This is a genomic window from Prevotella sp. DNF00663 (assembly GCF_001553265.1).
Taxonomy (GTDB): domain Bacteria; phylum Bacteroidota; class Bacteroidia; order Bacteroidales; family Bacteroidaceae; genus Prevotella.
The window spans coordinates 1-57671 of the sequence record NZ_KQ960593.1 but is presented as its reverse complement, the minus strand read 5'-3'; the positions used below and the strand labels follow the sequence as shown (position 1 = coordinate 57671).

At 43.6% G+C, this 57671-nt stretch carries 49 protein-coding genes (1 of these 49 running past the window's edge); 21 read left to right on the top strand and 28 right to left on the bottom strand.

Annotated elements, in window-relative coordinates; genetic code table 11:
- From HMPREF3034_RS01545 to HMPREF3034_RS01515, 7 genes are all read right to left on the bottom strand, one after another.
- Positions 1–400: the 5' portion of a hypothetical protein gene (locus HMPREF3034_RS01545; RefSeq protein ID WP_036895991.1), read on the bottom strand. The gene continues 44 nt to the left of window position 1, outside the view; the window shows 400 of its 444 coding nt (coding positions 1–400); its start codon is at positions 398–400; its stop codon lies off the left edge, out of view.
- Between the two features lie 2 nt (positions 401–402).
- Positions 403–774, bottom strand: coding sequence for a hypothetical protein (locus HMPREF3034_RS01540; protein ID WP_062432613.1), 372 nt, complete (start codon positions 772–774; stop codon positions 403–405).
- A 222-nt stretch (positions 775–996) separates the two neighbouring features.
- On the bottom strand, positions 997–1542 hold the full coding sequence (locus HMPREF3034_RS01535) for an RNA polymerase sigma factor (protein WP_231725581.1): 546 nt from the start codon (positions 1540–1542) through the stop codon (positions 997–999).
- On the bottom strand, positions 1539–2936 hold the full coding sequence (locus tag HMPREF3034_RS01530; RefSeq protein WP_231725580.1) for a L,D-transpeptidase family protein: 1398 nt from the start codon (positions 2934–2936) through the stop codon (positions 1539–1541). The genes HMPREF3034_RS01535 and HMPREF3034_RS01530 overlap by 4 nt, the downstream gene beginning before the upstream one ends.
- Before the next feature lie 170 nt (positions 2937–3106).
- A complete protein-coding gene (locus tag HMPREF3034_RS01525; protein ID WP_036895908.1) occupies positions 3107–3418 on the bottom strand; it encodes a T9SS type A sorting domain-containing protein in 312 nt (103 codons plus the stop codon).
- Between the two features lie 376 nt (positions 3419–3794).
- Complete coding sequence (gene rlmH / locus HMPREF3034_RS01520) at positions 3795–4265, bottom strand: 23S rRNA (pseudouridine(1915)-N(3))-methyltransferase RlmH (protein ID WP_036895910.1); 471 nt, start codon at positions 4263–4265, stop codon at positions 3795–3797.
- A gap of 14 nt (positions 4266–4279) precedes the next feature.
- Positions 4280–4597, bottom strand: coding sequence for a DUF4491 family protein (locus HMPREF3034_RS01515; RefSeq protein ID WP_036895911.1), 318 nt, complete (start codon positions 4595–4597; stop codon positions 4280–4282).
- 176 nt (positions 4598–4773) lie between these two features.
- Here HMPREF3034_RS01515 and HMPREF3034_RS01510 point away from each other — a divergent pair, with 176 nt between their 5' ends.
- Positions 4774–6522, top strand: a complete 1749-nt coding sequence (locus HMPREF3034_RS01510; RefSeq protein ID WP_036895913.1) for a phospho-sugar mutase — start codon at positions 4774–4776, stop codon at positions 6520–6522.
- A 60-nt stretch (positions 6523–6582) separates the two neighbouring features.
- Here HMPREF3034_RS01510 and HMPREF3034_RS01505 read toward each other — a convergent pair whose 3' ends face one another.
- Together HMPREF3034_RS01505 and HMPREF3034_RS01500 are read right to left on the bottom strand one after the other, a co-directional pair.
- Positions 6583–7827, bottom strand: a complete 1245-nt coding sequence (locus HMPREF3034_RS01505) for a clostripain-related cysteine peptidase (RefSeq protein WP_082721658.1) — start codon at positions 7825–7827, stop codon at positions 6583–6585.
- A gap of 69 nt (positions 7828–7896) precedes the next feature.
- Positions 7897–10542, bottom strand: a complete 2646-nt coding sequence (locus HMPREF3034_RS01500) for a valine--tRNA ligase (RefSeq protein ID WP_062432608.1) — start codon at positions 10540–10542, stop codon at positions 7897–7899.
- 102 nt (positions 10543–10644) lie between these two features.
- Here HMPREF3034_RS01500 and mazG point away from each other — a divergent pair, with 102 nt between their 5' ends.
- From mazG to HMPREF3034_RS01475, 5 genes are all read left to right on the top strand, one after another.
- The gene (gene mazG / locus HMPREF3034_RS01495; RefSeq protein ID WP_036895919.1) at positions 10645–11520 is read left to right on the top strand and encodes a nucleoside triphosphate pyrophosphohydrolase; all 876 of its coding nucleotides are present in this window, start codon (positions 10645–10647) and stop codon (positions 11518–11520) included.
- 5 nt (positions 11521–11525) lie between these two features.
- Positions 11526–12089, top strand: a complete 564-nt coding sequence (locus HMPREF3034_RS01490) for a lipocalin-like domain-containing protein (RefSeq protein ID WP_062432606.1) — start codon at positions 11526–11528, stop codon at positions 12087–12089.
- Between the two features lie 3 nt (positions 12090–12092).
- A complete protein-coding gene (locus HMPREF3034_RS01485) occupies positions 12093–13007 on the top strand; it encodes a ribonuclease Z (protein ID WP_036895923.1) in 915 nt (304 codons plus the stop codon).
- Positions 13008–13042: 35 nt separating this feature from the next.
- Positions 13043–13762 (top strand): GYF domain-containing protein, encoded by a 720-nt coding sequence (locus HMPREF3034_RS01480; protein ID WP_197421712.1) that lies wholly within the window; start codon positions 13043–13045, stop codon positions 13760–13762.
- 99 nt (positions 13763–13861) lie between these two features.
- Positions 13862–14305 (top strand): hypothetical protein, encoded by a 444-nt coding sequence (locus tag HMPREF3034_RS01475; RefSeq protein ID WP_062432601.1) that lies wholly within the window; start codon positions 13862–13864, stop codon positions 14303–14305.
- A 575-nt stretch (positions 14306–14880) separates the two neighbouring features.
- Here HMPREF3034_RS01475 and HMPREF3034_RS01470 read toward each other — a convergent pair.
- Complete coding sequence (locus HMPREF3034_RS01470) at positions 14881–16089, bottom strand: transglycosylase SLT domain-containing protein (RefSeq protein WP_062432599.1); 1209 nt, start codon at positions 16087–16089, stop codon at positions 14881–14883.
- A gap of 89 nt (positions 16090–16178) precedes the next feature.
- On the opposite strand from HMPREF3034_RS01470, the gene hisG reads away from it, so the two are divergent.
- The 6 genes from hisG to HMPREF3034_RS01445 all read left to right on the top strand — a co-directional run bounded on the left by hisG (position 16179) and on the right by HMPREF3034_RS01445 (position 21684).
- Positions 16179–17030, top strand: coding sequence for an ATP phosphoribosyltransferase (gene hisG / locus HMPREF3034_RS01465; RefSeq protein ID WP_036895928.1), 852 nt, complete (start codon positions 16179–16181; stop codon positions 17028–17030).
- Positions 17031–17037: 7 nt separating this feature from the next.
- Positions 17038–18327 (top strand): histidinol dehydrogenase, encoded by a 1290-nt coding sequence (gene hisD, locus HMPREF3034_RS01460; protein ID WP_062432597.1) that lies wholly within the window; start codon positions 17038–17040, stop codon positions 18325–18327.
- Between the two features lie 35 nt (positions 18328–18362).
- The gene (hisC, locus tag HMPREF3034_RS01455; RefSeq protein WP_062432595.1) at positions 18363–19403 is read left to right on the top strand and encodes a histidinol-phosphate transaminase; all 1041 of its coding nucleotides are present in this window, start codon (positions 18363–18365) and stop codon (positions 19401–19403) included.
- Positions 19404–19516: 113 nt separating this feature from the next.
- Positions 19517–21082, top strand: coding sequence for an acyl-CoA carboxylase subunit beta (locus HMPREF3034_RS01450; protein ID WP_036895935.1), 1566 nt, complete (start codon positions 19517–19519; stop codon positions 21080–21082).
- Positions 21083–21104: 22 nt separating this feature from the next.
- Positions 21105–21254, top strand: coding sequence for a hypothetical protein (locus tag HMPREF3034_RS12780; protein ID WP_197421711.1), 150 nt, complete (start codon positions 21105–21107; stop codon positions 21252–21254).
- A 4-nt stretch (positions 21255–21258) separates the two neighbouring features.
- On the top strand, positions 21259–21684 hold the full coding sequence (locus HMPREF3034_RS01445) for a biotin/lipoyl-containing protein (protein WP_036895936.1): 426 nt from the start codon (positions 21259–21261) through the stop codon (positions 21682–21684).
- Between the two features lie 77 nt (positions 21685–21761).
- Here HMPREF3034_RS01445 and panD read toward each other — a convergent pair whose 3' ends face one another.
- Entirely contained in the window at positions 21762–22103 is a 342-nt protein-coding gene (gene panD, locus HMPREF3034_RS01440; protein ID WP_036895938.1) for an aspartate 1-decarboxylase, read from the bottom strand.
- Positions 22104–22105: 2 nt separating this feature from the next.
- Positions 22106–22957, bottom strand: a complete 852-nt coding sequence (gene panC / locus HMPREF3034_RS01435; protein ID WP_036895940.1) for a pantoate--beta-alanine ligase — start codon at positions 22955–22957, stop codon at positions 22106–22108.
- Positions 22958–23120: 163 nt separating this feature from the next.
- On the opposite strand from panC, the gene HMPREF3034_RS01430 reads away from it, so the two are divergent.
- From HMPREF3034_RS01430 to HMPREF3034_RS01420, 3 genes are read left to right on the top strand one after another with little or no spacing between them, the layout of a single operon-like run.
- Positions 23121–23933, top strand: coding sequence for a glycogen/starch synthase (locus HMPREF3034_RS01430; RefSeq protein WP_036895942.1), 813 nt, complete (start codon positions 23121–23123; stop codon positions 23931–23933).
- A gap of 41 nt (positions 23934–23974) precedes the next feature.
- Positions 23975–25411 (top strand): DUF4270 domain-containing protein, encoded by a 1437-nt coding sequence (locus HMPREF3034_RS01425; protein WP_036895945.1) that lies wholly within the window; start codon positions 23975–23977, stop codon positions 25409–25411.
- Positions 25412–25421: 10 nt separating this feature from the next.
- Entirely contained in the window at positions 25422–25556 is a 135-nt protein-coding gene (locus tag HMPREF3034_RS01420; protein ID WP_036895947.1) for a hypothetical protein, read from the top strand.
- Positions 25557–25742: 186 nt separating this feature from the next.
- Here the strand turns inward: HMPREF3034_RS01420 and HMPREF3034_RS01415 are convergent, their stop codons facing one another.
- The 7 genes from HMPREF3034_RS01415 to HMPREF3034_RS01385 all read right to left on the bottom strand — a co-directional run bounded on the left by HMPREF3034_RS01415 (position 25743) and on the right by HMPREF3034_RS01385 (position 36051).
- The gene (locus HMPREF3034_RS01415) at positions 25743–27089 is read right to left on the bottom strand and encodes a citrate/2-methylcitrate synthase (protein ID WP_036895949.1); all 1347 of its coding nucleotides are present in this window, start codon (positions 27087–27089) and stop codon (positions 25743–25745) included.
- 12 nt (positions 27090–27101) lie between these two features.
- Complete coding sequence (gene icd / locus HMPREF3034_RS01410; RefSeq protein ID WP_036895950.1) at positions 27102–28283, bottom strand: NADP-dependent isocitrate dehydrogenase; 1182 nt, start codon at positions 28281–28283, stop codon at positions 27102–27104.
- Between the two features lie 14 nt (positions 28284–28297).
- Positions 28298–30565 carry an aconitate hydratase gene (locus HMPREF3034_RS01405; RefSeq protein WP_036895952.1) on the bottom strand — a complete coding sequence of 756 codons (2268 nt, stop codon included), beginning with the start codon at positions 30563–30565 and terminating at the stop codon, positions 28298–28300.
- A 152-nt stretch (positions 30566–30717) separates the two neighbouring features.
- Positions 30718–31995 (bottom strand): DNA recombination protein RmuC, encoded by a 1278-nt coding sequence (rmuC, locus tag HMPREF3034_RS01400; protein ID WP_036895954.1) that lies wholly within the window; start codon positions 31993–31995, stop codon positions 30718–30720.
- The gene (locus tag HMPREF3034_RS01395; RefSeq protein ID WP_062432594.1) at positions 31986–33278 is read right to left on the bottom strand and encodes an MATE family efflux transporter; all 1293 of its coding nucleotides are present in this window, start codon (positions 33276–33278) and stop codon (positions 31986–31988) included. Before HMPREF3034_RS01395 ends, rmuC begins: the two co-directional genes overlap by 10 nt.
- Before the next feature lie 173 nt (positions 33279–33451).
- Positions 33452–35032, bottom strand: a complete 1581-nt coding sequence (locus HMPREF3034_RS01390; protein WP_062432584.1) for an OmpP1/FadL family transporter — start codon at positions 35030–35032, stop codon at positions 33452–33454.
- A 59-nt stretch (positions 35033–35091) separates the two neighbouring features.
- Positions 35092–36051, bottom strand: a complete 960-nt coding sequence (locus HMPREF3034_RS01385) for a hypothetical protein (RefSeq protein WP_062432581.1) — start codon at positions 36049–36051, stop codon at positions 35092–35094.
- 143 nt (positions 36052–36194) lie between these two features.
- Here HMPREF3034_RS01385 and prmA point away from each other — a divergent pair, with 143 nt between their 5' ends.
- On the top strand, positions 36195–37052 hold the full coding sequence (gene prmA / locus HMPREF3034_RS01380; protein ID WP_036895961.1) for a 50S ribosomal protein L11 methyltransferase: 858 nt from the start codon (positions 36195–36197) through the stop codon (positions 37050–37052).
- A gap of 50 nt (positions 37053–37102) precedes the next feature.
- On the opposite strand, the gene HMPREF3034_RS01375 is transcribed toward prmA, so the two are convergent.
- The 3 genes from HMPREF3034_RS01375 to HMPREF3034_RS01365 form a co-directional block, all read right to left on the bottom strand.
- Complete coding sequence (locus HMPREF3034_RS01375; protein WP_036895963.1) at positions 37103–37402, bottom strand: hypothetical protein; 300 nt, start codon at positions 37400–37402, stop codon at positions 37103–37105.
- Positions 37399–37650, bottom strand: a complete 252-nt coding sequence (locus HMPREF3034_RS01370) for a hypothetical protein (protein WP_036895965.1) — start codon at positions 37648–37650, stop codon at positions 37399–37401. Before HMPREF3034_RS01370 ends, HMPREF3034_RS01375 begins: the two co-directional genes overlap by 4 nt.
- A gap of 256 nt (positions 37651–37906) precedes the next feature.
- Complete coding sequence (locus tag HMPREF3034_RS01365; protein ID WP_036895966.1) at positions 37907–38992, bottom strand: hypothetical protein; 1086 nt, start codon at positions 38990–38992, stop codon at positions 37907–37909.
- 243 nt (positions 38993–39235) lie between these two features.
- Here HMPREF3034_RS01365 and HMPREF3034_RS01360 point away from each other — a divergent pair, with 243 nt between their 5' ends.
- The 3 genes from HMPREF3034_RS01360 (at position 39236) to HMPREF3034_RS01350 (ending at position 44777) form a co-directional block, all read left to right on the top strand.
- Positions 39236–40423 (top strand): ATP-binding protein, encoded by a 1188-nt coding sequence (locus tag HMPREF3034_RS01360; RefSeq protein ID WP_036895998.1) that lies wholly within the window; start codon positions 39236–39238, stop codon positions 40421–40423.
- Positions 40424–40469: 46 nt separating this feature from the next.
- Positions 40470–44036, top strand: coding sequence for a pyruvate:ferredoxin (flavodoxin) oxidoreductase (gene nifJ / locus HMPREF3034_RS01355; RefSeq protein WP_062432578.1), 3567 nt, complete (start codon positions 40470–40472; stop codon positions 44034–44036).
- Positions 44037–44183: 147 nt separating this feature from the next.
- Positions 44184–44777 carry a hypothetical protein gene (locus HMPREF3034_RS01350; protein ID WP_062432575.1) on the top strand — a complete coding sequence of 198 codons (594 nt, stop codon included), beginning with the start codon at positions 44184–44186 and terminating at the stop codon, positions 44775–44777.
- Between the two features lie 165 nt (positions 44778–44942).
- Here the strand turns inward: HMPREF3034_RS01350 and HMPREF3034_RS01345 are convergent, their stop codons facing one another.
- From HMPREF3034_RS01345 to ileS, 6 genes are all read right to left on the bottom strand, one after another.
- On the bottom strand, positions 44943–46592 hold the full coding sequence (locus tag HMPREF3034_RS01345) for a dipeptidase (protein ID WP_036899882.1): 1650 nt from the start codon (positions 46590–46592) through the stop codon (positions 44943–44945).
- Positions 46593–46679: 87 nt separating this feature from the next.
- Positions 46680–46886 carry a hypothetical protein gene (locus HMPREF3034_RS01340; RefSeq protein WP_052052986.1) on the bottom strand — a complete coding sequence of 69 codons (207 nt, stop codon included), beginning with the start codon at positions 46884–46886 and terminating at the stop codon, positions 46680–46682.
- Positions 46886–47833 carry a DUF4296 domain-containing protein gene (locus tag HMPREF3034_RS01335; protein ID WP_231725579.1) on the bottom strand — a complete coding sequence of 316 codons (948 nt, stop codon included), beginning with the start codon at positions 47831–47833 and terminating at the stop codon, positions 46886–46888. Before HMPREF3034_RS01335 ends, HMPREF3034_RS01340 begins: the two co-directional genes overlap by 1 nt.
- Positions 47814–48485 (bottom strand): lipoprotein signal peptidase, encoded by a 672-nt coding sequence (locus tag HMPREF3034_RS01330; protein ID WP_036899870.1) that lies wholly within the window; start codon positions 48483–48485, stop codon positions 47814–47816. The genes HMPREF3034_RS01335 and HMPREF3034_RS01330 overlap by 20 nt, the downstream gene beginning before the upstream one ends.
- The gene (locus HMPREF3034_RS01325; protein WP_036899868.1) at positions 48482–48865 is read right to left on the bottom strand and encodes a TraR/DksA family transcriptional regulator; all 384 of its coding nucleotides are present in this window, start codon (positions 48863–48865) and stop codon (positions 48482–48484) included. Before HMPREF3034_RS01325 ends, HMPREF3034_RS01330 begins: the two co-directional genes overlap by 4 nt.
- Positions 48866–48940: 75 nt before the next feature.
- Positions 48941–52555 carry an isoleucine--tRNA ligase gene (ileS, locus tag HMPREF3034_RS01320; RefSeq protein ID WP_062432572.1) on the bottom strand — a complete coding sequence of 1205 codons (3615 nt, stop codon included), beginning with the start codon at positions 52553–52555 and terminating at the stop codon, positions 48941–48943.
- A 248-nt stretch (positions 52556–52803) separates the two neighbouring features.
- On the opposite strand from ileS, the gene HMPREF3034_RS01315 reads away from it, so the two are divergent.
- Positions 52804–54498 (top strand): putative transporter, encoded by a 1695-nt coding sequence (locus HMPREF3034_RS01315; protein WP_062432569.1) that lies wholly within the window; start codon positions 52804–52806, stop codon positions 54496–54498.
- Between the two features lie 346 nt (positions 54499–54844).
- A complete protein-coding gene (locus HMPREF3034_RS01310) occupies positions 54845–57238 on the top strand; it encodes an outer membrane beta-barrel family protein (RefSeq protein ID WP_062432565.1) in 2394 nt (797 codons plus the stop codon).
- Positions 57239–57671 lie beyond the last annotated feature (433 nt).

Genomic DNA, 57671 nt, shown 5'->3' with positions numbered 1-57671 from the left:
GTGCTTCGGCCTTAATTATTTGAAACACTTTTCCAGCAGGTAACACCTTCATAAACTTACGATGATACTCTTGTTGCAACTCTTTCATCTTAATATCGAGCGCGTCTTGCTGGGCAATAGCATCGGCACACGCCTCATTATCTTGCACATCGATGAAGCGATAACGCTTCATCTGACCGAAAATAACACGCTGTTTCCCCATCATCTCTCGATACAAAGGGAAAAATACAGACGATTCATACACCGAAAGACTAGCTTCTTTCGTGATATACTGTTCCATTTCGCGTTCAAACTGAACCGGATCAAACTTCCGTTTCGGCCCTTGAGCATTCACTGCAAGCGATATGATGAGTGTCAGCGCAATGATAGCAGCTTTCTTCATGACTATAATCTTTCTCATATTCATTCGTTTACCAAAGACGCATAGATGGCCTCATTGTCCATCATGGTATAATCTACCACTTCGTCTGCCGATATTTCGCCGGCATTTACATTGGCTATCCAATGTTCAGACGGTACAGTTGGCGTCTGCTCTGACTTAGATAAATACGTCCACAAGGCTATTCCGACCACACCAACACACGCTGCAGCAGCTATAATAGAGTTAACACGACGATGCACCCGACGCTTGAGTGGGACTACAGCAGCTTGTTGAGGCTCCTGTATCTTGCTCATGACATCGCTAGCCAATTGGTCGAAATAGCCATCGGGTGCGCGAAAGCCGGTTGCTTTCCCGTATTTCCGTTTCAATATATCCTCGTCTTGGTCTATCATTTTATTTATCTCCTTTTTATACTCGTTTCTCAATTATGCCCTACTTCGAAGTTATCGGAAGTTAAACGCCTTGTAGGCGTTGGAGTAACAGGTGAAGTTAACGGACATTTGTCTGTTGACTCCAAGCCGCAAAAAGGCTTTAACTCCTATTGACTTCCGTTTATCTTCAAGCTTGAAAATTTATCTCTTTTTATTATTAAGACGTAAATTCACCGCAAAGGTTTAATCCTTATCCCGTAAATATTCCGTTATTTTCTTCACAGCCAAGTGATAACTCGCTTTCAAAGCCCCTTCGCTAGTTCTCAACACCTCACTCATCTCACTATATTTCATCTCATCATAGTAGCGCAAAGTAAAGACGGCACGTTGCACTTCGGGCAATTGTGCAATGGATTCTTGTAATAAAGCCTGTGTCTTATCGCCATCAAAATACTCATCGGCAAGCAACGTATCGACCACCGCTGTATCCCCATCCTGACTTATAGACGCCCTTACTTTCTGCTTACGTACGAAGTCCAAACTCTCATTGATAGCGATCCGAAACAACCAAGTAGTAAACTTAGAATTACTCTTAAATTTATCCAGATTGTTCCAAGCCTTGATAAAGGTGTTTTGAAGTACGTCGTTGGCATCCTCATGGGTCAATACGATACGACGAATCTTCCAATACAAGGGTTCACTGTACTGGTGTACCGCCTTCGAAAAGGTCTCTCGTCGCTGGGCAGGATCGGCCAACTGGCTTTGCCACATATCTACTTGAACACTCATTGGACGCCGTAATTTTTAAGCATTCCATATATCACGCGATCGTAACCATACACATCGGGATATTCTTCCAATACTCCCCAGCGACTGGGATAAAGCGTGTAATAAGTGATAAAAAGTGGGACTTTCGGGTTCACAGAGACCGAATGAATGAGCATACGTTTATCTATCTCTTTCTTCTTGGGCTCTTCTGCATCCTCATCATCAGTCTTTTCGCTCTCCACACCTATCGGTGCCAACATCGAATATTTGATTTTATCAATCACCTTCTCGTCCTTATCTCCTAATAAAAACACGGCTAAATCAAACGGTTTTTCCACTCGCACGCATCCATGAGAGACACCGCGGTCGTGCAAATTGAAGAAATCTCGCTGCGAAGTATCGTGTAGATACACGGCAAAATTGTTTTTGAAGCGGAAAATGATTCTACCTAATGAGTTGCCCACACCACCGGTCTGCACCACATAATAACTACCCGAAGTGAGCATATCGGCTGTGACATGGTGCACAGAAACCTTCTTTCGCGTATGCCGGTCAATCACCGAGAAGCGTTTACGAGCAAAGTAAGCACTGTCACCGGCATGATGTGCCACGCTTTTTTTGATGATACTGGCCGGCAATACCCACCGAGGATTCACATCCATTCGCTCCATTTGGCTCGACAACAGTGGCGTCTTAGTCTCCAAACTACCGCATCCCACACGCATCGTAATAGTGTCTTTACCATCCACACCCATCAATCTAAAAGCCGGAATATTCACCATTACATACTTCTGATGCATTGAGGGATTATCGTGCGTACGCCATCGTGCCCGTTCCAGATTACATAAAATCTTAGCGCGTTCAAATCTGTTATGAGCATCGTTCAGTTGCTTGAGATACAGCGTGTAGAGGGCACTGCTCGGCGTAATCTCCTTTAAGAAGATGGCAACACTATCTTGGTGCACTTTACGCAGGGCTAGACGATAAAACGATTTATCAACTTCGTCTTGACGAACATCAAACAGTTGACGGTAACTGACATGTATAGAGTCGCTATCGCGCACGTCTAAAGCATTTAACAAACGGCGCGGATTGACGTAACCAAACCGTTGTCCGACAGCAAAACGGAAATAAGCCTTGGTCAAACGATACTCCAATCGACCAAACACTTGATTGATTTGATTCTCATCGGAATCGAATTCGAGTTCACGGACACGCGCTAAATCGTCCTCAATCTGCTTCACACAGAACTTTTTCTCGGAAAATCCCATGCTCGACACTGTCTTCAATTGCTCCAACAATTGCATAGCCCGATGGTCTACACCAAGCCTATCTATCCACACAAATACCCCTTTATTTCGATAATAGCGACGTGCTTCATAGTCGGCTTTCATCGAGTCTGCATCATTTCTCATAGCCACATCAATATATTCACGTATGCGATGAGAATTTAAGGAGAAAGCACTAGAGTCTAAACTTGAAAAACTATCCAAGCTCAAATTTCTATTTGGATTTACCGCCTTCTCGTTACAAGCTTCCAACAACAAGAAACTCATTGCAACCAAAAGACCTAATTTCAGACACTTCAATTAACAGAGACTTTACGAACAAAAGTTCCCACCTTGACAATATAGCAACCTTTGGGCAGATTCAAATCGTAGTGGAAGTTGTCTACATCAACCTTATAGCTAACCACACACATACCGGTAAGGTTATAAACACGCACCACCTGACCGGTTGCGCCCGTAATTGCCAAAACATTACGGTTCATAATTGATATAGAAATCTTAGAAAATTCATCGTCTATAGAATATTCCAACGACGAAGCATGCACCGACTGGGGTGTTGTCATTGCCAACATCCCGACAGTCAATACTGTAAACAATCGCTTCATCATACCATTACTCTATTTATAAGACAAAGATATGAAATATCAAGTAATTAAAACCTCTTGTTTATTTTTCGCACATTCATTTTAATCTTTTTTCACAATGTTGGCACAATAAAAATGCTTTCAGTTTAAAATAAGCACTCGCTTATCCAACAACTCATAAACTTACGACCTTAGAAACTCACGAACTCACTTTGCTGCCAAGCCACGGCAACATCACTGCCTCGACTCTTCAGCATCGCTGCATAGGCTTAACAGCAATACTGCCATGCCCCTGCAGCAAAGTAAGTTCATGAGTTTTTAAGTTCTTTTGTTTGTGAGTTAGAGTATAAGTCTTTGAGATTGTGTGTTCTTGAGTTATAGAGTTGATAGATAAGAATTATCACTCATGGTGATAAGGTTCGCCCTTGATTATAGTACAAGCGCGATAAATCTGCTCCACAAAGATGAGTCTTATCATTTGATGGCTGAACGTCATCTGCGAGAGACTAATCTTTTCATCGGCTCGTTGATACACTGCCGGAGAGAAACCATAAGGTCCACCAACCACAAAAAACAATTTGCGAGCAGTCGATTGCTTCTTGGCTATCCACCGTGCAAACTCTATGGAGCGGAATTCTTTACCATGCTCGTCGAGCAATACGACGGTATCGCCGGGTTGGAAACGCCGTAACAATAATTCGCCTTCGCGTTCCTTCTGCTGCTCTTCGGTGAGGCTCTTTGTATTTTTAAGTTCAGGTATCACGGTCATCTCAAAAGGCATATAATGGCTGATACGCTCCGTATAATCCTCAATACCGGCTATAAAATGTTTGTTGACGGTCTTCCCTACCACAAGGAGTTCTGTTTTCATCGGCTTATCAAGACTTAACGACGCACTCCGTCTTTAAATTTATACTCATTGATACGCTTAGGGTTGGCCGGGAACCAGCCTTTCTCTACACGTTCTTTTTGGCTGAATATCTCGCCAATACTCCACAACAACGATGCGCCTAAGACACCTAACAAGCTACTCCAAATAACATCGGCCACACAAATGGAACAAATGACAGCTACGATACCAAGTAGAAGAAACACCCACCAATATCGCGTGCCAAAATAATACTCGACCTTGATAACGACAGGATGAAAAAAACCAATAATGAGAAAAGTTCCTATAGCGATGATTAAACCGGTAAAATACATAAGTTTTTAATTTTAAATGCGCCCGTACAGCATATCCCTTGCAATTCCACAAGCTGCTGCAAAAGGGCTATAAACGCTGTCAAAGATACGAAAAATTAATGGATTTGTAGAGATACATTCAAATAATTTGATTATCTTTGCCTTATCATAGAACTGACACATTATTAATATATATTATGGCAAACAACGCAGAACTTATTGCACAATGCGAAGCCAAGGCTAAGCAATGGTTGTCTCCGGCTTTCGACGAAGACACTCGTAAAGACGTACAAGCAAAACTTGACGCCGAAGACAAAACAGAACTCATTGAGAGTTTCTATAAAGATTTAGAGTTTGGAACAGGAGGTTTACGTGGCATCATGGGCTCTGGCTCCAACAAAATGAATATCTACACCGTGGGAATGGCTACCCAAGGTTTTGCCAACTACCTCAAAATCAATTTCAAGGATAAGGAACAAATCTCTGTAGTAGTATGCCATGACTGCCGTAACAACTCTAGAAAGTTTGCCGAGACCGTTGCCGACATCTTCTCAGCTAACGGTATCAAGGCTTATCTATTCGATGATATGCGCCCCACACCGGAGTGTTCGTTCGCTATTCGCCACTTCGGTTGTCAGGCAGGTGTGAACATTACAGCCAGCCACAACCCCAAGGAATACAACGGATACAAGGCTTATTGGGAAGACGGTGCACAGGTATTGGCACCTCACGATAAGGGTATCATCGACGAAGTAAATAAGGTTACCGTAGACGACGTGAAGTTTACAGGCAACAAAGAACTTATCGAAATCATCGGCGAAGAGGTAGATAAGATATATTTGGAGCAGGTTCATACGCTCAGTATCGACCCAGAGGTTATCAAACGTCAGCACGATTTGAAGATTGTCTACACTCCATTGCACGGTACAGGTATGACGATGATTCCTCGCAGTTTGAAATTGTGGGGCTTCGACGAGGTACATTGTGTAGAAGAACAGATGGTAAAGAGTGGCGACTTCCCAACAGTGGTTAGTCCAAACCCTGAGAATGGCGAGGCTTTGACATTGGCTATACGCGATGCTAAGAAGTTGGATGCCGACATCGTAATGGCTAGTGACCCCGATGCAGACCGTGTTGGTATGGCTTGTAAGAACGATAAGGGCGAATGGGTATTAATCAATGGTAACCAGACTTGCTTGATTTTCTTGTACTACATCATCACCAATCGCAAGAACAAAGGCCTGTTGAAACCTACCGACTATATCGTAAAGACCATTGTAACCACTGAGGTTATCAAGAAGATTGCCGATAAGAACAACATTGAGATGCGCGATTGCTACACCGGCTTTAAGTGGATTGCACGCGAAATCAGAATCAGCGAAGGCAAAAAGCAGTATATCGGTGGTGGCGAAGAAAGTTACGGATTCATGGCCGAAGACTTTGTTCGCGACAAGGATGCTGTTTCTGCCATGTCATTATTAGCTGAGATATGCGCTTATGCTAAAGACCAAGGCAAGACACTGTACGACTTATTGATGGACATCTACCTGGAATACGGTTTCTCTAAAGAGTTTACCATCAACGTAGTACGCCCCGGTAAGAGCGGAGCTGACGAGATTAAGCAGATGATGAGCAACTTCCGTAACAATCCACCTAAGGATTTAGGCGGCAGTAAAGTTGTATGCTGGAAAGATTATCAGACTTTGGAGCAGACCGACGAGAACGGTAATGTAACCAAACTTGATATGCCTGATACCAGCAACGTGCTACAATGGTTCTGCAGCGACGGCACCAAGGTTTCGGTACGTCCATCGGGCACAGAGCCTAAGATTAAATTCTATTTGGAAGTAAAAGACCAGATGACAAAGAAATCTGATTACGTAGAACTTGACAAGAAGGGCGATGTGAAGATTGCAGCTATTAAGAGATCACTGAATTTGGATTAATATTCCAGCGTGAAAATAAAAAAGAGACGAGGAAACACCTCGTCTCTTTTACTTTTATATCTATTCGTGTGTAGCCTTCCACCAAGCAGTAAGCTTCTTACTCTCAATGGCATCATCGTTCAAACTAGGGTCACTAATCGTGATACCCGAACTCTTGGAGACGGCAAAAGGACCACCATTATTACTATTTAGATATGCACTATATATATAAGGTGTACAAACAGTATAAGGCACCAAACTCTTTAATAGCATTGCAAACTGCTCTTTCAATGTCTTATCTTGGCATAACAAGTTCACATAGCTCTCCATGTCGTAGAACACATGATTGTTGAAACCATCCAAAGTAATCAGTTTGACAAGGTCCGATGGGGCAAACGAATATTGTTTATTGATGGTCTTCATAAACAGAGCCATCTTCTCCACCTGACTACAATCTATCGCCGAGAGCGTACCATAGGGATATGGCGTACCACCATACGTGTAATCTAAATAGAATTTGTAGAATGTTTGGCAGATATTATTATAATCCGGCGTATTCAACAAGTATCGTAAGACAAGCGCATAAGGCATTCCTGCACTCATAATCTCGCTCGTCGATGCCACCATATAGTCGGTTGCATCTCGCATATCGTATGCCGTCTCTACGTTAGAGAGATAGCAATCATCAAAAGCAACATACTGCATTTTTCCTATTTCAGAGTTTTTAATAGCCGCAGCATAGTCAACTATGTTAATTTGAGTGGCTGCAACACTTCCTCCAAAAGCTCGGCTTCCAGCCGGATAACTCCCCTTTGGCAACCACCCCATACCATGACAACCCACAACAGTGGCATAAGTCTTCGATTGAGAAAGCGAGTAAGCATCATTCAAGATACTTGTGACACCAGCCGACTCACCCAACGTAGGCAGTGGTTTCAACTTTGAAGAAGCATCAGCTTTGGTTCCGCCATAGGTAAAGAGCGTATCACAAGTCACTTGCCCTTTGTCATAAGAGATTTCAAACATGTGAGCTTTCTTGTAACTTTGGCTGATAAACACTATCAAACGGTTGTCTCCAAGTCCCCCCATCGTCTTGATTGCCGCCTTCATATCACTGATATTCTGCAAGAAATCAGTATAAAGAGAGTTATTTTTAACCGTTCCAGTCGTATTAGCCGACCATGGCATATAGACAAAAACTGTTTTTGAAGTTGCTTTTGGCTCTTTCTTCTGCTCATCATCTTCAGGGTCTTTATCATGACAAGCAGCCACCATGAAAAGCAAACTAAAAGTTAGTGACAGATAGAATAGAAATTTCTTATGCATAAAAATAATTTTAAAAGAAAACACTCCTTCCGTAGTTTACAAACAAGAACTACGAAAGGAGTGTTATAATTAGGCTTGAGTCTTTTTCAAATCAGCAATGGTGAGCTTGAGCGCAGCTATCTTTTCCTCAGAGTCACTTTGCTTTTTACGTTCCAATTCTACTACTTGAGCAGGAGCATGAGCCACGAATTTCTCGTTAGAAAGTTTCTTCTTGATACCTGCCAAGAACCCTTCTAAGTGCTTCAACTGTGCTTCTGCCTTTTCAATTTCAGCTTCCACATTTATCAACGAACCGATAGGAACAGCATATTCATCGATTCCCACCATGAATTGAGCGGCATCCGAAGCCTTCTCATCTACCACTTCTACCTTCTCAAGGTTACCAATCTTCAAGACAACAGAGATGAAGTCGGCCTCGTTGAAAGCCTTCACTGCCTGCAAAACAAGCTGCTCACGCGGAGAAATGTTCTTCTGATTGCGAATCATTCTAACTCCACCGATAATCTGTTTTACGTTCTCAATAGATTGAGCCAACACATGATCAGACTCTGTAGGAGCCTCGATTTCGAGTTGTTGAGTCATGATTGACTCGCCATCTTTGCGCTTATAGATATGTTGCCACAGGTCTTCCGTAATGAAAGGCATGAATGGATGGAGCATCTTCAGCAAGCTTTCAAACACCTCAAGACTTACTTCATAGGTGGCTTTATCAATGGGTTTGCCGTATTCTGGCTTAATCATTTCAAGATACCAACTAGAGAATTCATCCCAGAAAAGGCGATAAACAGTCATCAATGCTTCGCTAATACGATATTGACGGAACTGCTCGTTCAACTCGGCATTGACTATCTTCAACTTCGATTTGAACCATTTCACTGCGATAGCACACTCCTCCGGCTGTGCAATATCAGCAACTTCCCATCCCTTTACCAGTCGGAAAGCATTCCAAATCTTATTATTAAAGTTGCGTCCTTGCTCACATAAGCTCTCATCAAAGAGTATATCATTGCCCGCAGGAGCCGACAACATCATACCCATACGCACTCCATCGGCACCATATTTCTCTATCAATGCGAGTGGATCGGGAGAGTTTCCGAGCGATTTGCTCATCTTTCTACCCAGCTTATCACGCACGATACCGGTGAAATAGACATGCTTAAACGGCATCTTACCACGGTATTCGTAACCAGCCATAATCATTCTGGCCACCCAGAAGAATATAATATCCGGACCGGTAATAAGGTCGCTGGTGGGATAGTAATAGTTAATTTCTTCGTTATCGGGATTATTCACACCGTCGAAAACAGATATTGGCCACAACCAAGAAGAGAACCATGTATCCAAACAGTCGCTCTCTTGCTCCAAATCTGCAGCTGTCAAAGAGGCATCTTTGACCTGTGCTGCCGCCAAAGCTAGCTCTGCCGACTCTGCAACAACGAAGTCTCTCTTACCATCAGAAGTCGTGAAATAGTAAGCAGGAATGCGATGTCCCCACCAAAGTTGGCGACTGATACACCAGTCTTTGATATTTTCAAGCCAGTGACGGTATGTATTTTTATACTTCTTAGGATAGAATTCAATTTCATCATCCATTACCGGAGACAGTGCTAAATCAGCAAAATGCTGCATATTCAAGAACCATTGAGTAGACAACTTCGGCTCTATTGGCACATTGGTACGCTCGCTGAAGCCCACTTTATTATTGTAGTCTTCCACTTTCTCCATCAATCCAGCAGCCTCTAAGTCCTCTGCTATCTGCTTACGTACGTCCATTCGGTCTTGTCCTACGTACAATCCTGCAGCTTCAGAGATGGTTCCATTGTCGTTAAAGATGTCAATTGTCTCCAGATGATGCTTGAGTCCAAGCGCGTGGTCATTGATGTCATGAGCCGGAGTAACCTTCAAACAGCCCGTTCCAAACTCTATATCTACATACTCATCTTCGATAACTGGAATCTCTCTGTTAACCAACGGTACGATGACATGCTTACCTTTGAGCCATGTATTCTTTGGATCATTGGGATTAATACACATTGCCGAGTCTCCCATAATAGTCTCCGGACGAGTCGTAGCAACCACAGCATACTTGCCGGGTTCCTCTACTACCATGTATTTAAGGTAATAAAGCTTCGAATGTTCTTCCTTATATACTACCTCTTCATCGCTCAATGCCGTCTGAGCTTGGGGATCCCAATTGACCATTCGAGCCCCACGATAGATGAGACCTTTATTATATAAGTCGCAGAAAACCTTGATAACACCCTTTGAACGAGTCTCGTCCATGGTGAAAGCAGTACGCTCCCAATCGCAACTAGCGCCTAGTTTACGAAGTTGTTTGAGGATAATTCCACCGTGTTCGTTGGTCCAATCCCACGCATGTTCCAAGAATTTCTCACGCGAAAGGTCGGTCTTCTTGATACCTTGCTCAGCCAAACGAGCCACTACTTTAGCCTCAGTAGCGATGGAAGCATGGTCTGTTCCGGGAATCCAACAAGCATTCTTACCCTCCATTCTAGCCCTTCTCACGAGAATATCCTGAATCGTATTGTTCAGCATATGTCCCATATGAAGCACACCTGTCACGTTAGGTGGAGGAATAACCACCGTATATGGTTCGCGCCCATCGGGTTTAGAACTAAAGAGTTTGTTATCCAACCAGTACTGATACCATTTAGACTCCACTTCCTGTGGGGTATATTTGCTTGCTAATTCCATCTATTTTATAGCGTAATGTTGATTTCTATCTTGTTTAATAAACGTTGCAAAATTACGAATTTATAATTGAATTTCATTATCTTTGCAGAAATATTTAAGGACATGCATACACGCGAAGAGAAACTAGAAGCATTCGGTCGACTGCTCGATGTGCAGGATAAATTAAGAAAGGAATGCCCTTGGGACCGCAAACAAACCAACGAGAGTCTCAGACCGAACACCATTGAAGAAGTCTACGAGCTCTGCGATGCGCTCGCAAAGGGTGATTTCCAGAATGTATGTAAGGAGTTGGGAGACGTCATGGAGCACGTACTTTTCTACTCTATCTTGGGAGCTGAAGATAGCCATTTCGATGTTTCCGATGTATGTAATCAGGAAGCCGACAAGCTGATGTTCCGTCATCCGTTTATAGATTGGACCGGTTGGCAGGTATCAAATCCCGATATGACCATCAACGAAGCAGGCCAAGTGGTGAGTAAAGAAGACACCAGCGTCACATCAGATCGCCCCGAAACCGCCGCACAAGTGGAGGGAACATGGGAACAAATCAAGCAAAAAGAGAAAGATGGAAACCGCACTGTGCTCTCAGGAGTGCCGGGAGCACTGCCCGCTCTCATCAAGTCTTACCGCATACAAGACAAAGCTCGCAATGTAGGATTTGATTGGGAGAAACGTGAAGACGTATGGGATAAGGTGAAAGAAGAACTTGCCGAGCTAGAGACAGAACTTAACAAAGGGAATAAGGAAGCTGCCACCAACGAGCTGGGAGACTACATTTTCAGTCTCGTCAACGCTGCCCGACTCTACCATCTGAATCCGGAAACAGCTCTAGAACGCACCAATCAGAAATTTATAACCCGTTTTGAATATATTGAAAAACGTCTCAAAGAACAAGGGAAAGCATTCGACGATTGCACTTTATCAGAGTTGGATGCACTTTGGAATGAGGCTAAGACACAACTAAAGAAAGGAGAATAACACGTATGAACAAGACATTGATACTGGCCTTTGTAGCCATAAGCGCTGTCATTATCTCTGCTTGCCACCAGCAAAAAGGCAAAGTGACAACACCGCAAATCACAGATAGCTTGACAATATCGACCGTACCAGACAGCACCATCTATGGTGTATGTGGCGAATCTACAGCCATGCACAATCTAGAAATCATCTCGGACAGTGGCGATACACTCACCTACGAGATGCTAGATGAAGGAACCGACTCTGCTATTGTGCGCGGTGGACTCCTTGCCGGAGACCGTATGGCCGTCATTGCGAAGAAATCTGTGGAGGGAAATGTGGCTTTGAAAGTCATCAATCTAACCACACTCCTAGGCAAATGGATCAGCCTCGACAAGAACTTCGAGATTCTTGAGGGTGGCATTGTCAACAGTAATGTCAAGGCCGAGAGCAACCCTTGGACCGAATGGAAGATTTGGAATGGCCGTTTGGTGCTCAATAAAGACACCTTCGATATTGACAATCTAGGTGCCGACAGCCTGTATTTGGGAAACAACGATGGCATCTTCACCTACAAACGTGGCAAATAACAAATGGAGCCTTTCCGCGTTTACATACTCGGTTGTGGCAGTGCACTGCCCACAATGAAGCACCAGCCCTCTTCACAAATAGTGGAAGTGAGGGGCAAATCTTTCATGATAGATTGCGGAGAGGGCACGCAAAACCAATTAAGAAAGCTGCATATTGGCTTCACAAAAATCAATGCCGTCTTCATATCCCATCTCCATGGCGACCATTGTTTTGGACTGATAGGCATGATTTCCACTTTCGGCATGCTGGGACGAACCGCTCCTTTGCACGTCTACGGGCCTGCCGAGCTGGGCAAACTGCTAGATGTAGAGTTGCCAATGTTTTGCAGCGGATTGGAATATCAGGTGACATTCCATGCCGTAGACACCAAAGTCGCACAGATAATCTATGAAGATCGAGGCGTCAGCGTGGAGACTATACCACTGAATCATCGCATTGATTGCTGCGGTTTCTTATTCCGTGAGAAGCCCACTCTACCTCATATACGTCGCGATATGATAGATTTCTACCATATCCCCATCAGCCAAATCAACAACATCAAAGCCGGTAAAGACTGGACAAACGAGGATGGCGACCTCATCCCTAACACACGCTTGGTAACACCAGCCGACCCTCCAAGGGCTTATGCCTATTGCAGTGATACCAAATACATGCCAGAATTACATCGCCGTGTAGCCGGAGTAGACTTGCTTTACCATGAGAGTACGTACGATGCTTCGCAAATAAAACGCGCCCGTCTTTACTACCATAGCACGGCCGAACAAGCTGCCACGGTAGCCAAGGATGGGCAGGTGAAGAAGTTGTTGCTAGGGCATTACAGTGCCAGATACAACGATGAATCGACTCTACTCAACGAAGCCAAAGCCATATTCCCCAATACCGAACTGACAACAGAGGGCATGATAATCAATGTTTAATGCTGGTGGAGACCTACCATAAAACGATACAACATATGACACAATGTTTTATCATCGTCGGCAACGAGCAAAAAGGACCTTACACACTTGTTCAATTGCAAGACCTGCACATCGGACAAGAGACATTGGTATGGTCGGCCGGACTAGACAAATGGACACCGGCATGGGAAGTAGAAGAACTAAAACCACTCTTTAAATTATCTTCTGCCTCTACAGTTCCGCCACCCATCCCACCCCAAACAGAACAAACAACACAAGAAAAGACGACACAGGCGGAGACTGAAAAGCCAACAAAAGCCGTTACTATCGTCGAAGCAAAGAAGCAAAGTCGTTGGGGAAGCATCGTATTTGTAGCTATTGCCATCATCCTAGGTATCTTGGCCATCACCAATCCCAGCCGTGAAGACCATAACGAAGCTATTCAGAAAGCGGTAAAAGAAGTCATAGACGACCAGCAAACCAACAATGATGATGACATTTTCTCACAAGGCATGAGCATCATCAGTGGCTTCATAACGAAGCACGTCACTGCTGCCATCGTCGACAAAATGCTCGATGTAGACAACTACGGTCTCTTCTCTATCGGCAGCATCCGCCTAGACGGCAAATCGCACACCGTCTCATACGGCGTTTTAGGACACGTCTACACGTTCGACAAGAGCGATATTCAGAAAGCATTAAAGAAGAATGGAATCCCTTCCGAAGACTCCATCGGTGATAGTAATGATAACACCGAAGACCTGCAATCGCTCTGATAGATAAATAAAAAAGGCTTCAACATTTATCAATATAAGTTTGTGTGCTTTACAATTTTATCTTACTTTTGTAACGATTCATCTAAACTAATATAGAATATGACATCACCAACCGAACAAACTCATCTGCAATTAGAACGTTTTCTCAACAAGATTGCCCATAAATTGTCACCTTGCGAGACTCCCACAATGATGACCGACATCCACATCAAGGTCTCTCAAGACTCCGGCGAAATGTTGGCTCTAGACGATAGCGATGTTGAGATAACAAGATGCGTGGTTGAAGAATGGATAGACAACAAGGATGATAACTTCTATCAGTGTGTGACGAAAATCTTACGAGACTTCCTTCACAAGAACGCAGACATAGCCAATAATCTAGGTCTACTCAAACCTTACAGTTTCGTATTGGAAGACGATGAGAACGAAAATATAGCCGAACTTTATGTGGCCGACGACGATACTATTATTATAGGTGGCGACTTGATGAGTGGGCTAGACGACGATTTGGATAATTTCTTCAATGACCTTATCAACAAATAAGATCTCAATCCACCTATAGAGAAATATTAGTAATCAAGCAAATATAGCCTAAAGGGCTACCTATTCATAGCCGGAGACAGTTGAAATAAGCGTAAACTGTCTCCGGTTTTTGTATATATTATCAACTCGTCAATACACTATTAACGCACTGCAAAGCCACGACAACATCGCTGCCTCGCCTTTTCAGCAATGCAGCAACGTCCTTGCAGCATCCCTGCCGAACCCTTGCAGTAAATCGAGTAAAGAAAGTTAGAATGACAATACAAAAGAACTTATCCTCCAACTCAGCAACTTACAAACTTAAAAACTAAATAACTCATTTATCATCTCAAAAACTTACGAATTCAAAAACTTATAAACTCAAATCATTGCAATGTCCTTGCAGCGGTTGCTAAAAAATTCCGATTTAATACACATAAAGTCCGTTTTGAGCAAAAAAATAGTATGAAACATTTGCAAGTTAAAAAAATTAGGTTAACTTTGCAATCGTTATCCTGAAAACAATCTTTTTACCTTAAAGAGACTAATACCTATTGAAGATTTGGAGCGGTTGCCTGTGAAGGTTATCGCTTTTTTTATATCTGAAAGCGATTCCGCCTTTTTGCTTTCTTCGGAGTAGCTCCGATAGACATTCCCCCCATAGAAATACCACCGCCGGCAACACCCCGATACTGCGCCCATCGCATTCTAATGCGGTCGACATAGTCCACCGTTTCCAAGCCACGCATATACCCATACTTCACCACAGCATCAGAATAGTATGCCGGTGTACTAAGTTTCAACACAAATTCACGCACATCTCCCCAACTATAAGGATTGCGACCATATTTCCGTGCTAACGCCATGGCATCACGAATATGGAAAAAGCCACCATTATAAGCAGCCAATACAAATAGCGACTGTTCCATGGGATTACGCACATCATTAAAACGTTGGCGCAATTCAGCAATGTATTTACAAGCCGCTGCGATGTTGGCTTCGGGCTCAAAGATTTGAGATTGCGGCAAACCTAAGTGACTAGCAGTCCCCGGCATAATCTGCATGAGACCGCAAGCTCCGGCCCATGAACGCGCCTGAGGGTCGAAAGTAGATTCTTGATAGCATTGAGCGGCAAGCAGACGCCAATCCCATCGGCATATCGGTGCATAGCGTCTGAAATGCACATCGTAATGCGAAATGATACCACCACTCCGATTGAGCATCGGACTATAGACGCGACGCACGACACTACGAGTAGATAGCGCGAAGTCTTCTTCACGCTTAACCTCGGTCAACAATTCCGGTCTGAACCAACGATTCAGCGTATCGGCCAACTCCCGACTATCTTCGCGTACAGCCCATTGGGTCTTTGCGGAATCTACACGAGCACCACAATAGACTATACCTCGATAGGTTTCGGGCAACTGAAAAGCGACCAAATCCCCATCACCACTTTTCAATCGAGAAACAAGTTCGGCTGTATCTTTGCACACTTCCACGCGCAACGACACACCAATATTCTCCGCAAACTTCTCACAAAGCAGATATTGGCTACCCATACCACGACCGTGATAGTCGTAGTAAGTTTCCGGCCCACTGAGCGTAAGCATTATCAGTTCGCCATTGTTCACCATATCGCTGAATGTAAGCGAAGATGATACAGTGGCTGTATCACCTCCTAGAACCGTTCCCCACGGTGTCAACTCCGGCTTTTTCGCTTCTTGACAAGACGCAAAGATTAAGCATAGCGTCACCAAGATGAATAAGGCGTATTTCAGCTTGCTGTTTGTAAGTGTGTATACCATATTCTTAAAACGGCACAAAGTTAAGATTTAATTTGCACATATCCTTGGAAATAAGTAAATTTGCCTAATTAATTGAATTAGATTATTATATGTTACGAATTGCCGTACAATCCAAAGGTCGCCTCTTTGAAGACACTATGAATCTTCTTTCGGAGGCCGATATCAAGGTGAACTCAAGCAAGCGCACCCTCCTCGTACAATCATCCAACTTCCCATTGGAAGTACTTTATTTGCGCGACGACGATATTCCCCAAAGCGTAGCAAACGGTGTTGCCGACATAGGTGTAGTTGGTGAGAATGAATTTGTGGAACGAAACGAGAACGCCCAAATCATTTCCAGACTCGGATTCAGCAAGTGTCGCCTTTCTCTCGCTATCCCCAAGGAAATAAAATATACCGGTCCCGAATGGTTTAACGGTCGCAAGATAGCGACTTCTTACCCTCATATACTTGAGAAATTCTTGCATGAGAAGGGCATACAAGCCGACATCCACGTCATTACAGGTTCTGTGGAAATCAGTCCGGGCATCGGTTTGGCCGATGGAATCTTCGACATTGTAAGCTCAGGCAGTACGCTGGTGAGCAACAATCTACGCGAGGTAGAAGTCGTGATGAAGAGCGAAGCCCTGCTCATCGGCAATTGGAAGATGGACGAAGACAAGCATCGAATTCTCAATGAGATGCTGTTCCGTTTCGAAGCTGTGCGTTCGGCGCAAGACAAGAAATACGTCATGATGAACGCACCTAAAGACAAGGTGAAGGAGATTGTGGCTGTATTACCCGGCATCAAGAGCCCCACCATCATCCCATTGGCCGATGCCGAGTGGTGTTCTATCCACACTGTGCTCGAAGAAAAACGCTTTTGGGAGATTATCGGAAAGCTAAAGGAACTCGGAGCACAAGGCATTCTCGTAAGCCCAATCGAGAAAATGATTCTATAAGCAAGCAATGAAAATATATAAATATCCTACCTCTTCGGAATGGACGGAGATAACCGAGCGTCCGCACTTGGACGTCTCGAAGTTAAACGACATCGTTGCCGGAGTATTAAGCGACATCAAACTGCGTGGCGACCAAGCCGTCAAAGAGTATGAACTGAAGTTCGACCATGCTGCATTGGAGTCTTTGGCTGTCAGTGCGGAAGAGATGGAAGCAGCTAAAAATCTCATCAGTAAGGAATTGAAAGACGCTCTTGTCTTGGCTCATAACAACATTGCCAAGTTCCATCAAGCACAGACTTTCAAGCCTAAAAAGATTGAGACATGCCCCGGAGTCACTTGTTGGCAGAAGTCGGTAGCTATCGAAAAGGTTGGACTTTATATTCCCGGAGGTACCGCTCCCCTCTTTTCTACGGTATTAATGCTTGCCACTCCCGCTAAAATAGCGGGTTGTAAAGAGATTGTACTATGCACCCCACCTGATAAAGAGGGCAAGGTGAACCCTGCCATATTGGTGGCTGCCTCCATCGCCGGAGTCAGTAAAATATTCAAGATTGGTGGTATCCAAGCTGTCGGAGCAATGGCTTATGGAACGGAAAGCGTTCCAAAAGTCTACAAGATATTTGGTCCCGGCAATCAATATGTGATGGCTGCAAAACAACAAGTAAGCCTCCACAACGTGGCAATTGATATGCCGGCCGGTCCTTCAGAGGTTTGCGTCATTGCCGATGATAAGAGTAATGCGGCCTTTGTTGCGGCCGATTTATTGTCACAAGCGGAGCATGGAGTAGATTCGCAAGTCATCCTTATATGTACAAGTGAACAGAAACTTAATGCCGTGATGCAGGAAATAGAACTTCAACTAGAGCGTCTGCCACGCAAAGAGGTAGCTGCAAAAACGCTGGAGAACTCAAAATTGGTACTTGTCCATGACACAGACGAGGCCATGAAACTAAGTAATGCTTACGCACCGGAGCACTTGATACTTTGCACGGAAAACTATACGACATTAGCAGAGAAGGTTGTCAATGCCGGCAGTGTGTTCATGGGGCAGTATGCTTGTGAAAGTGCCGGTGACTATGCAAGTGGTACTAACCACACATTACCGACTCACGGATATGCCCACGCCTACAATGGAGTGAACCTAGATAGCTACAATAGGAAGGTGACTTTCCAAGAATTGACACCAAAGGGCGTTTATTCGATAGGTAAAGCAGTGGTTAGCATGGCCGAGAACGAGCAGTTAGAAGCTCATGCCAACGCTATGCGTATTAGACTTCAGCAACTGGGTGAACAATAGATGAAGGTTTCGCGCACCCTCAAAAAGAGATATTCATGAAAGAATTAAAAGAACTCTGCAGAGAGAATATTTGGAATTTGGCACCTTACTCTAGTGCCAGAAACGAGTATTCCGGGCATCGGGCACATGTGTTTCTAGATGCCAACGAGAATCCATATAATAAACCTTTCAATCGGTATCCGGATCCGTTGCAAACGGAACTCAAAGAGAAGATAAGCCGAGTAAAAAGTGTGCCGACCCAATGTATATTCCTTGGCAACGGTAGCGACGAAGCTATAGACCTTCCCTATCGTATATTTTGCCGTCCGGAAATAGACAATGTGGTCGCCATAGCACCCACCTACGGCATGTACGAGGTGTGTGCTGACATCAACGACGTTGAATACCGCCCGGTATTGTTGGACAACAACTTCCAAATCTCGGCCGAGAAGCTGTTGGAAGCAGCCGATGAAAACACCAAAATAATTTGGATTTGCAGCCCTAACAACCCTACGGGAAACAATATTGACAGGGAAGAAATCGTCAAAGTAATTACCCTATTCGATGGAATTGTGATTGTCGATGAAGCCTATAGCGACTTTTCCGGTGTAAAGACATTGCGCTCTGAACTGGCCAACTATCCCAATCTCATCGTTCTTAACACCATGAGTAAGGCGTGGGGATGTGCAGCTATCCGGCTAGGTATGGCTTTTGCGAGCCAAGAAATCATTGACTTATTTAACAAGGTGAAGTATCCCTACAACGTTAATTTGCTGACACAGCAACAAGCTATGGAAGCTTTGAACGACGCTTTTGAGGTTGAAAAATGGGTTAAAACCCTCTTGGCAGAGAGACGAAGAATGTGTATGGCTTTTGAAGAGTTACCTATATGCAAGAAGGTATACCCTTCTGACGCCAACTTCTTCCTTGCAGAGATGGATGGGGCACAACAGATTTACGACTATCTAGTGACCAAAGGAATCATTGTCAGAAACCGAACAAAGGTGGTATTATGTAACAACTGCCTGCGAATAACAATCGGTGCAAAGTCTGAAAACAACGAGTTGTTGGCTGCACTGCGCGTCTATGGACTCTGACACAAGCCGAGTGTAACATAATTTACAATGATGGATTTCCGAGTTTCAATTAGTTTTAGTAACTTTGTACCGAATATATAATCCCGAAAATCCAAAAATACATAATTATATTTATGAGTAAACAAGTTGAAAAGATTAAGGAGCTGATTGCCAAACGTGAGCAAGCTCGCTTGGGCGGTGGTGCTAAAGCTATCGAGAAGCAACATGCACGTGGCAAGTATACAGCACGCGAGAGAATAGATATGTTGGTGGATGAAGGAAGCTTTGAAGAGTATGATATGTTCAAACTTCATCGTTGCCACAACTTCGGCATGGAGAAAAAGCAGTATCTTGGCGACGGTGTTGTTGCCGGAAGTGCTACTATCGACGGCCGTTTAGTATATATCTATGCTCAAGATTTCACCGTTAATGGCGGTTCATTGAGCGAGACCATGGCGCAAAAGATATGCAAGGTCATGGACATGGCTATGCAAAACGGAGCGCCGGTCATCTGTATGAACGACTCTGGTGGTGCTCGTATTCAGGAAGGAATCTCTGCTTTGGCTGGTTATGGCGAAATCTTTGAGCGCAACATTTTGGCTAGTGGAGTCGTTCCACAAATCAGTGCTATCATGGGGCCGTGCGCCGGTGGAGCGGTGTATTCACCTGCGTTGACCGACTTTATCACTATGACCGAGAATACTTCTTATATGTTCTTGACTGGTCCGAAAGTGGTAAAGACTGTTACCGGTGAGGATATTGATGCCGAACATCTAGGTGGTGCGAGTGTTCATGCTACCAAGAGTGGTGTTACTCACTTCACAGCAAAGACCGAAGAGGAATGTCTTCAGATTATCAAGACACTGTTGAGCTACATTCCAAGCAACAATACAGAAGAGGCACCACGCGTGGAATGCACCGATCCAATAGACCGTAAAGACGACCTATTGAACGAAATCATCCCCGACGATCCAAACAAAGCTTACGACATGTACAAGGTAATTACCGCCGTAACAGATAACGGTGAATTCTTTGAAGTACAGCCTAAGTTTGCAAAAAATATCATCACAGGCTTCGCACGCTTTAATGGTCAGAGCGTAGGTATCGTAGCTAACCAGCCTTCAGCATACGCTGGTGTGTTGGATGTAAATGCAAGTCGCAAGGGAGCTAGATTCGTTCGCTTCTGCGATGCTTTCAATATTCCAATCGTATCATTGGTAGACGTGCCCGGATTCTTGCCCGGTACAGGTCAGGAGTACAATGCCGTTATCCTCCACGGAGCACAGTTGTTGTACGCATACGGTGAAGCTACGGTGCCAAAGATTACCATTACGCTGCGCAAGAGTTACGGTGGTAGCCACATCGTTATGGGCTGCAAACAACTCCGTGCCGACTTAAACTTCGCTTGGCCTTCATCAGAAATCGCTGTAATGGGAGCTAGTGGAGCTGTCGCAGTGCTCTGTGGTAAAGAGGCAAAGGATATCAAAGAGGCCGGCGGTGACGTCAAAGCGTTCCTCATGGAGAAAGAAGATGAGTACACAGAGAAGTTTGCTAATCCTTATCAGGCAGCACAGTTTGGTTACATCGACGATGTTATCGAACCACGTAACACTCGCTTCCGCATTTGTCGAGGACTGGCTCAATTGGCTTCAAAGCGCCAAAGCTTACCGACTAAGAAGCATGGTTGTATGCCAATGTAATTTCAATTAATAAGGAAAAGAAATGGATAAAAACGTATATGCAGCCATTGCACTTGCCTTATTTGAATACCAAGGCAACAATGTGCATGATAAAGAACCGGGCATTATAACCATTAAGCCCAAGCAAACGCTATGGAATGCCAAGTTTCTGAGTTTCACCGCTAAACCGTAAAAAGATGAAAGAATTCAAATATACAATCGATGGCAAGGAATACAAGGTTGCTATCGGCGACATAGAGAACAACATTGCCAACGTCACAGTCAATGGTGATGCCTATCAAGTAGAGATGGAACAGGAGCAAGAGCCCAAGAAAGAGAAGGTTGTTTTGGGTAAACCTGTACAGGAAGATACCGAAGATTCAGCTACTCCTGCAGCTAATGTAAATACTGCCAATGCCATCAAGGCACCGCTACCCGGCACGATTACAGCTATCAACGTGGCTGTAGGCGACGAGGTAAAAGCCGGTGACACGGTCGTAGTATTGGAAGCTATGAAGATGGCTAACAATATTGAAGCCGAGAAAGACGGTAAGGTGACAGCTATTTGCGTAAAGCAAGGGCAGGCTGTTATGGAAGAAGATGCGCTGGTAGTGATTGAATAATCGCCACCAACAGGAAATAAAAAGGGATGACATGCTCAAGCAAGTCATCCCTTTTCTGTTTATTGTTAGTTAAAAACTTATACCTTATTGTTCTCCGGGAATACAACTGTAGGCTTAAATGTCTTTGCTTCCTCGAAATCCATCAGTGCATAAGAGATGATAATGACAACATCTCCGACCTGAACCCGACGTGCTGCCGCTCCATTCAAGCAGATACAACCACTTCCACGTTCCCCTTTGATGATATAAGTCTCAAATCGTTCACCATTATTATTATTCACTATCTGGACTTTCTCGCCCGCAATCATGCCGGCAGCATCCATCAAATCCTCATCAATCGTGATACTCCCCATGTAATTAAGATTGGCTTCCGTCACCTTAACACAATGAAGTTTACTCTTTAATACTTCTATCAACATGCCTATGAACGATATTTTATATGATCTATCAAACGAATCGGAGTCTTCCCACAATTTACTGTAATACAGCCAACTACGTATGGACTATCCTCCCAAGAACCCACTTTCTGCAACGTGTTGCCATCTACGATTTCAAAGTATTCCACATCCAATCCGTTTACCCCATTGATGGTAGATACCACATAATCGTGGATTTCGGACACACTCTTACTTTCCGACAACTTCACGCTTTCTTTCAAAGCCTTATAGATTGCTGGAGCTATAGCACGCTCAGCAGCCGCCAGCAACGCATTTCTACTACTCATAGCTAGCCCATCAGCCTCTCGTATAACCGGACATTCCACGATTTCAATATCACGTCCCATATACTTAACGAGTTGTTTGACCACAGCTATCTGCTGCCAGTCCTTCTCTCCGAAATAAGCACGGTCGGGAGTGGCTATATAAAAAAGCCTGCTCACCACCTGACAAACACCATTGAAATGGCCGGGACGCTTCGCTCCTTCCATGACTGTAGACACAGGCGGAAACTCAAAGTGACGCTCATCAGGCGTTGGATACATTTCTTCTACCGATGGAGTGAACACGTAATCGGCTCCACTCTGCTCTGCTATAGCACAATCCGAGTCCAAAGTGCGTGGATAACGCTTCAAATCAGCAGGGTCATTAAACTGAGTTGGGTTCAAAAAAACAGAAACAACTGTTACGTCATTATCGGATGCTGACTTCTTCATGAGCGATGCGTGGCCTGCATGGAGTGCACCCATAGTAGGTACCAAACCGACCGTTTTACCCTGTTTACGCACTAAAAACAATTCATTCTGGAGTTCAACTACCGTATGAAAAACTTTCATTCCCTTAAAATTTAATCACCGCAAAATAACAACTTTTTTCTTAAATGGGAAAGAATATTATTAAAAATATGCCAATAAAACCTAGAATAACTTGTTTTAAAACTACCCCCCACCGATAATGTGAAGTTTTTTTTGTACCTTTGCAAGATATAAATTTGATTATATGGCCAAAAAAGTTTTATTCATCAACCAAGAGATTGCACCTTATGTAGCGGAATCAGAGATGTCTATTATGGGAAGAGATCTCCCACAAAAGGCACAAGAGAGCGGTTTTGAAATCAGGACGTTTATGCCTAAATGGGGTAACATAAACGAGAGACGCGGACAACTACACGAGGTAATACGTCTATCGGGGATGAATCTTATCATCGACGACACCGACCACCCACTGATTATCAAGGTGGCCTCTATACCCACTTCACGCATTCAAGTTTACTTCATCGACAACGACGATTACTTCATGAAGCGCCAGATGACAGAAGACGAAGATGGCACAGAGTACCCCGATAATGGCGAGAGAGCTATCTTCTTTGCTCGCGGTGTGCTCGAAACTGTCAAGAAGTTGCGTTGGTCGCCCGACATCATCCTCTGTCAAGGATGGATGGGAGCTGTCATTCCTCTCTATATCAAGACTGCCTACCACGAAGAGCCATGCTTTGCCAATACCAAAGTCATTACCTCTCTCTTCCAAAGTCAGTTAAAAACCGATCTTGGTAAAAACTTCAAGAGTTGTGTAGAGTTCCGTAGTGCTAAAGCTTCTTTACTGAAAAACTACAATGAGACTTTTGATTTCAAAGAACTCGGAAAGCTTGCTATTGATTACAGCGATGCTATCATCGAGGCAGGCCCCAATGTCAATCAAGAGCTATTAAGCTATGCCAAAGACAGGAAAATAGAGATTCTGAATTATCCGGGAGAGGATTATTCAGGTGCATATACAGAATTCTATCATAAGATTTGCCCCACTGAAGAATAAGAAGGGGCAAATCTTAAATACTAATTCACACTATTCAAAGTATGAAATTCAGTTTTTTTGCAGGTGCAATTCTTACTGTTCTGATGGTTACTGCATGCGATAGTACCACAGAGGAAATTGGAACATCACTCAATAATAATAGCGGAGACCAAATAATTGTGTCTACCGATGCTTTCGAAGTTACCACACAATCAGTCTCAGCAGATAAAGTTCTCTCGCGAAGTTCGTTTGGAGCATTAGGAAAAGTGAAGGACACGGAAACTGGTTCTTACGTTACCGGCAACTTTATGACACAATTCCATGTGCTGGAAGACTTCAAACTTCCGCCTCTAGACAACATCATCAGCAAAACGGATGGACAGATTTATGCAGACTCTTGCGACATCCGCCTGTTCTTTGACAATTACTTTGGTGACACCTTGGCAATCATGAAAGTACGTGCTATGGAGCTAAAGACACCTTATAGTGAAGGCAAAGACTACTACACCAACTTCAATCCGGAAGCCGAAGGCATGATTCGTAGCAACGGGGTGAAAGTTGATAAAGCTTATACTATCACCGACTTAGGACTTTCAAAGCGTGAACGTGCTGACAAAAAATATTTTAGGAATATCAAAATTAGCTTGAACGAGCCATATACGGCAGCCGACGGTAAGACTTATAAGAATTTTGGTACTTACGTTTTGCAGACTTATTATACACACCCAGAATACTTCAAGAACTCATACAATCTTATCAAAAATGTGCTTCCGGGATTCTATTTCAAGACTCAGAGCGGACAAAATTCAATGGTATATATCTATGCCAGTCTCATGAATATCTACTACACCGCCAAAGATACTGCGAAATATACAGCTTCGGCAAGATTCTCCGGTACGACCGAAGTATTGCAATCCAACGAAATTACCAACGAAAATATCGAGTCACTCATTGCAGATAAGTCGTGCACCTATCTAAAGAGTCCTGCAGGAATCTATACCGAGATGACTCTTCCTGTTGAGAAAATCATGCAGAACCATGAGCGTGACTCTATCAACACGGCCGAAATCGTACTACAACGTCTTAACAACACCACGACAAGCAAGTATGCTTTCGACTTCCCCAAAGAATTGTTGCTCATTCCGTCCGACAGTTTGGACTCATTCTTCAAGAACAAAAAGGTCACAGATTCAAGAACCTCATTCCTCACTACGGCCGACATAAAGAAGATAGATAATAAGACAACAAGCTATACCAATACTTACACGTTCCACAACATCGGCTCTCTCATCAAGAAGATGTACGATAACAAGAAAGCAGGAAAAGCTACTGCCAACTGGAACAAGGTACTCATCATACCGGTCAAGTCAACCACAGTAACTACCAATTCCAAGACTGTCACATCGGGTATCTATCATGATATGACGCTCAAGAGCACGAAACTCGTGGGAGGTGACACACCTATTAAGATTAATGTAATCTATAGTAAGTTCAAATAGTCCTCGACACATGGCAGACAACTTTTTGGAACGTCAGCGTCAAGACTACGAGAAAAGAAAAGCCGAGTGGCTGCGTAAAAAGCGAGGATTGCCTCGCTTGAAACCTCAGGGTAACATATCAAGAGGTGAAGACGAAGCACTTTAGCCGACTGCAAAGGCATGGCAACATCGCTGTTCGTATCAGGCAGCAATGCTGCCAAGCCCCAACAGCAAATGTGGAAAGCCACAGCAGCAATCCAACTATAGCAATATTTGTTTGCTAACATAATGCAAAGAGGCGAGGAAAGATAATTTCCTCGCCTCTTTTTCTATATCAATGAGCATGTAAAAATTAACGCTTATCAATGCTTACATATTCTCTTTGGTTCTGTACACTGCGATAAGCAGGACGAATAATGCGCCGTCCTTCGTAGTTAAGTTCCTCAATGCGATGTGCCGTCCAACCTACAATACGCGCCATAGCAAAGATAGGCGTATAGATTTCTTGTGGTAATCCTATCATCTCATAGATGAATCCGCTATAGAAATCAAGATTCGCACAAATAGGTTTTGTAGTATTACGGAATGCCGAGACACACTTAATCCCCTCTTGTTCCAGCGTACAAAGGAAGTCGTATTCTTCTGTACGCCCTTTCTCTTTGGCCAATTCACCTGCCAAGCGCTTCAATTCTACTGCGCGAGGATCACTCATGGTGTAGACTGCATGCCCAATACCATAAATCAATCCAGTATGATCGTATGCTTCCTTGTTCAACATTCGGTTCAGATAAGTATCTATCTCGTCCACATTCTTCCAGTCTTTTATCTGTTCTTTCAGATGATGGAACATATTGATTACCTTGATATTGGCACCTCCATGTAGCGAGCCTTTCAGCGAACCAATACCGGCTGCAATACTAGAATAAGTATCTGTGCGAGTGGAAGATGTAACACGTACTGTAAAAGTAGAGTTATTACCGCCACCGTGTTCAGCCTGAATGATGAGCAATAAGTCAAGCATTCGTGCATCCAACTCGGTATAATCTTTATGCTTCAGCATATAGAGGAAGTTCTCTGCAATACTCAAATTCTCATGCGGATGGCGGATATTCAAGCTCCGTCCTTGCACAGAATGACGGTAAATATTATAAGCATACGCGATAACCGTGGGGAAACGAGCTATCAATTCGATACTCTGACGCATCAGATTATCACGACTAATATCATCTGGATTAGGGTCGAAGGTATACATTTCTAGTACACATCGCGCCAGAATATTCATGATATTAGAGCCTTCTAAATCAATGATATGCACGATGGTACGATGGTCTAGCGGCATATTATCGTTGAGCAATTCCTTGAATGCGCCCAGTTCCTCCTTATCAGGTAGCTTACCCGACAAGAGCAGAAAGGCCACTTCTTCAAATCCGAAACGCTTCTCTTTAAGCAAAGGCGATACCAAATCGTCAAGTTCATAGCCACGATAGAAGAGCTTTCCCTCCGTAGGTTGCAGCTTACCATCCTCATCTCGCTCATAACCTACAACGTTTCCGATATTCGTCAAGCCCACTAGTACACCGCTACCATCTTCATTACGCAGACCGCGTTTGACTCCAAACTTGGCAAAAGCATCCTTGTCTATCTTGCTTGAATTCTTTACTTCGTCACTAAGTTTATATATTAGATATTCTTTCTTCATTGTCTTTACGTTTTAAAGTGAGTTTATCAGCATATCACCGAATTCACATGTGCCAAGCGGTTTGCCCTCCAGCATAAACTTAGCTAGGTCTGACGTAGCATAACCTTGGGAGAACAAGCATTCCAATCCTTGGTTGATGAGCTCGCCAGCTTCCCTCCATCCCAAATAATCAAGCATCATCACAGCCGACAATATCAGTGAACATGGATTCACGATATTCTTTCCAACGATGTCGGGAGCAATGCCATGAGTGGCTTCAAAGATGGCATGTCCGGTGTGATAGTTGATATTTGCCCCCGGAGCTATGCCGATACCCCCTACTTGAGCAGCCAACATGTCGCTCACATAGTCGCCATTCAAGTTCATCGTAGCTATCACACTATAGTCTTCAGGCTTCAATAATGCGTTCTGAAGGAAAGCATCACAGATACAATCTTTCACCACCAATGCACCGCTTTTAAGGACATCTCCATACTCACGTTCAGCTAGTTCGTAGCCCCATTTCTTAAATCCACCCTCGGTAAACTTCATGATATTGCCTTTGTGTACAAGTGTAACAGAGGGTAATTTATGCGCCAAAGCGTATTCAATAGCACTTCTGATAAGGCGCTCTGAGCCTTCACGAGACACCGGTTTCACCCCAAATCCTGACGTTTCCGGAAATCTTACCTTCTCTACCCCCATCTCATCATGCAGAAATCTATAGAATTTCCGAGCCTCATCGCTGCCACTCTCCCACTCGATACCGGCATAAATATCTTCCGTATTCTCCCGGAATATACACATATCTACCTTCTCCGGCTGCTTGACAGGAGATACAATTCCTTGATAATAGCGCACCGGTCGTTGGCAAACATATAAATCAAGTGTTTGTCGCAAAGCAACATTGAGCGACCTAATCCCCCCACCTATGGGCGTCATCAGTGGTCCTTTGATGCCGATAAGGTAGTCTTGGAAAGCATCTATCGTCGCTTTTGGCAACCATTCGCCGGTCTGCTCAAAAGCTTTTCCACCCGCCAAAACCTCCAGCCATTCAATAGAAAGCTCGCCGTGATAGGCTTTCTTCACGGCAGCATCAACAACCTTTTGGCACACGGGCATGACTTCGCGTCCTACACCGTCACCCTCTATAAACGGGACAGTGACCACATCGGGTACATTCAACGTCTGTCCTGTCTTACTTACTCTTGCCATATTCGTCGTGAGATTTATGAGTTTTCATTCAATTTTGCATAGTTCAACGCACTCCCAGCCTTAAACCAAGCCACTTGAACCGCATTATATGTATGTTCGGCAAGGAATTCCTCCTGCGTCCCATCGGGATGTTTGACGACTACACGCAGCGATTTACTGGGCGCAAAGTCGGTAAGTCCCATCACAGAAATGCGGTCGTCTTCGCCTATTTTATCATAGTCGGCCTTATCAACAAAGGTCAATGCCAACATACCTTGCTTCTTTAAATTGGTCTCATGAATACGAGCGAAACTCTTAGCAAGCACCACTTTCACATTCAAGAAGCGAGGTTCCATGGCTGCATGTTCCCTACTAGAGCCCTCACCGTAATTATCCTCAGCTACAATAATGCTTCCTTGACCAACTTCCTTATACGCTTTCGCAGCCGAAGAGACCTCCATATACGCGCCGTTCTCTTGGCACTTGACTCGATTACTCTCCCCATTAAAGGCGTTCACAGCCCCCATTAACAGGTTATCAGAGATATTTTGCAGGTGTCCACGGAACTTCAACCACGGCCCAGCCATGGATATATGGTCGGTCGTACACTTCCCTTGGGTCTTGATAAGCAGTGGCATATCTGTGAAGTCTTGGCCATCCCAAGCAGCAAACGGAGCCAGTTTTTGCAGGCGATTAGATTGTGCATCAATGATAACTTCGATGTCATTGTACTCATCCGAAGGCGCTATAAAACCTTTATCTTGCCCTTCAAAGCCTCTCGGAGGGAAGACATAACCCGTTGGTTCATCCAACTTTACGGCATGACCATCCTCATCCAACAACATATCTACAGCCGGATTAAAATCTAATCTGCCTGCTATCGCCAAGGCAATAGTCAACTCCGGACTGCCAATAAAAGCGTATGTATTGGGATTTCCGTCTGCTCTACGGCGGAAATTACGATTAAATGAGGTCACAATAGAGTTCTTGCGTTCGTTGTCATCGGTATGTCTTTTCCACTGACCAATACATGGTCCGCACGCATTGGTCATAATAACAGCTCCTATTTTGGTAAATTCTGCGAGTACACCATCGCGTTCTGCGGTGTATCTTATTTGCTCCGAACCGGGATTAATAATCAACTGTGCCTTCACCCGGATATGCTTTTCAGCAGCCTGTCGAGCCACACTTGCAGCCCTACATAAATCCTCATAGCTAGAATTAGTGCAACTTCCAATGAGTCCAACCTCCACAGTCAGCGGATAATCATTGGACGATGCCTTCGCAGTCATTTGAGAAATTGGCGTAGCAGCATCCGGTGTAAATGGGCCATTCAGATGAGGTTCTATCTTCGAAAGGTCGAGTTCTATCAGTTGATCATAGAATTTTTCGGGCGAAGCATACACCTCTGCGTCTGCCCGAAGCTCACCGGCACACTGTTGAGCAAGCGATGCTACCGCCTCACGACCGGTATTCCGTAAGTAATCATTGGCTTGCGTATCAAATGGAAAGATAGAACATGTAGCACCAAGTTCAGCTCCCATATTGCAAATCGTGGCTTTACCGGTAGTACTGATAGAGTCCAATCCCTCACCAAAGTATTCCAAAATGGAGTTTGTACCACCTTTCACCGTTAATATTCCCAGTATCGTTAAGATGACATCTTTAGGAGATGCCCATCCGGAAAGCTTGCCCGTAAGCCTCACACCAATCAATTTCGGCATCTTGAGTTCCCACGGTTGTGCCGTAAGAACGTCTACAGCATCTGCTCCACCGACTCCAACAGCCACCATTCCCAATCCTCCAGCGTTAGGAGTATGCGAATCTGTGCCTATCATCATGCCGCCGGGGAATGCATAATTCTCCAAAACGACTTGATGGATAATACCTGCTCCGGGGCCCCAGAAACCAATACCAAACTTTTGAGAAGCCGATTTCAAGAAATCATATACCTCCTTATTGGTCTTCATTGCCTGCGGTAGGTCGGCTTGTACACCCACATCCGCACGAATCAAATGGTCACAATGAATACTAGCAGGAACTGCTACACGACTCTTTCCGGCATTCATAAACTGCAATACAGCCATTTGAGCGGTCGCATCTTGCATCGCTACCCTATCAGGACGAAAGTTCACATAGTCTACTCCACGCTTATAAGGCTTCAAATCTGCTATATCATATAGATGAGCAAACAATACTTTCTCTGCATAAGTAAGCGGACGGCGAATCTTCTCCTTGGCTTTTTGAACCCTCCCTACATAGGAAGAGTAGAACGATTGTAGCATATCAATGTCTAGTATCATATCTTCTCGCTATTTAATAATTCATTTTTGCAAATATACAAAAATAAAATTATCTATAACTACAAACGCTTTTATTTCACCAAATTGAAACAATTATTTGATGAAAACGAAAAATATGTCGTATTAATATGCAATTATCGACATCTTGTTAGCTATTCTTCTAGTTCAGCTACCGTTGTGGGAATAGGATGAGTTGCTGTCTCTTTCACCCCTAGTTCTTTCAATTCATTCGCCTTTTGCACAATACTCTGTCTACCGGTATACGCTTTTTTGTAAACCTCCGTATAATCATTGTGGAGCGTATCAATGTCTTTGCCGAGCTTATCAAACTTCTTGATGAAGTCACCAACGCGCTTTAACATCTCTTCAGCCAACTCAAACGTCTTCTTCTGGTTTTCAGTTTGCGAGTATTGTCGCCAAGCTATCTGAATGATTTTCAATATAGCCATCAGGTTCTGTTGGCTAGTTATGAACACTTGCTTGTCGAAAGCTTCACTCCAAAGTTTCGGATCTGTCTCCAAAGCCAGCTGCAACGCACCATCATAAGGTACATACATAATTACGAAATCAATAGCTCTTCGTGGCTTCTTGATATACCGACTATAGTCTTTCTTCACAAGACTCTGATACTGAGTACGAATACTGCGAACTACTTCGTCAGCATATTTCCGCTTCAACTCCTCATTTTCCTCATTCATGTACTTCGAATAAGCATCAATACTCATCTTGGAATCGATGACCACATCCTCATTATTTGGATAATGAAGTATCACATCGGGAATCATACGCCGACCACTATCCTCATTCAGAATCACCATTCCCTTCTCGTCGGTAATTGTTTGTTGAATGTCATAGTCAATACCTAAACGCAATCCTTGGCTGTCCAAAAGATTTTGTAGAGCCAATTCGCCCCACGATCCTTGCACTTTATTAGCTCCTCTCATCACGTTTGCAAGTCGCGTAGCGGTAGCATCTATCTTGTCGGTATGCTCTACCATCGACTTCAACTGCTGTGATAAGGAAGCCGTATTCTTCGCAGTTTCTTGGTTAGTACGATGAATAGCCTGCTCCAATTGAGCCATATTGTCAATCAAAGGCTTCGTCAGATGCCCCATAGACTCCACGTTCTGTCCTTTCAATTTGTCTGTCGTCTGGTCCAAAATCTTATTAGCAGCGTTCACCAATTGTTCCCTTACCGTTTCCAACTGTTGATTCATCTGCTCTTGTCGCAGTGCGGTTTCCTTTTCATTATGCTTCCGCTCTTCTTCCAGCTGAGTATTGGTACGTTCCAGTTCCAGCTTGACCATATTGGTTTCTTGCTGCTGTTCCATGAGCATCTTCATATATTTTTCACGCGCTTTGCTCTTAAGAACCAGATAAGCCACCAATGCTCCAATTACCAAACCTATTAATAGATAAACTATTTCCATATAACTCGATTTATTTTTTTCAACCAAATAAATTGTACAACACCACGATTCAACAGATAAAGAATAAACGCCAGCCACAGAGCGTGATTACTCCAAACATTCATTCCTGCGAAATAAACAACCAAAAACAACATCGTCGACAAAAACGACGAGACTATCATACCTCGCGTTGCAGTCAATCCCACAAAGATACCATCTAATATGAAAGCCCCGACACCAGCAACAGGAATCAGCAATGCCCATCCCATATAACTATCAGTAACAGCCAGTACGGCAGCATCAGAGGTCAACAAGCTGAGCAATAAGTGCCCACCCGCTATATATAATAAGGTGAACAAGACCACCATACCGCCACCCCATAAAGCTAAACGACGACAGACCTCATTAAATTCAGCGCGATCTTGCCGACCATAACTCTTACCGCCAAGTGCTTCACCGGCAAAGGCAAAGCCATCCATAATATAAGAGAACAGGGTATAAAGCGTCATCAACAGCGTATTAGCCGACAATACCACATCGCCACTCCTTGCTCCCGCCGAGACAAAAAACAGATTGACAGACACCAAAAATACAGTACGTAGGAATAAATCTCGGTTCACTGTAAAAAAGTTACCCCTCAGATGAACACCGGTCATATAACCTTTAAGCTTTCCATAGTACCGGAACCAAATCAACAGAGAAAGCAGAAAACCAGTCCATTGGGCTATTACCGTTCCGAGCGCCACACCCTCCAATTTCATATCCAAGCCTAGTGCTAAAATCAGACTGGCCACGATATTCACCACATTCTGTACTATCGACACAAGCATCGGTACTCGCGTATTCTGCATTCCGATATACCAGCCGGTCAATCCATAGAGTCCTAGCATGGCAGGAGCGCCCCATATACAAATCTTGAAATAGGTTTCTACAAACTGCCAAATATTATCTGAGGGATGAATCGCTATAAAAGAGAGTTGGCTAATGGGCCATTGCAGCAGAATGAGGAGACATCCTAAGCCCATGCCCACAGCCATAGAACTCAGCCACAGCGTCATTACTTCTTGGAAGTCTCGCTTTCCCAATGCCTGCGAAGTCATACCGCTGGTTCCCATTCTTAAGAAACCAAGCAGCCAATACATCACATTGAATATCATTGAACCCACCGCAATAGCACCGATAAGAGCCACATCGCCGAGATGACCAACTATCGCTAAATCGACCATACCCAGTAATGGGGCGGTGATATTAGAGATGATGGAGGGAACGGCTAGTTGAAGTATGCGCCTATCTATCGGTTTCATTGTATTGCAAATATACGAAAAAAAGACCCAAGAATGCAAATATAGTCTTACTTATTTCAAACGAAAAGAGACCTGTCTCGCGACAAGTCTCTCACATACTTACTAAAACTAAATTAACCACTAAAAAAACTAATTTTCTATTTTAAGTCAGTTCCAACTCTACGAGTGTCTCTTTAGAAGCGATAACCCAAAGTCAGAAGCAACTGATGGCGCTTGAAGTTAACTTTTGTCGCATCGGCAACATTGTTCTCAGGATGCGCACTCTCGTCTGCATTATAGTAATACGGCATGAATGGATAGAAATCACCACTCTGTGCACTATACTGATAAGCCAAGTCTATATTGAACTTCTTCACTGTATAACCTACACCACAAGTAAACCGGTTGGTCGATTTCCAGTTGGTATAATCTGTAGATGAAGCATTCATTGTACCCGGAGAAATAACCGAACCATCGCGTACAGCTTTCTTATTGAACATCGGTGACAGATAGTTATAACCTACACGAACAGCCCAATCTTTTACCGGTTTGAACTCAACACCCAACTTCAACGTAGAAACGCCCTTCAAAGCAGAACTGGTATGAGCATTCATCTTTGCATCTTTGCTCGTTGTTTCGTAGGTACTCCATCCATCGTAATAAGAGCCGGTGTTCAATCTGTTATTGATGGTTCCATAGTCTGCATATTCATAAGTGGCACCTAGAGCCAAATAGTTACCTACCGTATGACCTAAACTCAAGCCAAACTTCCATGGCGTGTACAGTTTGTAACTATAAGAAGAGCTATGGTTGGCCGACATATTGTTATCAGGTGTACCCATCTCCATCTGTGTATTAGTTGTCATATCCAAGTCGTAGAAGATGGGAGTATTGATGTATACGCCTACTCTAAAAGGTGAATCAGCCACCGGACGGAAGATTCCACCGAATTTAATATCAAAGCCTGAGCCTGTTATTTTAAGGCTTTCCCACGTGTTGGCTATCGCTTTATCGGTCGCAGCCAAGTCTTCTGTGTAGAAACTATTTGTACGGTAATGCACGTCGTGATAGCCAAGTGTCAAGCCAAGATATACACGGTCGTTGATATTTCCACTGATATTGAAGTCGTATTCGCCGATATAGCCTTTCTGATATTGGCCAAACATGAAACCAGTAGCATTGTAGTGACGATAGACACCCTTGGTTTTATCATAAGACAACATTTGAGCATAACCAGCATCCACACCGTTCCATATCATGTTGGCAACATCTTGTCCGTACTTAAACTCCAGTATTTTACCATAGTCATGTTTACGTGCTGTGTTCTTATTCTGCGATGCATTGGTCAGCGTATTCATCGCCGAGAGAATCTGATCGAAGTTACGACTCTTATGATAGTTGAAACCTACGTTCACAAACGACTTACGACCATAACGGTTCGACCACACAAAACCTAGCTGATCGAAGCTCATATTGGTCTTCTTACCATCGAAACGGAAATTATCGCGAGGCAAACTCGTCTTGGCATCTTGCTGACTTACCAAGCCACCAGAAATCAAAAGCTGACTACGACGGAATAATCCTAGACCAGCAGGGTTTGTACTGATGGTGGAAATATCAGCTCCTAAAGCTTCCATCGCACCACCCATACCAACATAACGAGCAGTCCCATTCAAATCATTATCTATCAACTTTGTATCTTGATAGGTTTCTTGTGCTAATATAGGCAACGACAATGATAGCATCGCAGCCAATGAGTAATATTTAACATTCATGATTGTTACAAGCTGTTTCTTTATTTAAGCTAATACTATATTTATTGAGCGACGTAGCTTTAACGATGTCCGAAATGACCACCACCGCCGAAGTTGCCGCCACCAAAGTTTCCTCCACCAGAGAACGAGCCACCACCTGAGCGTGCTCCACCACCGAAGCTACCGCCACCAGAGAACGAGCCGCCGCCTCTAGACATACCACTATCCATACGCGGAGTGTAGCTACGTGAACCAAACGAACGCTGTCCGAAGTTACTATTCGAGCTAGAACGATTTGGCGAGATGGCACGTCCGGAAGCATTGTTACGCGAATAAGTGCGCACACCATTGCGAGAAGATGCCGTAGCTCCACCATGATTAGGGAAACTATAATTGCGTACGCCGTTGCTCGGACGGTCTACCGCATACACACCTCTATAGCCGGGATAGTCCCAGTAGCCCCAATAGCCGCGGTAAGGATAGCCCCATCCGGCATACATACCGCCATAGTACCAAAGATCATACCATCCCCATCCACCATAATAATAAGACGAATACCAAGGGTCGTACCATCCCCACGCAGTGCGCCAAGGACCATAAGCACCATACCAAGGGCCATATCCCCAGCTGCTATAGTACCATGGAGAATACCAACCATAGTATCCATCCCACCTAGACATACGACGTGTATAGGCATAATCGTCATCATCTACAATGGTGTCGTAATATTTACCTACGAAAGTCGTATCAATATACGTAGAATCGGGATAAACTCCATTGCCCTTTTGGAATTGGATAATATCATTACCTTTCCCGTCTTCACCAACCTTCTGATACAGACTCCACGACTTACCATGCCGATTATACTCATCAACATCGCGCTTACTGCCTACATAGTAGGCATTTTTATTGTCGGTCTTGGGATAAGTATCGGTTGTTTCAGCACTCTTCTTCGCAGTGAAGTAGAGGTCATCATCCTGCGCCATCAGTGATAATGGCAAGAACGAAGCTAAAATTGAAACAAAAAATAACTTTTTCATATTGATGCTCCTTTTTAGTTATATTTCGCTTTATACTAATACAAAAGTATCTATTATTTTATATGCAAATATAAGGAAATTCCCTATCTCATGATAGGTTTTTCCCTATTTTTTATATATTTGCACACAAATTAAACCACAACGTGAAATATATAATCGTTAAATTCAATATCACTGCAGGCGAACTAAAACAAACTGCTAGCGAACTTCTTGCCGATTCGATGGGCGAAATAGGCTTTGAAGCCTTTGAAGACACAGAAAACGGTATCAACGGATATATTCAAGAAGACCTGTTCCATGACGAAATCGTCAAGCAACAAATTGACCAATTGCCACTGGAAGGAGCTCATATCGCTTACACCGTAGAGAAAGTTGAAGATAAAAATTGGAATCAGGAATGGGAAGACCAAGGCTTTTCACCCATCAGCGTTGATGACAAAATTACGATATACGATGCCAAACACACCACAGAAGCACCAAAGCTGACAGAAATGGAAATTGGCATTGAACCGATACAAGCTTTCGGTTCGGGCACACACCAAACTACACAGATGATTGTTTCACAACTCCTACAGTTGGATTTATCGCAGAAGCGCGTGCTAGACTGCGGTTGTGGCACAGGCATCTTAGGTATCGTTGCTGCCAAACTAGGAGCGCGCGAAATCGTAGGATATGATATTGACGAATGGAGTGCAAAGAACACAGAGCACAACGCGAAGTTGAACGGAGTGGAAAATCTAACTGTCCTACAAGGTAACTCAAGTGTTTTATCGCATGTTTGTGGCGTTTTCGACATCGTATTAGCCAACATCAACCGTAACATTTTGCTTGACGATATGCACAACTTCAAAGATGTGATGGGCAGTAATGCTAAACTCATCTTGAGCGGTTTCTACACTGAAGACACAGAAGTACTAATACAGAAAGCTAAAGAAAACGATTTGGAGTTCCTATCTACAACAGATAAGGACAATTGGTGTTGTTTGGTATTTGGAAATTAAGACATAAGCAAGGGGATATAGTTGCGGGACACGTTATAGAGCTCTAAATTCTAATCCTTTGCTTTTAATTTCTTTTCCATCTCTTTGGAATATGCTTGCCCACGAGATACTAGATATTCAAAGTACACAACATCATCAACCACTTCTATATGGCAAGTGAAGAAAGCTCTGTAACTGCCGATACGGATTCGGTATGTATTCTTGAAATTAGTTAGTTTGATACTGTCGGTTATATCAGAAAGACTCTCTGCATGCTTAACCTCTGCAAGCATGCTTGATAGACTCTTCAAACTTTTACCCGATAATAACCTCGCTGACTTTTCAAAAGCTTTAGAATACTTTACTTTCATATACCCAACCACTTCTCAAAATCAGCCTGTTCTTCTTCATCTAACATTTCCTTGCCTTCTGGAACATTTTCTGCAAGCCAAGCGTATTGCTTATTTTCGTCATATTCTTCGGCAACTTTATCAAGCAATCCTTCAATAAAGTTTTTTAGATTCGTACCCCTATTGGCTGCCATAACAGACAGTGAACGAAAAGTTTCACCGCTAAGATCTATAATTTTTCTCTTTGGTTGTAATGCAGTTGTTGCCATAATTCTATCTATTTAAGCCACCACAAATATATAACATATATATGATATATACAAAAAAGTGGTAATAATTCTATCTAGATGTACCTATTCGTCAACTGACTTATGAAGCAATCAATTTGCTGCCAAGTAGCAGCAAACTTACTGTATAGCCTTTTCAGCAATGCTGTTCGGCCTATGCAGCAAAATTGCCAAGCCCTTGCAGCAAACCAAGGAATAAGGAATGAGAAATAAAGAATAAGAAGTCAGGAAGAAAATATCAATGTATTTTGACCACATGCAAGCAATAACGGTCGGAATAATCTATCACCATGACACGTTTTTCTTCATGATTTAGATGCTCAGACAGACTCAAAGCTACGTGCCCCATGGTGCGTCTCAGATTGAGTTCTACCATTGGATGCAACAAGAAATCATCGAAAGGCTTGCCCTTCTTCGCCCCGCTTACCACCATCATATCTACTCCGAACGGCCCGATATAGGTATTACCGAGTAATTCACCCATTAACAACGCTATTCTATTTCGCACTTTCGACATCAGGTCGGCAGATATATAACTTTCCAACACTTCTTCTTTCTGCCTCTCAGACATGAGCAAATTGCCACGATACACGCCATGCACAGTACGGAACATGCTCAAACCGAGATATTCGACACAGCCATTACCCGATGCATAAAATTCTGCCCCGAAATCCAAAACCTTATTGTAAAGCGGCTCAACCATTAAGGCATGCTGCTTTCGGATAATGTTATCGCACCATCCCAACAAGTGATTATCTACCTCACGGTCGGACAACCAATAGCGATTTCCGCGCCCGCTACTGCTCCAAGGCGCTTTCAACACAAAGTCACCACCACCGTCTACAACTCCACGCAGACTCTCCATATTCGTCACTATCCACGACTTACCTACCGTACCACCATACTCCGCCAATATCGGTAACAAATGTTTAGCCGCCCATGGGCGCCCGCTGATTTGTCGTTGTTGCCCCAGTTGAAAGTCGGACAAAACACTGTTGGCAAGCATCGGATTCATCTGTTGCAGCTGATAATTAAGCGCTATATCTTGTCCCCAAGGTTGAATATCCACTTGACCTGAGGTTTGAGAGCCAAGTATTTGGGGCGTAACAAACTCCACCTCGGCCATATAGCGACGTAAATGGCGCGTGCGGCGCATTACAGAATCAACATCTTCCACCAATACCAAGTCGCCATCGGCAGCCCACAGAGCCGGCAAGAAGTCTAAATCGGCACGGAGTTGGCGAGCTGCATGGGGTGCGGTAAAGTTTGGGATATTAGCTGCTAGAGCCAAATCGTGTTCGGGATTGAATATATGTAATTTCATCTTGTATTCAGAAAAAGCAGTGCAAAAGTAGTAATATTCCGTCGAAGGAATAGCATTTAGAACCACATTTCAACTTCAAAATATTTTTTCCTTGATTTCAATTCGCCGCAACGATTTTGCCACCTCTTTTATACGATATATTATTTTCGCGCATTTAGCATATTTTGCTATCTAGAGTTTGCAAATTTGGAAATATTGATTATCTTTGCACAGAATATAGATACAAGAACTGACAAGGCAAATATGGAAGCTTTCTTCAGCACGCATAAATATTTGGTAGAACATACGAACGCCCCGGTGCATCGCACTTTGATGGACGAAATAGACTGGTCCGACCGTATGATTGGTATCAAAGGAATGCGTGGTGTAGGGAAGACAACTTTCCTTTTGCAATATGCGAAAGACCATTTCGAGTTAGACGACCGTCAATGCTTGTATATCAACATGAACAATTTCTACTTCCAAGGTAGAGGGATTGCCGATTTTGCAGGCGATTTCATAGACAGAGGAGGTAGGGTTTTGCTGATAGACCAAGTCTTTAAGCAGCCAAATTGGAGTTCGGAACTCAAAAAATGCTACGACAATTATCCCGCACTTAAGATTATCTTTACAGGTAGTAGTGTCATGAGATTAAAGGAGGAAAATCCAGAACTTAATGGTATAGTAAAAAGTTACAATCTGCGTGGATTCTCGTTTCGTGAATATATCAACCTATTAACGGGTAATTCATTCACTCCCTATACCTTGTCCGACATCTTGGAGAATCACGAGCACATCGTCAAAGAGATTCTGCCAAAGGTGAGCCCGATGAAATTCTTCCCCGATTATTTGCATCATGGCTTCTATCCATTCTTCCTTGAGAACAGAAATTTCTCGGAAAATCTGCTCAAGACCATGAATATGATGACGGAAGTGGATATTCTCTTGATTAAACAGATAGAACTTAAATACCTCACAAAGATAAAGAAACTGTTCTATCTATTAGCACTTGATGGTTCAAAAGCGCCCAACATCAGCAATCTCGCAGAAGAAATCAACACCAGTAGAGCCACTGTCATGAACTACATCAAGTATTTGGCAGACGCTCGACTCATCAATATCATCTATCCAGTGGGGCAAGATTTCCCCAAAAAACCGTCGAAGGTGATGCTCCACAATTCTAATCTCATGCATGCCATCTATCCAATTAAGGTAAACCAGCAGGACATGATGGAGACTTTCTTTGTGAATGCATTGTGGAAAGATCACCTCGTAAACCAAGGGAGCAAGAACCAACACTTCATCGTAGACAACGATTTAAAGTTTAGAGTATGCGACGCTAAGAGCGAACATAAGGTAAGATACAACCCTGATACATTCTATGCGCGCTACAATACTGAAATAGGAAAAGACAACAGAATACCTTTATGGCTATTGGGTTTTCTGTATTAAGTAAATATATACAAAAACAATTCATTAATATTTTATCTGCAATAAAATGGCTAAAGAAAAAAAGTTTATCACTTGTGATGGTAACGAAGCAGCCGCTCATGTGAGCTACATGTTCTCAGAAGTAGCAGCGATCTACCCTATCACACCATCATCTCCGATGGCAGAACACGTAGATACTTGGGCAGCCAAGGGTCGTAAGAACCTGTTCGGTCAAACGGTGACAGTTCAGGAAATGCAATCTGAGGGTGGTGCAGCCGGTGCTTTGCACGGTTCTCTACAAGCAGGTGCGTTGACAACAACATTCACTGCATCTCAAGGTTTGCTGTTGATGATTCCTAATATGTACAAGATTGCGGGCGAGATGTTACCTTGTGTATTCGACGTATCAGCTCGTACAATCGCTACACACTCTCTCTGTATCTTCGGAGACCATTCAGATGTCATGGCTTGTAGGCAGACTGGCTTCGCTATGTTCTGCTCCGGATCAGTTCAAGAAGTGATGGATTTGACCGCAGTTCCTCATCTTGCGACTCTGAAGACAAGCATTCCTTTCATCAATTTCTTTGATGGTTTCCGCACATCTCACGAGTATCACAAGATTGAACAAATCGATCAAGACGAGGTAGCTAAGCTCCTTGACCCAGAAGATATCAAGCGTTTCCGCGACCGTGCACTCTCTCCTGAGCGCCCAGTAACACGTGGTACCGCTGAAAATCCAGAGACTTTCTTCACTCATCGTGAAGCTTGCAACCAGTATTATGAAAACATTCCCGAAGTAATAGAAGACTATTTGGTTAAGATTTCAGATATTACCGGTCGTGAATACCACCTCTTTAACTACTATGGAGCAAAGGATGCTGAGAACATTATCATCTTGATGGGTTCTGCAACTGAGGCTGCTCGCGAGGCTATCGACTATCAGATGAAGCAAGGAAAGAAGGTGGGTATGATTTCAGTACACCTCTATCGTCCATTCTCTGTTAAGCATTTGCTCGCTGCTGTGCCTGAGACTGTTAAGCGCATTGCTGTTCTTGACCGTACCAAAGAGCCGGGAGCTGAAGGAGAACCATTGTATCTGGACGTAAAGAGTGCATTCTATGATGTAGAAAACAAGCCTCTGATCGTTGGTGGTCGCTATGGTTTGGGGTCTTCAGATACCACTCCTGCTCACATTATCTCTGTATTCAACAACCTCGAATTAGCTGAGCCTAAGGATCATTTCACCGTAGGTATCGTTGATGATGTTACCTTTACATCGCTTCCTTTGATTGAAGAGATTCCTATGGGTGGCGAAGGTATGTTTGAAGCTAAGTTCTATGGACTTGGAGCCGATGGTACTGTAGGTGCTAATAAGAACTCTGTGAAGATCATTGGTGATAACACCGACAAGCATTGTCAGGCTTACTTCTCTTACGACTCTAAGAAGTCTGGAGGCTTCACATGCTCTCACTTGCGCTTCGGAGATTCTCCAAACCACTCTACTTATCAGGTAAATACACCTAACTTCGTGGCTTGTCACGTTCAGGCTTACTTGAGAATGTACGATGTTATCCGCGGTTTGCAGAAGAACGGAACATTCCTTTTGAACACAATCTTCGAAGGTGAAGAACTTGCTAACTTCATTCCTAACAAGATTAAGCGTTACTTCGCACAGAATAACATCACTGTTTACTATATCAACGCTACGAAGATTGCACAGGAAATTGGTCTGGGTAACCGTACCAACACTATCCTCCAAAGTGCATTCTTCCGTATCACAGAGGTTATCCCTGTTGATTTGGCTGTAGAACAGATGAAGAAATTCATCGTGAAGTCATACGGAACAAAGGGACAAGATGTCGTTGAGAAGAACTACGCTGCCGTAGATCGTGGTGGTGAATACAAGCAATTGGCTGTTGACCCAGCTTGGGCTAACCTCGCAGACGACGCTGAAGACACTACAGACAATGCTCCCGCATACATCAAGGAGATTGTTCGTCCTATCAACGGACAAGTAGGCGACCTCTTGAAGGTTTCAGATTTCGTTAAATACGACATGGTTGACGGTACCATGGCAAATGGTTCTTCTGCATTCGAGAAGCGCGGTGTAGAAGCATTCCACCCAGAGTGGACTGCCGAGAACTGTATCCAGTGTAACAAGTGTGCTTATGTTTGTCCTCACGCATGTATCCGTCCGTTTGTTCTCGACGAAGAAGAGCTGAAGGGCTTCGACGATAAGACACTCGAAATGAAGGTTCCAAAGCCTATGGCAGGTATGCACTTCCGCATTCAGGTAAGCACACTCGACTGTGTAGGTTGTGGTAACTGTGCTGACGTTTGTCCCGGTAACAAGCAGGGTAAGGCTCTTGCTATGGTTCCATTCACACACGAACAGAAGCAGATTGACAACTGGAACTACCTCGCAAAGAACGTAAAGAGCAAGCAACACATGATAGATGTACAGAGCAATGTGAAGAATTCACAGTTCGCTCAACCCTTGTTTGAGTTCTCAGGTGCTTGTGCCGGTTGTGGTGAGACTCCTTATGTGAAGTTGATTTCTCAGCTCTTTGGCGACAGAGAGATGATTGCCAACGCTACAGGATGTTCTTCTATCTACTCAGCTTCTTTGCCTTCTACTCCTTATACCACTAATGAAAACGGACAAGGTCCTGCTTTCGACAACTCATTGTTCGAAGACTTCTGCGAGTTCGGTATGGGTATGGCACTCGGAAACAAGAAGATGAAAGAGCGCATCACACTGCTGTTGAATGAGCTTATTGCTAAAGACGATACTCCAGCAGAGTTCAAAGAGGCTGCTCAAGCATGGATTGACGGTAAGGACGATGCCGCTGCTTCTAAAGAAGCTACTGCAAAGTTGAAGCCAATGATTGCTGAAGGTGCTGCCAACGGATGCCCCACATGCGCTGAGTTGAAGACACTTGACCACTATTTGGTGAAGCGTTCACAGTGGATTATCGGTGGTGACGGTGCTTCATACGATATTGGTTACGGTGGTCTCGACCACGTAATTGCTTCTGGTGAAGACGTAAATATCCTCGTATTGGATACAGAGGTTTACTCTAACACCGGTGGTCAGTCATCTAAATCGACTCCTCTGGGTGCCATCGCACAGTTTGCTGCTCAAGGTAAGAGAATCCGTAAGAAGGATCTCGGACTCATGGCAACAACCTACGGATACGTATATGTAGCTCAGATTGCAATGGGTGCAGACCAAGCACAGACCTTGAAGGCCATCCGCGAAGCTGAAGCTTATCCCGGACCATCATTGGTTATCGCTTACGCTCCTTGTATCAACCACGGCTTGAAAGCTAAGGGTGGTATGGGCAAGAGCCAAGCCGAAGAGGGTCGCGCAGTTGAAAGTGGCTACTGGCACTTGTGGCGTTACAATCCTCAATTGGCTGAAGAAGGAAAGAACCCGTTCTCACTCGACTCTAAAGAGCCTGACTGGAGCAAGTTCCGCGACTTCCTCTTAGGCGAGGTACGCTACCTTTCTGTACAGAAAGCTTATCCTAATGAGGCAGAAGAATTGTTTGCTGCTGCCGAGCAAATGGCTAAGCTACGCTACCAGAGCTACGTTCGTAAGACGAAGGAAGATTGGTCTGAAACCATTTAAGCAATTCAGATAAAATAACTATCGAAGAGGGCTGTAAATCATTTTACAGCTCTCTTTTTTGTTATTATTAACTCAAAGAAAGTGCAACACATCTAAAAATGGCCTATATTTGTAGCAATTTATTAATCAATTAAATTAGAGAACGCAATGAAAAAAATCTTTTTTGCAGCCATAGCTGTAGCCTTGACATTGGCTAGCTGTGGCAATCAGACCAAGAGTGCATCACAAGTTGTTGATTCAGATTCAGTAGCAGCTGCTGTTGATACAGCCGCAACCGCTGTTAAATCAGCTCAAGATGTCATTAGCTTATTGAACACCCAACTCACCGAAAAGAACGGTAAAGACCTAACACAGACACTTACCGACTTAAAGGCTAAGTATGCTGAACTCGTTAAATCCGGCAACTTAGAAGAGGCTAAGAAATATGCTGAGACCGTTAAACAGTTCGTTACAGAGCACGCTGACCAAATCAAGAGCGTCGTTGGAGACAATGCTACGGTGAATACACTTATCACTGGTATTAAGAATCTGCCTACCGACGTTGCCGCAACAGCTGATGATGCTGTCAATGCAGCTAAAGCCGGCGCAGCAGATGCAGCCAAAACGGTAGACGCAGCCAAAGAAGCTGCTAAGACAAAGGCCAACGAAACCGTTGAATCAGCAAAGGAAACTGCTAAACAAAAAGCTGGCGAAGCCGCTTCAAAAGCAGCTGGCGATGCTATGAAGAAACTTGGTTTGTAATTTCAAACCAAATATTATAATAAAAAAGGATGGCCTGATGGTCATCCTTTTTCATTTTGTATGAGATTACTGCAGATATTTCGCAACATCTCTGCGAAAGCCAAACAGCAATGCTGCAAAGGCTCAACAACAATGCTGACAAACCTCTGCAACAAATCCAATAAATTACTTTCGAGGTACTTCAAACTTATCTCCGGTAGATTGAACCAGCTTTTTCGCAAATGCATCGGGGTATCCTGTACGCACGACGCGAGCTCCGAGTCCTGTAGCGGTACGCTTGAATCGACCATTGGCATCGGTAGGTTTCACCGTCATATCGTTGTATTTCACGATGAGATACATAGCCAATTGTTTCCAACGCGCCAACATCTGCTCTGCCTGCTGGTTACTATAATCATTGAGATACTTCACTGCTGCCGCCTTATCCGATGTATAAAGCTGCATAGCCTTGTCTTCCACACCCTTCTGTGCTGCCACATACGACTGCTCAAGACTATCACGTACAGCCTTCAGTTCGGGGAACATTTGGCTGTAGCGAGGATATACCATGTTGCTAACCCAGTTACATACCCAGTAAGCATTATCCATTGAGAATGTCACAGCATCGGCGCCGGGCGTATTATAACAGTTAGGTTGTATCTTATTACCGCAATAAATAGGTGTATATGCCACCATATTGCCGTCGTCGTTACCAAACCAAAGAATACCGCCAATTTCCCTTGGCAACCATCCACGCAACTGTGCTACATACGAGAAGCCTGTCTGTTGTGTGCTCACCGGACGCTCATTGAAATACTCCTTACCATCAACCTTGAACATCAACGGCGTTGGGCGATATGGCATTTGCCAAATACCGCTGCCCATATCCGCACTGTCGGTAGCCAAAGGAGTACCCTCATAATGGTCACGCATGGCCATCTCAACATCTTGCAGACTCAATTTTTTATCGGGGATAATCCACAATGGCATATCCTCTGCATTGGGATCTTTCCCCTCAGCCCATGGCAAATAGCGCTCAAAACCAGCCTTGAAGCGGTTGAAGAACGACCATACACGAGCGTCACAAAAGCGACGTCCGGAGAAATCGGGCTTGGCATAAGCCTCTTTCCAAGAGAAGTCGGCCTTTTTACCACTATACCAACCTTTAGAAATAGCAAACGAAACAACGTCCTTACTGTACATCACGTTGGCCTTATCTTTCATGTCAAACTTGCCAATACGACTCTGATTGGCATGCGCACAGATAGCATCGTCGGGTATACGCTGGGCAACCCAGACCACAGACTTGCTACCCGGACCTTTTCCCATCATCTCCATTATCCACGCTTCGTTGGGATCGCAGATGGTAAACGTCTCACCCTCGCTGTTATAACCATAGGTTTCGGCAAGCTTAGTCATCACCTGTATAGCCTCACGAGCCGTACGCGAACGTTGCAATCCAAGATAAATAAGCGAACCATAGTCGATGATACCGGTGGTATCGACCATTTCTTCACGACCTCCATAAGTAGTTTCTCCAATGGAAACTTGGAACTCGTTAATGTTACCAATGACATTATAAGTAACTGGCGCTTCCGGTATCTCACCATGATATACCTTTGAATCCCAGTCATAAATCTTACGCATCTCACCTTTAGCGTGCAATCCGGCAGGATAATGGCATAGTCCTATAAACATACCATAGTCGTCGGCATTGTATGTACACATCACACTACCATCCACACTGGCTTTCTTTCCAACAATGAAATTAGTACATGCCAATCCCCATGTTGACATCATCAACATGATGAGAAGGGACATCTTTCTCTTTCCCATATCTAAAATATCCATTAAAACGTTGTTATTTGCTATATAATAAATTGTCAAGATTCCTTTCGTCAAGACCATAAAAGCATAAGCAGACTACATGCTGACCTTGTACACACGTCCCTCTTTTTTCAGTCGCAACGTACCTCCAACCCATTCTGTCATGGCAATCTCTTCGGTCAAAGGCTGGAATGAGAGTACACGGTTACCTTGTAACTCCACCACAGCAGGGTGTATAGAGAACTCGTCTACCAACAATGTATTCACTGCTATACGCTTAATGCGCTGCGATAATTCCTGCATTAGTGGACTCCTCCCATAGGTACTCGTACCGGCGGCACCCTTCTCGGACGTTCATCCGGCATCGATGATGATGTCGGAGGTACCGTATCCGTCTTTCCTGCAACCTTGGTACTATCTTGAGATACCACCTGTGGCTCCGCTTTCACATGCATACGAATCAACCGAATATTATTGATGAGCAGCAATCGCAAAGTAGTAGAAGACCGCGATGAAATATTTGAGCGCGTATTAAGCATGAAGTAGCCTTTCACTTCTTTGATTCCCAACTTCCCGGCATCCTCAACTGTAGCCGATTGATGGCTTCCACCGCTGATATGAACCACCTGTGATACGATGCTATCATTCTGATATTTCACCACCAAAACAGCCACAGCATCGCGCGAACCATCTTGGAATATGTATTGAGCATCGAAATCCAATACGAGGCGATCGCCCTGATGATAAGCCGTATCGACCGCTTGAGTAAATGTATAAAGATTGAATGGCTCGTACATCGACAACACCATAGATTGCTCACCACGCCATACGTTGGCCGTATCTCCATTCTCCGAGAGCATCCCATAAGCCCCACTTCCTTGGCTACCACCAAGAGATGCCGACTCATCACTCAATCGTTTGGACAGCGATTCGTATATTTTTTCCAGACTCTCGGTATGTCTCAAGTAATAGACCATGGATGAATCGAACTCGGCAGAAGTGATACCATGCTTCTTAAACACGGCTTCCCGATAGGTAACAAAAGCTTTACTATCGCCTCCGGGCGATGCAGATATACCCTCAGCCAAATGATAATCGTACAGAATATCTTCCATCTCATCAGGCTGGATAATGCTTGATGGTACTGTGGGCTTGCAAGATAAAACCAACAAACCCAGCACTACAAGCAAGCCAAACATACGCAATGACATGGCTGTGTGGACAATACTGTTATGATTCTGTATGTTCATTCACTTTCTTAGGCAATGACTTCTTGAAAGTATCACCCATTCCTTCCAAATCTTTACGGTAGAAAATCAGCAATAAAACGACTCCGACGCTGATGCAAGCATCGGCAAAATTAAACACCGGCGAGAAGAAAATAAACTCTTGCCCACCATAAAACGGCACCCATTCAGGCCATGTAGTGACTATCAAAGGAAAATAAAACATGTCTACCACTTTCCCTTCAAGGAAAGAAGCATAGCCGGTACCAAAGTCTACAAAGTGGGAAACAACGAAAGGAGACGACTCATTGAAACACAAACCGTAGAACATTGAGTCGAAGACATTGCCCGCTGCACCCGCCAAAATCATAGCAAGTACCATGACATATCCGGTATGATGGCGTTCTCTGATAACCCGATTGATATACCATCCGATACAGCCAATAGCTATAATACGCATGATACTCAATACCAACTTGCTACCCAAAGTCATGCCATAAGCCATACCATTGTTCTCTATAAAACTGATATAGAACCAATTGGTCACATGAATGGATTCACCAAGACACATGTTTGTCTTGACCTCTACCTTGATAATCTGATCTATAATAATGATGGCAAGAATCAAGATAAAGGCCAATCGCCCATCAGTCAAATGCACTCTCAGTCTATTCATCGCTTGCGTGCATTCTTCGAAGCGACGCTAAGAGTTGCATGAGGCACTATAAGAAGACGCTCCTTGGGTATGAGTTCGCCCGTCATACGGTCGATACCATAGGTCTTATTCTCTATGCGTATGAGTGCAGCTTCAAGTCCTTTGATAAATTTTTGCTGTCGTTGAGCCAGCTGTATCATCTCTTCTTTGCTCTGATTGGCACTACCCTCCTCCAACATCTTGTTATAAGTAGGAGACGTATCGTCCACATCATTACCATCAAGATTCATCAGTTGTCGCATCATACCATCGTAATCGCGACGAGCCAACTTTAATTTATCGTTGATGACACCGCGGAATTCCGCCAAGTCCTCATCAGAATAACGCACTTTCTTGTCCATAATTATGTGATTATTGCGTTGAACAAAAAATGGGAAACGAGTTCTTTTGAAACCCATCTCCCACTTAGTCACTTTCTATTTTCGTTCTATCTTGATATTCAGCTTGTCTTCCTCGAACTCAATCTCCGACCCATCATTGTCGGCAATCAGGAGTTCATCGGCCAAAACTTGAGCTTTAATATAGTCACAGAAATCAGCAATAGCAGCGTCGGAGCGCTTATTCGGCGCAACAGTCACCACGATTCTATCTGTGATTTCAAAACCCGAAGACTTGCGAAGATTCTGTATACGATTGATAAGTTCGCGTGCCATACCCTCATTGAGCAATGAGTCTGTCAGCTCAACTTCCAACGCTACCGTCAGATTTCCTTCGTTTGCAACGAGCCACCCGGGTATATCTTCGCTGATAATCTCTACATCTGCCACCTCAACAACAACATTCTGATCTTGCACGGCCAACTGGATATTGCCGTTAGATTCAAACGCTGCAATCTCTTCTTGGCTGAGACTGTCCATACGAGCAGCCACTTCCTTCATGAGTTTACCAAACTTCTTACCCATCACACGGAAGTTACACTTCACCTTCTTCACCAACATGCTCTGCCCTTCAACGAAGTTTAGCTCTTTCACATTTACTTCGTTCTTAATCAAGTCGGACACATCCGTGATGTAAGCTCTCTGTTGCTCGTCGACAGCAGGAATCATAATCTGCTGTAACGGTTGGCGAACCTTGATGTTAACTTTACGACGTAAAGCCAAAACCATGGATGTTATCTTCTGCGAAATCTCCATGCGTTCCTCCAAAGCGGAGTCTATCAACGCCTCATCTGCAGCGGGGAACTGCGCCAAATGCACGCTTTCAAGCTCACCACCAAGGTCATGATACAGTTCATCGGCATAGAAGGGAGCCATCGGGGCAAGCAGTTTGCTCACCGTCATCAAACATGTATAGAGGGTTTGATAAGCACTTAGCTTGTTTTCATCCATCTCTTTGCCCCAGAAACGTTTACGGTTCAGGCGCACATACCAGTTACTCAAATCATCGTTAACAAACGATTCGATGAGTCGACCAGCACGAGTTGGGTCGTAATCTTCAAGTTCATAGCCTACCTTCTTTATCAAAGTATTAAGGCAAGAGAGAATCCAACGGTCGATTTCCGGGCGCTTATCATGGGCAACAGCCGCTGCTTCGGGGTCGAAACCATCGACATTTGCATACAGCGCAAAGAATGAATAGCTGTTGTAAAGCGTTCCAAAGAACTTACGACGAGTCTCGTCTACACCCGTAGCATCGAACTTCAAGTTGTCCCAAGGTTCGCTGTTTGTCAGCATATAGAAGCGTACTGCGTCTGCTCCATACTTGTTTATCATCTCGAAAGGATCAACAACATTCCCCACATGCTTGCTCATCTTGTTGCCCTTAGCATCCAATACAAGACCGGAAGAGACAACATTTCGGAAAGCAACACTGTCGAAAACCATCGTCGCGATAGCGTGTAATGTGAAGAACCAACCACGAGTTTGGTCTACACCTTCATTGATAAATTCGGCCGGGAAGAACTTGGGAGCAATAGCAGTGCCCTCATATTGACTCTTCACCATGGCTTCACGGTCTGCCTCAGTACCCGATGCCATCTCGCCTTCAAACGGATAATGCAACTGTGCATAAGGCATAGACCCACTATCAAACCACACATCTATCAAGTCCATCTCGCGATGCATAGGCTGTCCTTCGTCGTTCACCAGCACCACATAGTCAATATATGGACGGTGAAGATCTATCTTATCATAATTCTCTTGAGAATAGTCACCGGGCACAAATCCCTTATCCTTCATCGGATTAGATTTCATAACGCCGGCAGCAACGCTCTTCTCTATCTCGCTGTAAAGTTCCTCTAATGAGCCGATACACTTCTCACCACGGTTCTCATCACGCCATATTGGAAGCGGAGTACCCCAGAAACGTGAACGAGAAAGGTTCCAATCGTTCAGATTCTCAAGCCAGTTGCCAAAGCGACCGGTACCTGTTGACTCCGGATGCCAATTGATTGTGTTGTTCAACTCAACCATACGTTCTTTCTTCGCAGTGTCTTTGATGAACCAACTATCCAATGGATAATAGAGAATAGGCTTGTCCGTACGCCAACAATGGGGATAGTTGTGCACGTGTTTCTCTATCTTAAAGGCCGTACCTTCTTGTTTCATCTCCATGCAGATGATGACATTGAGGTCTTCAGACTTCTCTGTTGCCACCTTATCCCACACTCCGTTAGGATTGAATTTGGGGTCGTATGCATTCTTCACATAGTCGCCTGCATGGTGCTGATAGGCTTCTACATTTACGCAATGAGCCACGAAATTAGCGTCCAACTCATCCATCAAGTAGTATTTACCCTGTAAATCAACCATTGGACGAGTCTCACCCTTCTTACTAATGAGATACAATGCCGGCACATGAGCGGCATTAGCCACACGCGCATCGTCTGCTCCGAAAGTGTTAGCGATATGTACTATACCCGTACCATCGTCTGTTGTAACGTAGTCACCGGGTATTACACGGAAGGCTTCGCTTTCCATTTCGACGAACTTATCGCGTCCATCTTCACCTGTAAATACCTTTTCGGGATGCTGTTGAGCATACTCCTGTACATAAGGGGCAGAGAGATCGTCCAACTTCTCGCATGGTTTTACCCACGGCATCAGCTGTGCATACTTGATACCCAACAGTTCTTCGCCTTTATAACGACCAATAACTTTGTAAGGAATGACCTTATCTCCATGCGCAAAAGCTGGCAACTCGGCATCACCGCTCACCTCGCCTTCCGGCTTCAAGTAAGCATTTACGCGTGCCTCGGCCATAATCATGGTCATTGGTTTAGCATCGTATGGATTGTAAGTCTGTATAGCTACATAGTCGATAGTGGGCGAAACGCAGAGCGATGTATTCGAAGGCAACGTCCAAGGCGTTGTCGTCCAAGCCAAGAAATAGGGGTTACCCCACTTCGTCCATTCCTCTTTCGGTTCTTCGATGAGGAACTGTGCCGTCACCGTTGTGTCTTTTACATCACGGTAACATCCCGGTTGATTCAACTCATGCGAGCTTAATCCGGTTCCGGCAGCAGGAGAATACGGCTGAATAGTATAGCCCTTATAGAGCAATCCTTTATTGTAAATCTGCTTCAGAAGCCACCAAATAGACTCGATATACTTATTATCGTAGGTAATATAGGGATGATCCAAATCCACAAAGTACCCCATCTTCTCTGTCAACGTACGCCATTCCTGCGTAAACATCATCACGTTTTCACGACATTTATGGTTATAGTCCTCTACAGAGATGTATTTATCAGAAGCCTTATTGTCTATATCTTTCTTCGTGATACCCAATTCTTTCTCCACACCGAGCTCTACCGGGAGTCCGTGTGTGTCCCATCCGGCCTTTCTATATACCTGAAAGCCCTTCATGGTCTTATAGCGATTGAACGTATCTTTGATGGCGCGAGCAAGCACATGGTGAATACCCGGATGACCATTAGCCGAAGGTGGTCCTTCAAAGAATACGAACTGAGGACATCCCTCACGCTCATCAATGGATTTATGGAAAATATCTTTCTTCTCCCACTGTGCTAAAACATCATCATTGGTCTGCGTTAAATTCAGGCCATTATGCTCGGTAAACTTCTTACCCATATTGCTTTTACGATTTTATTTTTGCGTAATTAAATATCTAGAAAGTAAGCGTCAACGCGCTTTTTATATAGGGCGCAAAGGTAAGCAAAAAAAACTTCACAGCCAAAACAAGCTTTGTTTTTTAATATAATAATAAGGTGTACCTGCACACCCATTCTTTTTCAATCATCAGAAAAAGAAAAACAATTACGTTTATTTTGCTATCTGCCTATTTAAGAGTAATTTTGCAGTCAAATCTTAAATATCTTATGGATTGGGTAATCAATTTATTTACAACAACAGACTCCGTGGCTCACATCGCCCTACTCTACGCGATTGTCATCGCAGTAGGCGTGCTCTTGGGTAAAATCAAGATTGGCGGTATCTCCCTCGGTGTCACTTTCGTACTGTTTGCAGGTATCTTAGCCGGACACGTTGGGTTCACTGCTCCTACAAACATCCTTACATTCATTCAAGACTTTGGCTTGATTCTGTTCGTCTTCTGCATTGGTTTGCAGGTCGGTCCCGGCTTCTTCGAGAGCTTCCGCAAAGGCGGTGTCACGCTGAATGGGCTGTCTACGGCCATGATTTTCCTTGATGTACTCGTCATGTTTGCTTGCTACTATCTATTCTTCGATACTAGCAACCCCAACAATCTACCGATGATGGTGGGTACACTCTACGGAGCTGTAACCAATACACCGGGTCTTGGAGCTGCCAACGAAGCCTTAACTAGCGTATTTGCCAAAGGCCAAGTGCCGCAAATTGCATCGGGTTATGCCTGCGCCTATCCTCTTGGTGTACTCGGAATCATCGGTGCTACCATCGCTATCCGATACATTACACGCACGAAGTTGGAAGAAGAAGAGGAGCAACTGAATGAGCAAGAGGCCGAAAACCCTCATGCAAAGCCTTATCAGATGCATCTTCGCGTCACCAATACATACATTAGTGGACGTTCACTCCTTGAAATTTCACAATTCCTAAACAGAGATATTGTTTGCTCACGCTTGCTCCACGACGGTCAGGTAACGATTCCTACACGCGATACTATCTTCTGTCTGAACGACGAGATACTCGTAGTTTGCGCCGAAGCAGATGCTGCAGCTATCCAAGCTTTCATTGGTCCGGAGATTGATACTCCTTGGGAAACCGGCAACGAGAAGCAACCTTTGATTTCTAGGCGTATTGTCGTTACACGTCCATCTATGAATGGTAAGACTCTCGGCAAGATGCACTTCTCAAGCGTTTACGGTGTCAATGTCACCCGAATCACCCGTCAAGGCATGGATCTTTTCGCCAGTCGTAACCACCATTTCCAAGTTGGTGACCGCATCATGGTTGTTGGTCCGGAGGAGAATGTAAACCGTGTAGCCGAGATGATGGGTAACTCTGTGAAGCGTCTTGACGCACCTAACATTGCCACCATCTTCATCGGAATCCTTGTCGGAATCCTCTTTGGTAGCATTCCACTTGCTATTCCCGGTATGCCTGTGCCTTTAAAACTAGGTATTGCAGGCGGTCCGCTGATTATAGCTATCCTCATTGGCCGCTTCGGATATAAGTTTAAGCTGGTCACCTATACTACTACTTCGGCCAATATGATGCTCCGCGAAATCGGACTTGTATTATTCTTGGCTTCTGTGGGCATCAAAGCGGGAGCCGGATTCTGGGAAACTGTGGTTCAAGGCGATGGTTTGAAATACGTCTATACCGGCTTCCTGATTACCGTTATTCCTATCCTGATTGTCGGAACAATAGCTCGCTTGAAGTTCAAGTTCAATTATTTCACCATCATGGGTATGATTGCCGGAACCTACACCGACCCACCCGCACTGGCTTATGCCAACAGTTCTTGTACCAAAGAGGCACCAGCCATCGGTTACAGTACGGTATATCCGTTGAGTATGTTCCTAAGAATTTTCTCGGCACAGATAGTCGTTTTATTCTTCTGCGGGGCATAACAACCACTATAAAGCATTACCTAAAGGGGCATGACTTATCACAGTCATGCCCCTTTTGTAAATCCTCTATTCCTATACTCACTATTTTTGTACTATACAAGCCACTCTTTTTCCACTTCTAACCAACACTCTTAACATTGTAATATTATCTTAAAAGAGAACAAATTATTCGTTTTTTTTTACAGAAAGAATTAGTTTTATTATCTTTGTATCAGAAAAAACAATATCATTATCAATAACACATTAGTTTGATTGTTCTATTTTTACACAGCCTTAGACCATAAAAAAATAATTTCTATCTATGTTTTAATAGCATCATAACTTACAACAGTCCTAATTAACAAGTATGAACAAACATCTTATCATCAATCTGATAATAACTTGTATTACATCATTGACAGTTCACAATCTTTCTGCACAACACCACATAATATTACAAATAGAAGACAAAGAACATATAGCCGCCGATGCCGCAAGTGTCGTTATCACCGACGTGGATAACAGACGAGTAGTCAACAACTGCATAGCCGACACATTAGGTAAAGTTTACATTAAGTTGGACAAAGGGAATTACAGTGCATACATCAGTTCATTAGGCTATAAAGATACCACTCTCTATTTTACCATTCCCACCAAAGAAAGCTTGATCAAAATAGTAATAGAAAACGATATTACTCACATCAACGATATTATTATCACGGCTAAGAAGCATCGCCCCATCGTAAAAATGGAAGACGGAAAAGTAAATATCGATGTTGCCCAAAGCTATTTATCCGACATTGGCAATGCTATAGATGTCTTAAAACATTCACCCGGCATCCATATTGACAACAAAGGAAGTATCTCTCTTTCATCGCTAGGCGGAACAGCTATATATATCAATGGTAAGAAGACGCCATTACAAGGAGAAACCTTAACTGCTTATCTACGTTCTTTAGCCTCTACTAGAATACAGAAGATTAGCACCTCGCCCAATCCTAATGCGTCGTACGATGCCGAAGGTGCAGGCGGAATCATAGATATTATCTTGAAAAGCGAGACCGATACGGGCTTTCACCTTACAACATCTCATGGTATATCATTTTGGAACTATATACATGAGACATCAGATATTTCGTTATCGTACAATAGGAGACATTGGCAAGTCGGCATTACTTATAATCATAACATCGGATACTATGCTATGAAATATGGCATTAATAGAATACAAGATGGGAATAAAAACCTATCTACCACCGATGATGTAGACAAGCGCAATACTTACTCAACCAGCATAGACCTTGTATACCATCCAAATGACAAACACAAATTTACCTTCAATACTTCTATCAGCGCCGTTATCGGACCGGGATACACATCTACCGAGACACAAATATATAGAGGAATGAATGATTTAACTCAATTGCTATATGCCGAAAATGATTATCAAAAGCAACGAACACCGAGATATAGTGGTAGTATAGCATATATTTTCACGCCTAGTAAAAACCACACGCTATCAGTAAATGCAGATTATATCAAGGTCGATGGAGAGTCATATTGCAATCAACCCAATATTTATTATTTCCCAAACGGTACACTCCATCACAAAGACATATACCAATCAGAAAACGACAAACACATAAAGATTGCCTCATTCATGATTGATTATAAACATTTGTTTGGCAAAGGACATGAATTATTGGCCGGCATAAAAGCCTCAACAATCAACAGCGATAATAACTTTAAATTCTATTCTTCACTTAAAATCGATAATACAAGATCTAACAGGTTTACATATTCCGAGCAAAACATTGAAGGTTATACCCAATATACAATACAGTTAAATAAGTGGATGGCCACTGCTGGAATAAGAATAGAGCAAATGTACAGCAAAGGTTTATTGCAACCATACACAGCCATGGATAAAAAAGAAACAAATACAACAAACCGTTTCAACTGCTTTCCGAATGCTTCAATCTCCTATCAAATATCGCAAAACACACGTATGACATTGGCTTATAGCAAACGACAAGACAAACCTAGATATGAAGACTTAAATCCTTTTGAGTATTTATTAGATGAACTAACTTACTGGAAAGGCAATCCGTTTATCACACCTCAAACAAATGACAAACTGATATTTAGTTTATCACACAAACAACTGGTTATAAATCTCTCATATAATTCACTAAACAACTATTTTACAGGTATAACCGATGTCTATAATAACAACACGGTGGTAATGACAACCAAAAACATAGGAAAGCAAAAACAGCTGGGTGCAGAAGTCGTTTACAGCAAACGTATTGCTTCATGGTGGGATACAAATTTGAACTTTGGTACCTACTATTTTGTCAACAAGCTGAATTACGAAACAAATAATCATATTTATAGACGACCATCATATACACTCAATATCTCTAATAATATTACTTTGCCTGCAAAATTACAGCTGGAAGTGGCGGCACAATATCTTTCCAAGCGACAAGGAGGCAGCTATGAAGTCCTAAAATCCAGCGGATATGTCAATATAGGCATTAGTAGAACGTTTCTTAAAGACAGACTTCACACATCTATCATCCTAACCGACGCCTTCCATACACAACGATGGGACAGCTATGGTAATACCAATAAGTTGAATATCAGCTCATGGGGAAACAGTGAGACACGCCAAATAGGTTTGAAAGTAAGATATTACCTAGGAGTAAAAAAATATAATGTAGAACATAAGTCTATTAAAGAAGCCGAGCGTTTATAATTCTTTATTGCTTAAACAAAGTCTTATAATAAATAAAGCCAATAACTTATGAACTTGAAAATTTACAAACTCATCTCCCAATCCAACAACTCATAGACTTAGAAACTTACAGCCTCACCCTGCTGCAAAGGCTTTGCAACTCTGCTGTTTGGCTCTTGCAGTAATGCTGAAAAGGCGGAGCAGTATCGCTGTTTAATCTCTGCAGTTTGATAGTTGATAAGTAAGCAAGTTGGCTAGTAAACTAATTTGCTACGCAAATCATTAGTTTTTAAGTTTATAACTACGGTAGTTATAGTATAAACAGGCATTGTTAGACACGCGAAAATGCTTTTGCCACATGGCCGAACTCAATTCGTCCCAACACATTCGTGAACATTTTAAGCAAGATATAAGTCTTGTAGTAGAGGGTGTGTCAAAATTGATATACTCTCTT

Bases quoted from the DNA above. Each gene is read 5' to 3' on its own strand.
- HMPREF3034_RS01540 (WP_062432613.1), bottom strand. From the start codon at position 774: ATGATAGACCAAGACGAGGATATATTGAAACGGAAATACGGGAAAGCA.
- HMPREF3034_RS01535 (WP_231725581.1), bottom strand. From the start codon at position 1,542: ATGAGTGTTCAAGTAGATATGTGGCAAAGCCAGTTGGCCGATCCTGCC.
- HMPREF3034_RS01530 (WP_231725580.1), bottom strand. From the start codon at position 2,936: ATGAGAAATGATGCAGACTCGATGAAAGCCGACTATGAAGCACGTCGC.
- HMPREF3034_RS01525 (WP_036895908.1), bottom strand. From the start codon at position 3,418: ATGATGAAGCGATTGTTTACAGTATTGACTGTCGGGATGTTGGCAATG.
- rlmH (WP_036895910.1), bottom strand. From the start codon at position 4,265: ATGAAAACAGAACTCCTTGTGGTAGGGAAGACCGTCAACAAACATTTT.
- HMPREF3034_RS01515 (WP_036895911.1), bottom strand. From the start codon at position 4,597: ATGTATTTTACCGGTTTAATCATCGCTATAGGAACTTTTCTCATTATT.
- HMPREF3034_RS01510 (WP_036895913.1), top strand. From the start codon at position 4,774: ATGGCAAACAACGCAGAACTTATTGCACAATGCGAAGCCAAGGCTAAG.
- HMPREF3034_RS01505 (WP_082721658.1), bottom strand. From the start codon at position 7,827: ATGCATAAGAAATTTCTATTCTATCTGTCACTAACTTTTAGTTTGCTT.
- HMPREF3034_RS01500 (WP_062432608.1), bottom strand. From the start codon at position 10,542: ATGGAATTAGCAAGCAAATATACCCCACAGGAAGTGGAGTCTAAATGG.
- mazG (WP_036895919.1), top strand. From the start codon at position 10,645: ATGCATACACGCGAAGAGAAACTAGAAGCATTCGGTCGACTGCTCGAT.
- HMPREF3034_RS01490 (WP_062432606.1), top strand. From the start codon at position 11,526: ATGAACAAGACATTGATACTGGCCTTTGTAGCCATAAGCGCTGTCATT.
- HMPREF3034_RS01485 (WP_036895923.1), top strand. From the start codon at position 12,093: ATGGAGCCTTTCCGCGTTTACATACTCGGTTGTGGCAGTGCACTGCCC.
- HMPREF3034_RS01480 (WP_197421712.1), top strand. From the start codon at position 13,043: ATGACACAATGTTTTATCATCGTCGGCAACGAGCAAAAAGGACCTTAC.
- HMPREF3034_RS01475 (WP_062432601.1), top strand. From the start codon at position 13,862: ATGACATCACCAACCGAACAAACTCATCTGCAATTAGAACGTTTTCTC.
- HMPREF3034_RS01470 (WP_062432599.1), bottom strand. From the start codon at position 16,089: ATGGTATACACACTTACAAACAGCAAGCTGAAATACGCCTTATTCATC.
- hisG (WP_036895928.1), top strand. From the start codon at position 16,179: ATGTTACGAATTGCCGTACAATCCAAAGGTCGCCTCTTTGAAGACACT.
- hisD (WP_062432597.1), top strand. From the start codon at position 17,038: ATGAAAATATATAAATATCCTACCTCTTCGGAATGGACGGAGATAACC.
- hisC (WP_062432595.1), top strand. From the start codon at position 18,363: ATGAAAGAATTAAAAGAACTCTGCAGAGAGAATATTTGGAATTTGGCA.
- HMPREF3034_RS01450 (WP_036895935.1), top strand. From the start codon at position 19,517: ATGAGTAAACAAGTTGAAAAGATTAAGGAGCTGATTGCCAAACGTGAG.
- HMPREF3034_RS12780 (WP_197421711.1), top strand. From the start codon at position 21,105: ATGGATAAAAACGTATATGCAGCCATTGCACTTGCCTTATTTGAATAC.
- HMPREF3034_RS01445 (WP_036895936.1), top strand. From the start codon at position 21,259: ATGAAAGAATTCAAATATACAATCGATGGCAAGGAATACAAGGTTGCT.
- panD (WP_036895938.1), bottom strand. From the start codon at position 22,103: ATGTTGATAGAAGTATTAAAGAGTAAACTTCATTGTGTTAAGGTGACG.
- panC (WP_036895940.1), bottom strand. From the start codon at position 22,957: ATGAAAGTTTTTCATACGGTAGTTGAACTCCAGAATGAATTGTTTTTA.
- HMPREF3034_RS01430 (WP_036895942.1), top strand. From the start codon at position 23,121: ATGGCCAAAAAAGTTTTATTCATCAACCAAGAGATTGCACCTTATGTA.
- HMPREF3034_RS01425 (WP_036895945.1), top strand. From the start codon at position 23,975: ATGAAATTCAGTTTTTTTGCAGGTGCAATTCTTACTGTTCTGATGGTT.
- HMPREF3034_RS01420 (WP_036895947.1), top strand. From the start codon at position 25,422: ATGGCAGACAACTTTTTGGAACGTCAGCGTCAAGACTACGAGAAAAGA.
- HMPREF3034_RS01415 (WP_036895949.1), bottom strand. From the start codon at position 27,089: ATGAAGAAAGAATATCTAATATATAAACTTAGTGACGAAGTAAAGAAT.
- icd (WP_036895950.1), bottom strand. From the start codon at position 28,283: ATGGCAAGAGTAAGTAAGACAGGACAGACGTTGAATGTACCCGATGTG.
- HMPREF3034_RS01405 (WP_036895952.1), bottom strand. From the start codon at position 30,565: ATGATACTAGACATTGATATGCTACAATCGTTCTACTCTTCCTATGTA.
- rmuC (WP_036895954.1), bottom strand. From the start codon at position 31,995: ATGGAAATAGTTTATCTATTAATAGGTTTGGTAATTGGAGCATTGGTG.
- HMPREF3034_RS01395 (WP_062432594.1), bottom strand. From the start codon at position 33,278: ATGAAACCGATAGATAGGCGCATACTTCAACTAGCCGTTCCCTCCATC.
- HMPREF3034_RS01390 (WP_062432584.1), bottom strand. From the start codon at position 35,032: ATGAATGTTAAATATTACTCATTGGCTGCGATGCTATCATTGTCGTTG.
- HMPREF3034_RS01385 (WP_062432581.1), bottom strand. From the start codon at position 36,051: ATGAAAAAGTTATTTTTTGTTTCAATTTTAGCTTCGTTCTTGCCATTA.
- HMPREF3034_RS01375 (WP_036895963.1), bottom strand. From the start codon at position 37,402: ATGAAAGTAAAGTATTCTAAAGCTTTTGAAAAGTCAGCGAGGTTATTA.
- HMPREF3034_RS01370 (WP_036895965.1), bottom strand. From the start codon at position 37,650: ATGGCAACAACTGCATTACAACCAAAGAGAAAAATTATAGATCTTAGC.
- HMPREF3034_RS01365 (WP_036895966.1), bottom strand. From the start codon at position 38,992: ATGAAATTACATATATTCAATCCCGAACACGATTTGGCTCTAGCAGCT.
- HMPREF3034_RS01360 (WP_036895998.1), top strand. From the start codon at position 39,236: ATGGAAGCTTTCTTCAGCACGCATAAATATTTGGTAGAACATACGAAC.
- nifJ (WP_062432578.1), top strand. From the start codon at position 40,470: ATGGCTAAAGAAAAAAAGTTTATCACTTGTGATGGTAACGAAGCAGCC.
- HMPREF3034_RS01350 (WP_062432575.1), top strand. From the start codon at position 44,184: ATGAAAAAAATCTTTTTTGCAGCCATAGCTGTAGCCTTGACATTGGCT.
- HMPREF3034_RS01345 (WP_036899882.1), bottom strand. From the start codon at position 46,592: ATGGGAAAGAGAAAGATGTCCCTTCTCATCATGTTGATGATGTCAACA.
- HMPREF3034_RS01340 (WP_052052986.1), bottom strand. From the start codon at position 46,886: ATGCAGGAATTATCGCAGCGCATTAAGCGTATAGCAGTGAATACATTG.
- HMPREF3034_RS01335 (WP_231725579.1), bottom strand. From the start codon at position 47,833: ATGAACATACAGAATCATAACAGTATTGTCCACACAGCCATGTCATTG.
- HMPREF3034_RS01330 (WP_036899870.1), bottom strand. From the start codon at position 48,485: ATGAATAGACTGAGAGTGCATTTGACTGATGGGCGATTGGCCTTTATC.
- HMPREF3034_RS01325 (WP_036899868.1), bottom strand. From the start codon at position 48,865: ATGGACAAGAAAGTGCGTTATTCTGATGAGGACTTGGCGGAATTCCGC.
- ileS (WP_062432572.1), bottom strand. From the start codon at position 52,555: ATGGGTAAGAAGTTTACCGAGCATAATGGCCTGAATTTAACGCAGACC.
- HMPREF3034_RS01315 (WP_062432569.1), top strand. From the start codon at position 52,804: ATGGATTGGGTAATCAATTTATTTACAACAACAGACTCCGTGGCTCAC.
- HMPREF3034_RS01310 (WP_062432565.1), top strand. From the start codon at position 54,845: ATGAACAAACATCTTATCATCAATCTGATAATAACTTGTATTACATCA.